This window comes from Rhodococcus sp. HNM0569 (assembly GCF_012726205.1).
Lineage (GTDB): Bacteria > Actinomycetota > Actinomycetes > Mycobacteriales > Mycobacteriaceae > Rhodococcus_F.
In genome coordinates this window covers 1-56445 of record NZ_JAASAE010000011.1, presented here as the reverse complement: position 1 = coordinate 56445, position 56445 = coordinate 1, and the positions used below count along the sequence as shown (strand labels likewise).

Below are 56445 nucleotides of genomic sequence, written 5' to 3'. Positions count from 1 at the left end.
GAGTCCGGTGTCGCCCTTGTAGATGTCGATCGCGACGGCCGGGTCGTTCATCGCGGGGAAGCTCGACGACAGCAGCGTGCCGTGCATCGCAGCGGTCGGTGCGAACAGGCCCTCGATCGCGATCTGGTTCTTTCGCCTCTCCTCCGCATCGGGGTACACGCCGCCGGGTGGGTCGAAGCGCATCGCGCCGCTCGACAGGAAGGTCGTGGCGTCCTGCGGCGCCCACTGCAGCGTTTCGGTGCGGGTCTCGCCGTTCGGGAAGGTGACGGTGAACGTGGGCGCGTAACCGTGGCCTTGCAGGTAGACGCGGTCGCCCGCGACGCGCAGCGGGTGGTTGACACGGATCTCGGTGTCGCGCCACGTGTTGCTGTCGAGGTCGTCGCCTGCCTGGTACCGGATGTTCGACCGGAACATCTCGGCCTGGCCGTTGTCGAGGTAGTCCGCGGAGAAGTCCTCCACCTGGATGCACATCGGGGTCATGCCGGTGCCGTCGACGAGATTGCCCGCGCGGAACGAGTCGAACACCGCGGGCGAGGTGGTGCAGAACCCGGCGCCACCGTTCGCGACGACGATGACATTGCCCTCGTAGCCGAGCAGCTTGCCGAGCGCGATCGTGACGAGCAGGCCGACGAGCGACAGATGGAACACGAGGTTGCCGACTTCGCGGAAGTACCCCTTCTCGGCGGAGATCGTGATCTCGTCGGGACGCTTGGCGCGCTCGCCGCCCTCGCGGGTCTGGATGCGCCAGCCGCGCAGGTGCCCACGGATGCCGTCGGCGAGTTGTGCGGGCTCCGCGTCGACGACGGCCTCGCGGTGGTGCGGCAGGCGCGCGAGATTGCGCGGCGCAGGCACCGGCGGGGTGCGCAGCGCCTTCGCGTGGTCGATGCAGCGCGGCAGGATGCAGCCGACGAGCGACACGAACAGCAGCACGTAGATCGCGGTGAACCAGAAGCTGCCGAACACGTCGAACAACTCGAGCCGGTCCATGATCGGTCCGAGCGTCGCGCGGTCGGCGATGTACTCGTTGACCTTGCCCTCGTTGAGGCTGCGCTGCGGCAGCAAGGCACCGGGGATCGCGGCGAGCGCGAGCAGGAACAGCAGCACGAGCGCCGTCTTCATCGACGTGAGGCCGCGCCACGTGTTGCGCACGAACGCGGCGGCCCGTCCCCCGGGACCTTGCCTGCGCACTCGGTTCTCTCCGGTGTCGGTATCGGTCATATCGGCAGGGTCACCTCCGAGATAAAGGCGTCGCGGATCCAGCCGACGAACTGATCCCACGCTCCGGTCACGAGGGCGACACCCACGAGCACGAGCATGATGCCGCCGACGATCTGTACGACACGCGCGTGACGCCGGAGCCATCCGACGCCACGCAGGGCACGCGCCGACCCGAGGGCCAGCACGACGAACGGAAGCCCGAGGCCCACGCAGTACGCGACGATGAGCGCGACGCCACGTGCGGCGGTCGCGCCCTCGGTGCCCGCGGCGAGCGAGATGACGCCTGCGAGGGTCGGCCCGAGACACGGCGTCCACCCGAGCGCGAACACCGCGCCGAGCAGCGGCGCACCCGCGAGGCTCGAGATGCGCCTCGGTTCGAGGCGGGTGTCGCGTTGCAGTGCAGGCACCAGGCCGACGAACACGAGACCCATCGCGATCGTGACGACACCGCCGACGCGCATCAGGATCTCGCGGTTGACCGTGAGCGCCGAGATGACGCCGAACACCGACGCCGTCGCGAGCACGAACACGACGGTGAAGCCGGCGACGAACAGCGCCGCGGCCCCTGCCACGCGGTAGCGTCCCCGCGACCTGGTGCGGGTGGACGCCTCGGTCGCGGTGACCGCGGGCGCGTCGGCGCCCACGATTCCCGCGAGATACGACAGGTAGCCCGGCACGAGGGGCACGACACACGGCGACGCGAAGGACACGAGCCCGGCGAGCACGCAGGCGCCGAGCGCGAGCAGGAGGGGTCCCGACGCCGCAGTCGACGCGAACGCGTCGCCCACACCTGCCGCGAAGACGTCGGTGCCGCCCGCCGCGAAGAGGTCGGTGTTGCCTGCCATGATCGATCCGGACATCGTCAGCCCTGCGGCTGTTCCTGCGCGAGGCGTTCGACGACCGGCTGAAGGTCTTCGGCGAGAAGCTCTTTCAGGAACACCGCGGCCACGCGATGGTCCCGGTCGAGCACGATGGTGGTGGGCACGACGCTCGTCGGGTAGCCCTTGCCGAACGCCATGAGCGTGCGCATCGGCGGGTCGTAGATCGACGGGTAGCTCACGCCGTTGTCGATCACGAAGTCCTGCGCCTTGTCCTGCGCGTTGTCCCGCACGTTGATGCCGAGGAATGCGACGCCGGAGTCCTTGGTGGCTTCGTAGACCTGTTCGAGGTCGTTCGCCTCGGCGCGGCACGGCCCGCACCATTGGCCCCACACGTTGAGCACGACGACCTGGCCGGGAAAGTCCGAGACACCGACGGTCTCGCCGTCGTTCATCAGGTCCGGGCCGGACAGCTCGCCGATGTCCCCGCGCGCGGCGGGCGGATCGTAGAAGATCTCGGTCTGCCCGCCGGGCGAGACGAAGTCGAACGTGCCGCCCTGTGCGACGGCGTCGTCGCCGCTCGAGCATCCGGCGACGACGAGCGCCGCGGAGGCCAGCAGAGCAGCGAGCGCGGTGCGGGGCCGAACGGTCATGCCCCGGTCACCGTGGGATCGGACGAGCCTGCGGGTTCGGAGTACACGATGTCGACGAGCGTGTCGCCGTCGTACACGAGGGACGTGAGCGACGCGAGGGCGCACTGGCGCGTGCGCGGATCGTGCCACAACCGCTCGCCCTGCAGGAACCGTCGCAGCGTCCACACCGGAAGCTGGTGGCTCACGACGACCGCCTCGTGCCCCGCGGCCGCGGTGCGCGCGTTGCCGACCGCGGCGAGCATGCGATGCGCGATCTGCAGGTAGGGCTCGCCCCACGACGGTGTGAACGGGTCGCGCAGCTTCCACCAGTGCCGAGGGCGGCTGAGTGCGCCGTCGCCGACCGACACCTTGAGGCCTTCGAAGTCGTTGCCCGCTTCGATGAGGTTGTCGTCGGTGACGATCGGGAGACCGTGGGCACCCGCGATGGGTGTCGCGGTCTCCTGCGCGCGCTGCAGCGGCGACGCAGCGACGTAGCGGATGTCGTTGCGGCCGAGCATCGACGCGACGGCGCGGGCCTGCGCTTCACCGCGCACGGACAACCGGAATCCGGGCAGGCGCCCGTACAGGATGCCGCGTGGGTTGTGCACCTCGCCGTGGCGCATCACGTGCACGATGGTGGTTTCGCTGGTCACTTCGCGTCCTCGGGTCCTCGGGCGGCGGCCGCCGCGCGTGCGGCATGTGGCAGCGCGTCGGCGATGATCGAAAAGGCGTCGTCGTCGAGTGCCGCGGACACGAACCATGCCTCGAACGCGCTGGGCGGAGCATAGACGCCGTGGCTGAGGAGTTCCTGAAAGAAGGGCGCGAAGCGCCATGTCTGCGCAGCCTTCGCCTCGGCGTAGTTCGTGACGGGCCCGTCCGTGAAGAACACCGTGAACAGGTTGCCCGCGGTCTGCACGTGGTGGGTCACGCCCGCGCCGGTGAGGGCGTCGGACACGAGGTGCGAGAGCGTCGCGGCGTGGCGGTCGAGCGCGGCGTACACGGACGCGTCGGCGGCGCGCAGCGTCGCGAGACCCGCGGCGACCGCGACGGGATTACCGGACAGCGTGCCCGCCTGGTAGACGGGGCCGCTCGGGGCGAGCTGGGACATGACATCGGCGCGGCCGCCGAATGCAGCGGCGGGCAAGCCGCCGCTCATGACCTTGCCGAAGGTGAACAGGTCGGCCTGGACGGGGTCGAGGCCGTACCAGCCTGCCGCGCTCACGCGGAAGCCCGTCATGACCTCGTCCATGATCAGCAACGCACCGTGCTTCGCCGTGATGTCCCGCAGGCCCGCGTTGAAGCCGGGCAGCGGCGGGACGGCACCCATGTTGCCCGCGGCGGCTTCGGTGACGACACACGCGATCTCGCCGTCGTTCGCCGCGAACGCGGCCTCGACGGCGGCGAGGTCGTTGTACGGCACGACGATCGTGTCCTCGGCCTGCGCACCCGTGACGCCGGGCGACGTGGGCAGACCGAAGGTCGCGAGCCCCGAGCCCGCGTCGGCGAGCAGGGCGTCGACGTGGCCGTGATAGCAACCGGCGAACTTGAGGATCTTGGGGCGGCCGGTGACCCCACGCGCGAGGCGCACGGCACTCATCGTCGCTTCGGTGCCCGAGTTGACCAGGCGCACCTGCTCGACGGGCGCGACGCGCGAGACGATCTCCTCGGCGAGCAGGACCTCGCCCTCGGCCGGCGCACCGAACGAGAGCCCGGACGACGCGGCACGCTGCACCGCGTCGACGACCGTGGGGTGCGCGTGTCCGAGGATCATCGGGCCCCACGAGCACACGAGGTCGACGTAGCGATTGTCGTCGACGTCGACCAGCGTGTATCCGGACGCCGACTTCACGAACCGCGGGGTACCGCCGACCGAACCGAACGCGCGGACCGGGGAGTTGACGCCTCCCGGGGTCACGGCTTCGGCTCTCTCGAACAGCCGGGCGGACAGGTCGGTACGCACTTCGGATTCGCCGGGAGACACAGTCACGCGTTCCAGTGTCCCAGTTCGCCGCGATTTGCCAACGACAGGGTGTAGTGGGTGGCAAGGATCACCGGCTCCCGACCCGTGCGCGAAACAAGCGTGCCCACACTCGCGAAGTGCTCACGAGCGGCCGGCCCACCGCGGCGTCACCCGTCGCTAGGCTCGAGAACATGGCCTCCATCGCTGACCACCTGAGAATCGCACTCGACGGCCGCTGGCGAGAGGTGCGCGAGCGCACCCGCGCCGAGCTCGCGTCGAGCCCCGAGTTCGCGCCACACCACACCCCCGATCTCGAGCAGGCGCGCGCGAAGACGATGCGCCAGATGCGCCTGCTCGCGAGCCACGGCTACGCCGCCGACGGGTTCGCCGCCGAGCACGGCGGCACCGGCGACACCGGCGGCGCGGTCATGAGCATCGAGACGCTGGCGACCTCCGACCTGTCGCTCATGGTCAAGGCAGGCGTGCAGTGGGGCCTGTTCGGCGGCGCGATCGAGAACCTCGGCACCCAGCGCCACCACGAGGCGTATGTCAAGCGCACGATCGACCTCGACCTGCTCGGGTGCTTCGCGATGACCGAGACCGGGCACGGCAGCGACGTCCAGGCACTCGAGACCACCGCGACCTACGACCCGGCGACCGAAGAGTTCGTGATCCACTCCCCCACACCGTCGTCGCGCAAGGACTACATCGGCGGCGCAGCACAGGACGCCCGCATGGCCGCGGTGTTCGCGCAACTCGTCACGCACGGCGAGGGCAAGGGTGTGCACTGCTTCCTCGTGCCGATCCGCGACGACGACGGCAACGACCTGCCCGGCGTGTCGACGTCGGACTGCGGTTACAAGGGCGGATTGACGGGCGTCGACAACGGCCGCATCCTGTTCGACCAGGTGCGCGTCCCGCGTGAGAACCTGCTCAATCGCTACGCCGACGTCGAGGCCGACGGCACCTACAGTTCGCCGATCGAGAGCGACAGCCGCCGCTTCTTCACCATGCTCGGCACCCTCGTGCGGGGCCGCGTCACGGTCGGGGGATCGGCCGCCGCGGCCGCACGCGTCGCACTCACGATCGCGACGAAGTACGCGCTGCAGCGCCGCCAGTTCGACGCCCCGAAGTCGGACGACGAGGTGCTCATCATGGACTACCTGGTGCACCAGCAGCGGTTGCTGCCGCTGATCGCGAAGTCGTACGCGCTGCAGTTCGCGCAGAACGAGCTCGTGTCGACGTTGCACGCGCTGCAGGCGCAGGGCAGCGACGCCGATCCGCAGGAGCAGCGCGAACTCGAAGGCCGCGCCGCGGGCCTCAAGGCCGCGAACACATGGCACGCGACCGCCGCGATCCAGACGTCGCGCGAGGCATGCGGCGGTGCGGGTTACATGGCCGAGAACCGGCTCGTCGGACTCAAGGCCGACAGCGACGTGTTCACCACCTTCGAGGGCGACAATGTGGTGCTCACCCAGCTCGTCGCGAAGGAACTGCTCACCGCCTACGCCGACGAGGTGCAGACGATGAGCCCGGTCGAGTGGATGCGCTTCGCCGCCACCACGGTCAGCGATGTCGTCAAGAAGCGCACGGCGGCGCAGCAGATCATCCAGACCCTCCTCGACACGCGTCAGGACAACGAGGAGGACGGCAGCCTGTTCAACCGCGGCACTCAGTTGCGGATGTTCGAGGACCGCGAGGAGTACCTGCTCTCGACCGCCGCACGTCGGCTGCAGGGCGCGATGAAGCGCGAGGACGATCCGTTCGACGCGTTCAACTTCGTGCAGGATCACGTGCTCCACGCCGCGGCCGCGCACATCGACCGCGTCGTGCTCGAGGCGTTCGTCGCGGGTATCGAGGAGTGCGCCGACGACGAGGCGAAGGACCTGCTCGGCCAGGTGTGCGATCTGTACGCGCTCACCGTCATCGAAGAGGACAAGGCGTGGTTCGTCGAGCACCGGCACCTGTCGGTCGAGCGCGCCAAGGCCGTCACCCGCGGCATCAACGAGCGATGCCGCACCCTGCGTCCGCACGCCGAGACCCTGGTCGACGGTTTCGGTATCCCCGAGTCGCTGCTCGGCTCGGCGATGCTCGACGGTCCGGGCACCGATGCGGTGCGCAAGGCCACCGTGCCGCGCTGATCCCTGCCGGACTCGGCGGTCGCGATGTCACATCGTGTGCGCTCGATGCACAGGATGTGACATCGTGCCCGCCCGGCCGCGGCGCGCGGTGCGCACCGCGAAGACGACACACACGCCCGCGACCGTGACGAACACCGTGGCCAACCCGATCCACCGCCCGTCGTAGAGCGTGGACGTGTAGGCGGGCAGTCCGTGTACGGGCGGCGCGAACTCGGCGGTCGTGGTCGAGTGCAGCATGCTCCACGCGGCGGCGGCGATCATCAGGACCGCGGCGGTGCCGTAGCCCCACACCCGCATCGGATACTTCATGCCCACTCCTGTCCTGCTCGCTGTCGGCCGTCTCGGACGGCTATTCGCCGACCTGCCTTCGGTCGACGACGGCCTCGAGCGCTGCACGCAGGCTGTCGTCGTCGCGAGCCCACGCGCGCACGAGCCCGCCGCCGCGCAACCGCAAGCCTATGCCGTTGCGCCGCCGCGGCACACCGGTGAGTTCGCCGAGTGCCCGGGCGGATTCCCAGTCGGGTGAATCCCAGTCGTCGGGGTCGGCGGGCGGGAGGACCGCGGCGATCTCGTCGACCGGCAGTTCCTCGGTGCCCTGCCGCAGCACGGTGTCGGTCAGTTCGACCGAGGCGTGGGTGCGCGCCGCGACGACCTGCACCGCGACGAGCCCCGCGAGCAGCGCGGCGAACACGACGAATGCGAACCAGTGCACGATCTGCGGGCCGGTGAGGAGTTCGGCGATCAGCACGACGAGGCAGAACGCCGGCCCGTACGCGACGGTGCGCCAGCGCCCACCGGGCTCGAAGAACAGCGCGTCCGGGTGGGCATTCGTGGCGTCACTCATCCGGTCGGTCCCCCTGCATTCGATCCCCCTGTGGTCGGTCGTCCGGTAGCCGGTCCTCGTGATCGAACCATTGCCGCGCGGCCGGGCGGTAGGCGCACACCGTCGCGACGAGCACCAGCACGGGTGCGATCAGCAACAGCGACGACGCGAATCCCCCCAGTACCGCGGTGAATCCGACGACCGCCCCGGCGAGCGAGATCCACAGCAGCATGCGACGCACCGACGCGTGTCCGGCCCGGACCGGGCCCGCGAGGACACCGACGACCAGCCCGAACACGAGCGACACCGCGCCCGTGACACGCAGCGGCGCGGTGCCGTCCGGCAGTGCGGTGGTGGTGAGTGCGAGCAGTCCGACGACGATCGACGTGAACGACGCCGCAAGCCACGACACGTACGCGGCGTCGACGGAACGAGGTCTCGCGGCCGGTCGCGGGAAACCCGGAGCCGGGCGGGGACTGCGGGTCACTAGTTCGAGAAGATCCCCGGAACGAGGAGAAGGACAACCGTGATGAGCATCATCGTGGCAAGGAGGCCGAACACCGCCAGTTCCTTGCGTGAGCCGTGCTGCGGTTGCTCTTCCACGCGCATGAACAGGACCTCTCCGCGTCGCTCCCGGTGCCCCGACGACTACCGGAATCGTGTGATGCATTTCACCGTACATCGTTTCCGCGGGAGATACTAACGGCCCTGTCCGCGTGACGAAAGTCCCGGACGAAAGTACTCGTCGGCCTCCCGGCGATGCATCACGACGATCGCGCCGACCGCGGCCACGGCCTGCAGGATCTGTACGGCGCCGAGGGCGACGACCGTGCCGGTACCTCCTGTGTCACCGCCGAAACCGTCGGTGCCGACGCCGAACAGTACCGGCACCGTCCACACGACCATCACGACCCCCAGCACCGTGAGCAAGGTGCGCGCCCACAGCTTGCCGCGGTACATGAACCGCACGAACAACACGAAGACCGCGGTCACCGCCAGGATGATCACCGCCGTCAGACCCATCCCGACGGCGAAGAGCGTCTCGACCTCACTGCGGCCGACGTCGGCTCCGGCCTCACGCAGCGCGGGATCGTCCATCAGTTGGTCGACGAAACTGTCGCGATCGCCCCACAACACCGCGATCGCCGCGAAACCCTGGATCGCGCCGAGCACCGCGACGACCCACCACAGATGCCGCGCCGTGCCGACGTCGACAGGCGGCAGAGCGGGCTGCGCACCACTCGGCTCGGGGGCGGCCGGATACTGCGGAAACTGCTGGGTCATGGCCCCAGCGTAGCGGTGTCGGCAGCCGCGTCCGCGAGCGCGATTCCGGACTTTCCGGATACCCGCGGCGATACCATCGAGAACGGACGGTCCGTTTCCGTGCCGCCGCTCGGCGGCCACGCGGCCGCGTCGCATCCGGCGCGCCTGCCGAACCGGCATCACACCGATGGCGGCTCGGTTCCTGCTGCTTGTACACGTATCTCGGCAGGCGTCCTGCGTTTTCCGTGGGCGCTCGCCGTGCGATTCGAGGCGTCCATGACATCCGACGACGACATCCCCCGCCGTGACGACCCACCTCGGCGTGACGGCCCACCCGAGGTGCCTCCGGAGACTCGCGCGTACTCCGCGATGCCGCCACCGCCTGCGGCGTACCCACCGGCGGGGGCCGGCCCGCCGCCGTACGGCACCGCACCGCCGTACCCGCCCGGCTACCCACCGGGGCCTCCCGAACGGGACGACCTCGCGCTGAAGATCGGACTCGCCGTGCTGCTCGTGATCGCGCTCGCACTCGTCGGCGTCGCCGTCTACCTGTGGGTGAGCCGCGACGACGGCGAGGACACCGCGGCTCCCGCCGGTACGTCGGTTCAGGAGTCGGCCCCGGTGGTGCCCTCCGTACCCGCGGTTCCCTCCGTCCCCGCCGCCCCCGTCGCGCCGCCCGCCGGAACGACGTCGTGTCCCCGCACCTTCACGGGCGGTGAGCTGAACAACTCGTCCGCGGGCAGCGCGACGTCGTGCGAGTTCGCGGAACAGGTGCGCGCGGCCTATCTTGCCCAGCCGCGGCGCGGATCGGTCGACGTGACGGCGTTCAGCCCGGTGACCGGCCGGACGTACACCATGCACTGCAACGGCGGCGCGTCGGTCGTGTGCACCGGCGGCGACGGCGCAACCGTCTACCTGTACTGAACGCGATGCGCGCAGCGAGGGTCCGCCTCCTCGTGTCGGCGACGGTGCTCGTCGTGCTCACGGGCGGGTGCACGCAGACCGGGACGCCGCGCGCCGAATCCGGGTCCCGGCCGCCGGATACCTCGGCATCGGCCGGGTCGGCGGCCGTGGCGGATCTGGTACCGGCCTTCGAGTCGGCGTCCGCGACCGTGCATGCCACGGTGGGACTCGCGGTCGCTCCGGTCGGGTCGGGTGAGCCCGTCACCGCGGGAAGCTGGCAGAGCGGCCCCGCGTGGTCGACGATCAAGGTGCCGCTCGCGCTGGCAGCGACCGAGCGTCCCCCGGACGGCGACGCGGCCCGGATCGACGCGGCCGCAGCGCTGGGGGCGTCGGACAATGCGGCGGCCGACCGGCTGTGGCAGTCACTCGGCCCGCCCGACGTCGCCGCGAACGAGACCCAGGAGGTGCTCGCGGAGCACGGCGACACCGCCACCCGCGTCGAATCGCGCGTCGTACGGGAGGGATTCTCGGCGTTCGGGCAGACGCAGTGGTCGCTCGACGCGCAGGCGCGTTTCGCGGCGGCGCTCGCGTGCGATCCGTCGGCGTCGGAGGTACTGGGCACGATGACGGCCCTTGCGCCCGGCCAACGGTGGGGGCTCGCGGCGTTGCCCGGCGTTGCAGCGAAGGGCGGCTGGGGCCCCGGCGAGGATGGCGGCTATCTCGCGCGCCAGTTCGGCATCGTGCCCGCCGAGGAGGGCGCCGTCGCGGTCGCGCTCGCTGCCGAGGCCGCGTCCTTCGACGACGCGACCGCCGCACTCACGACGCTGGCGTCCGCCCTCGGCGGTGCCGCCGCGAGCGCACCGCTCGGCGGGTCGTGCTGACGGTCAGCGCCGCAGCCAGCCTGCGGCCTCCGTCGCCCAGTAGGTCAGGACGATGTCCGCGCCCGCGCGGCGGATGCTCGTGAGTGATTCGAGCACCGCGGCGTCGCGGTCGATCCACCCGTTCGCCGCGGCAGCGGTGATCATCGCGTACTCACCCGAAATCTGATATGCCGCAACGGGAACGGTCGACCGGTCGGCAACCTCGCGCAGCACGTCGAGGTACGACATCGCGGGCTTGACCATCACCATGTCGGCGCCCTCCGCGAGATCGAGATCCACCTCGTGGAGTGATTCGCGGCGGTTCGCCGGATTCTGTTGGTACGTGCGGCGATCGCCCTGCAGCGACGAGCCCACCGCCTCGCGGAACGGACCGTAGAACGCCGAGGCGTACTTCGCGGAGTACGCGAGCTGGCCGACGTCGGTGTGTCCGGCGGCGTCGAGCGCGGCACGGATGACGCCGACCTGGCCGTCCATCATGCCGCTGGGACCGAGCAGGTGCGCCCCCGCATCGGCTTGTGCGAGGGCCATCTCGGCGTACCGCGCGAGGGTCGCGTCGTTGTCGACGGCCCCGTTCGAGTCCAGCACACCGCAGTGCCCGTGATCGGTGAACTCGTCGAGGCACGTGTCGGCCATGAGGACCGTCGTGTCGCCCAGTTCCGAGGACAGCGCACGCAGGCCACGATTGAGGATGCCGTCGGGTGCGATGCCGGACGCGCCGCTCGGATCCTTGTCCTCGTCGCGCGGCACGCCGAACAGCATCAGTCCGCCGACTCCCGCGTCGACCGCCTCGGCGGCCGCTCGGCGCAGCGAGTCCAGGGTGTGCTGCACGACACCCGGCATCGACGAGATCTCGCGAGGTTCGTCGAGCCCGTCGGCGACGAACATCGGCAACACGAGATGTCGTGGTTCGAGCGAGGTTTCGCCGACGAGCCGACGCAGCGCGGGGGTGCGACGCAGCCTACGGGGACGTTCGGTCGGGAACATGCCGTGATCTCCTTCGTCGCTGTGAGCGCCTGTGCTCCTTCGTCGCCTGTGAGCACTTGACGAGTCTCTGGACTCGTCAAGTGCTCACAGGGCAGCGGGTCAGCGCCGCCGGGACTTCTTGCGCGGCGGAGGCAGAGCGCCCTCGGCACGCAGCCGGGCAGCGTGCTCGGCAAGAGCCTCGACGAGCGGCCCGACCTGTGCACTCTCCGGCTGGACGTCGACGCGCAGGCCGAATTCGGTTGCGGTCTCGGCCGTCTTCGGCCCGATGCAGGCGACGAGCGTGCGTGCGTGCGGCTTGCCCGCGATGCCGACGAGATTGCGCACGGTGGACGACGACGTGAAACACACGGCGTCGAATCCACCGGTCTTGATCATCTCGCGGGTCTCGGCAGGCGGCGGGGATGCACGCACCGTGCGGTAGGCGGTGACGTCGTCGATCTCCCAGCCGCGTTCGCGCAGACCCTCGGCGAGCGTCTCGGTCGCGATGTCGGCACGCGGCAACAGGATCCGGTTGACCGGATCGAACACGTCGTCGTACGGCGCGAACTCGGCGAGCAGACCCTCACTCGACTGTTCGCCTGCGGGCACGAGTTCGGGGCTGATACCGAACGAGCGCACCTTGTCGGCGGTCGCCTGACCGACACACGCGATCTTGACACCCGAGAACGCGCGGGCGTCGAGTCCGAACTCCTCGAACTTCTCCCACACGGCACGCACCGCATTGGTGGAGGTGAACACGACCCACTGGTATCGGCCGTCGACGAGTCCCTTGACGGCCCTTTCCATCTGGGCCGGGCTGCGAGGCGGCTCGACCGCGATGGTGGGTACCTCTATCGGGATGGCGCCGTGCGTGACGAGCCGATCGCTCATCTCCGCGGCCTGCTCCTTCGTGCGCGGCACGAGGACCTTCCAGCCGTACAACGCGCGCGACTCCCACCACGACAGCTTGCCGCGCTGCGACACGACCTTGCCGACGGTGACGACGAGCGGACCGACGAGCTCGGAGCCGGCGTCGTTGAGCGTCGCGAGGGTGGCCTCGACGGTGCGCTGCTGACGCGTGGTGCCGTTGACGGTGATCGCGGCGGGTGTCTGCGGTGCGACACCGTGCTCGGCGAGCGCACTCGCGGTCTCCGCGAGATGCCCCGACGTGGCGTGCAGCACGAGCGGGCCCGGCGCAGCCGCGAGGGCCGCCCAGTCCACGTCGCCGCGCACGTCGGCCTCGGTGTGATCGGACCCGAGCGCCATGCCCGCGTAGGCGGGAACGGCAGCCGACGACGGCAGCCCCGGAAGCACCTCGAACTGCACCTGAGTGCGTGAGACCGCAGTGACCTCGGCGATGACCGAGTCGGTGGTGAGCGGATCACCCGACACGAGACGGACGACGTCGTGGCCGTTCTTCGCCTCGGCGACGAGCGTCTTGGCGACCTCGGCGGGCTCGCCGAGTGCCGGACGGACGTCGGCCACCGGCTCGCCGGTCTCCTCGTCGACCCCGAGTGCGGTGCCGACGAGAGCCGTGACGCCCTTGTCGACGTCGGGATCGGTGAAGGCCAGTGCGGCACCCGCGAGCACGTCGCGGGCGCGCACCGTGAGCAGGGCGGGATCGCCCGGCCCGGACCCCACGAACAGGATGCGTCCGGGGGCGTTCTTGCGAGCTCGGCTCATCGGTGATTCTCCAGTGCGGTCAAGATTCGAGCGGGACTGTGGTCTGTGTGTTCGGTGCGCGCGCGACATACGCGTCTGCGGCCGTGGTGCGGCCGGCCCGCCGGGGGCCACCTGACGACGTCAGACATCGGCATCACCTGCCTCGGCGGTGACCATGAGTTCGCGGGCCCCCAGGTCGAGCAGCTCGCGAGCGACCTTGCGGCCGAGCTCGTGCGCATCGGCGACGGGGCCGACGGCACTCGCCCGGATGACATCCGAACCGTCCAGTGCGGCAGCGCATCCGCGTACCGAGATCTCTTCGACGGCCCGGCCGTCGTCGTCGAGCGATTCGACGACCTCGGCGAGCGCGCCCACCGGCGCGGTGCAGCCGGCTTCGAGTTCGGCGAGCACGGCTCGCTCGGCGACCACCGACGCGTGGCTCGCCTCGTCGTCGAGCTGCGCGAGGATCTGCACGAGTTCGGCTTCCTCGGCGCGGCATTCGACGGCGAGTGCACCCTGCGCGGGGGCCGGGAGCATCTGGACGGGCTCGAGGGCCTCGGTGACCTCGTCGGTGCGGCCGATGCGGGAGAGGCCGGCACGGGCGACGACGATCGCGTCGAGCTCGCCGGACGCGACACGGGCGAGACGGCTGTCGAGATTGCCACGCAGCGGCAACAGTTCGAGCCCGAGTCCGAGGGCACGCAGCTGCGACGTGCGGCGCGGCGCCGAGGTGCCCACCTTCGAGCCCGGCGGCAGTTCGCCGAGCACGAGCGAATCACGTGCGACGAGCGCGTCGCGCGGGTCCTCGCGCTGCGGCACCGCGGCGATCGTGAAGCGCGGATCGCGGGCGGTCGGCAGGTCCTTGTACGAGTGGACCGCCACGTCCACGCGGTGGTCGGCGAGCGCTTCGCGCAGCTCCGCGGTGAACACGCCCACACCGATCTTCTCGACCGGCGCCTGCGACTGGTCGCCCTTGGTGCTGATGATCACGAGCTCGGCGGCGTGGCCGGCGGCGATCAGGGCGTCGCGCACGGTGCCCGCCTGGGTGGTGGCGAGAAGGCTTCCGCGCGTGCCGATCCGGAGTGTCCGTGTGCCCACCGTGCCGGTGTCCTGCTGGACGCTCATGCCTGCGAACCCCCTTCGTCGTCGATCACGAAATGCCGGAGCCGCGGGTCCTCGCCCGCGATGAAGCCGTCGGTGAGGGCGATGACGTCCTGGGAGACGTCGCTCGACTTCGACACGGCCGCAATGGCTCCCGGCGTGAGCTCGAACAGCTCACGCAGCGCCTCGGCGTAGCTGTCGCCACCCGGCGCCGAGGCGAGTTGCTTGACGCGCACCGTCGGCGCGTGGAGCAGCTTGTCGACCACGCGGCGGACCGTGCGCGCGACTTCGTCGCGCTCGGGATCCTCGAGGCCGGGCAGCCGCGATTCGAGCCGCAGCAGTTCGGCTTCGACGACCTCGGCCGCGCGCCGACGCAGCGCCGTGACGGTGGGCGTGACCTCGGCGAGCCGCTGGCCCGTGAGGTATGTCGACAGCTCGGTCGCGACGATGTCGCGGGCGGCCTTCTCGTCGACCGCCGCCGCATTGGCTGCGGGATCGCGCTGCAACGACTCCATGTCGAGCACCGTGACACCGGGCAGCCGCGACACCGCGGGTTCGACATCGCGTGGCAATCCCAGGTCGCACACGACGAGCGGCCCGCCGCCCGCGAGGGTGCGGCGCGCGAGCGCGCGGTGCGCGTCGGCGAGCGTGACGACGGCGCCGACCGCGCCGGTGCACGTGACGAGGACGTCGGCACTCGCCACCGCGTCGGCCAGCGCGTCCAGATCGGTTGCCGCGGCGTCGAGGCCGCCGGCGCGGGCGGTCTCGGCGAGGTGCTCGGCACGCTCCCGAGTGCGGTTGGCGACGACGATGCGCGCGATACCTGCACGCGTGAGGTGTGCGACCGACAGTCCGCCCATCGCGCCCGCACCCACGACGACCGCGGTACGGCCCGCGAGGCTGCCACCGAGCAGGCCTGCCGCGCGGTCGAGCGCGACCGACACGACCGACGCACCCGCCGCGTCGATACCGGTCTCGGCGTGCACGCGCTTGCCGACCCGCAGCGCCTGCTGGGCGAGTTCGTGCAGTGCACGGCCCGCGGCCTGCTGCGCGTCGGATGCCGCGTACGCGGAACGGATCTGACCGAGGATCTGCTGCTCGCCCACGACCATCGAGTCGAGACCGGACGCGACCGCGAACAGGTGCTCGGCCGCGGCCTCGCTGTAGCGCACGTAGGTGTGCTTGTGCAGGTCGGCCATGTCCAGGCCGGAGTGTTCGCCGAGCACCCGGCCGACCTCGGCGAGTGCGCCGTGGAACGCGTCGACGACGGTGTAGACCTCGATGCGGTTGCAGGTCGAGACGATCATCGCCTCGGAGATGTGCTCGGAAGCGAGCAGTGCGTCCGTGAGCTTGGGACGATCGGTGTCGGTGACGGCAACACGCTCGAGCACGGGGACCGGGGCGGTGCGATGTGAAATACCGACGAGGAGAACACTCACGGCGCAATCACCGATCCGTTTCTTGGTGCTGGAGTAGGGACCGCGGAGCCGACGCGCACACACGACCCGTCGACGTGGCCTGCGGCGGGGGCGCCGTCGGCCTGCTGCGTGTTGCGGGCGCTGTTGAACGACAGCACCTGCATCTCTGCCGCGAGGTCGACCTCGCGGAGTTCGACGTGGGGCGGCACCACGAGCGCCACCTGGGCGAAGCTCATGATGCAGCGCATTCCGGAGTCGACGAGGCTGTCGGCGACGCGCTGCGCCGCGTCGTCGGGCGTCGCCACGACGCCGATCGTCGCGCCGAGTTCGGCGCACGACACGGGCAGGCTCGCGGCGTCGCGTACCTCGAAGCCCGCGACGGTCTCGCCGACGAGCGCGGGGTCGCTGTCGAACAGGCCGACCACCGAGAAGCCGCGCCGCCCGAAGCCGCCGTAGCGGGCAAGTGCGCGACCGAGATTGCCGATCCCGACGATCACGACGCGATGGCCGCGTTCGAGGCCGAGCGCGCGCTCGATGCGCTTGCGCAGGCGATGGACGTCGTATCCGACGCCGCGCACCCCGTTGGGACCGAGGAACGACAGGTCCTTGCGGAGCTTGGCCGATCCGACCCCGCACGCCGACGCGAGCTCTTCACTCGAGACGATCGACGCCTCACCGTCGGCGAGCGTTTCCAGGACCCGCAGATAGGCGGCGAGACGGGCCACCGTAGCCTGGGGGATGTCGCGGGATTCGGCACCGGGGCCGGGAGCCGCGTCCACAGCACGTGCGACACGCTGGGCACGCTGCCCGTGTGTCTCGCGCTGTTCGGTCACGTGTGGCTCCTCGTCCGAGCAGCCTCATACACGACCGCTCTTCACGATGCTCCGGGGGATTCGTTCACCCCACGGTAACCGCTTGTGAACCCCTGCACAAAGTCGCCGACGGCGCGCCATCGACCCTCCGACCTGCAAAGCGGCCGAGAGTTACCGAATTAGGCCACCCTTACTTGCGAAAATCGGCCCGGAGGCGCTCGACGTCGACCTCCCAGTAGCTGTGCTCCTTGCCGTCGAGTAGCACAACCGGTAGCCGGTCGCCGAATTCAGCACGTAGATCGGGTTGCGTGGCAGCCGCTTCGTCCACGTCGACCCATGTCGGCGTGAAGCCCAACTCGCGGCCCAATTCGAGCAGACGGGCCTTCGCACCGTCGCATGCGCCGCACCCCACGCGGGTGAGAAGGGTCACCTCCCGTTCCGCCCCGCCGCGGCCTTGTTCACTGTTCGGTGCCTGCGTCGCACCGTCGGATGCCTCGTGCATCGGGCCGAACCTCCGTCGTCGTCACCGGGCTCCGGTGGAGAGAGCTTGCTCGCGCGGCGGTGAGCACACGCGATCCTCGGGATAGGCTACGACCATCACTCGAGCGACACGGGAGGTGCTGGTGCCTGCGCGATCACTGCCGAGCAGGTCCGGGAACGTACTGGCGGGGATGGTCCTGCCCGGGCGGCGCCGGTTCCGCAACCCGCTCGGCCCGAGCGAAGAAGAGGTGCGCGCCAACCTCGCCGGCGAAGCCAGCGCCGACGCCGCACACGCGATCCACGAAGCCACCACACGCGAGGTCGAACCCGACGACACCGAAGTCGACCACGTCGACGTACCGCTCGATCTGACCGCGGCAGCGTTCTTCGACGTCGACAACACGATGGTGCAGGGCGCGTCGATCATCCACTTCGCGCGCGGCCTCGCGGCCCGCAAGTACCTCAAGACGTCCGACCTCGTCGACTTCGCCTGGAAGCAGGTCAAATTCCGCGTCACCGGCAAGGAGAGCAGCGACGACGTGGCGACCGGCCGCGAGCGGGCGCTGTCGTTCGTCGCGGGCCGGTCGACGGCCGAGCTCGCGCAGCTCGGCGAGGAGATCTACGACGAGGTGATCGCCGACAAGATCTGGCCGGGTACCCGCGCGCTCGCCCAGATGCACCTCGACGCCGGCCAGCAGGTGTGGCTCGTCACCGCCACGCCGGTCGAACTGGCGCAGGTCATCGCGAAACGCCTCGGCCTCACCGGCGCCCTCGGCACGGTCGCCGAGAGCGAGGACGGCGTGTTCACCGGCAGGCTCGTCGGCGACATCCTGCACGGCCTCGGCAAGGCGCACGCGGTGCGTGCGCTCGCCGTGCGCGAGGGCCTGAGCCTCGACCGCTGCACGGCCTACTCCGACAGCTACAACGACGTGCCGATGCTCTCGCTCGTCGGCACCGCCGTCGCCGTCAACCCCGACACCGACCTGCGCGAGCTGGCCAAGAACCGCGGCTGGGAGATCCGCGACTTCCGCACGGGCCGCAAGGCAGCGAAGATCGGTGTGCCCACGGCGCTCGCGCTCGGTGCGGTCGGCGGTGCGGTGGGCGCGCTCGCCGCCCGCCGCCGCGAACAACAGATGTGAGTGCGCTCCGTCGCGGGACGACGGTCAGCCCAGGAAGACGTTGCGCCGCTTCGCGAGTAGCCGGTAGAGGGTCTGCTGGATGGTCTCGCGGACGTGGTCGGTGACCTCGAACAGTTCCATCGGATCCTCGGCCGCGGCGTCGTCGTACGAATCGGTGTGGATCGGCTCGCCGAACTCGATGTGCCATTTCGAGGGCAGCGGCACGAGCCCGAGCGGCCCGAGATGCGGGAAGAACGGAGTGACCGGGAAGTACGGCACGCCGAGAACGCGTGCGAGCGTGGTCAACTCGCCGATCTTCGGGTAGATCTCTTCCGACCCGACGATCGAGCACGGGATGATGGGCGTGCGCGTGCGCATCGCCGCCGACACGAAGCCGCCACGCCCGAACCGCTGCAGCTTGTAGCGCTGGCCGAACGGCTTGCCGATGCCCTTGAACCCTTCGGGGAACACCGCGACCACGTCGCCGCCGCGCAACAGACGCTCGGCGTCGGGGGTGCAGGCGAGGGTGTGGCCTGCCTTGCGCGCGATGTCGCCCACCACGGGCAGATCGAATGCGAAGTCGGCGGCGAGCATGCGAAGCGGGCGGTGCGCGGGGTGTTCGTCGTGCACCGCGACCGACACCATGAGGCCGTCGAGTGGCAGCACGCCCGCGTGATTGGACACGACGAGGGCGCCACCGGTGGCGGGGATGTTCTCGATGCCGGACACCTCGACGCGGAACCAGTTGTCGAACAAGGGCCGCAGCGCAGGCAGCCACACGTGCTCCGTGAAATCCGCGTCGTACCCGAAGTCGTCGACGTGGTAGTCGCCCGCGAGCCGACGGCGCACGAACTCGGCGGTGTGCACGATCTGCTCGGCGAGCACGTCACGCACCGCATCGACCGGCGACCGACCGTGCTCGGACTGCCCCGAGGGATCGGAGGCGGCCGTGTCCCCCGAGGCCGGTGGCACGGGCCCGACGGCCGTGACGTGCGGGGCGTCGACGTCGACATGGCCGGACGGGTGTCGTTCCTCGCTCGCGCGACGCGCGGCGCGTTGTGCACTCGTCGCCCGCGCCGCCGAACGTGCCTGCGCATCCCGGTCCGTACGCTCGCGCTCGCCGTGCAGCGGAATCACCTTCGCCATGTCACCCCTTCCCGGCGGGCCCGGCCGTGCGCGAGGCACCCACCAGACCGAGCAGCGTGCCTTCGATGCGGTCGACCCACTCCTCCCGGACGACCGGCCGCAGACCCGCGGCGCGACCGAAGTCGTCGAGCGCCTCGAGCGTGGACCAGCGCGGTGTGAAGCCGAGTTCGGTGCGCATGCGCGTGGTGTCGAGCCCGCAACCGAAGTGGAAGTACTCGGGCTGCTCGTCGGTGTACGCGCGCATGAGCGGGCCCATGAGCGCCCGTCCCGGGCCCCGGAACACCGAGAACGGCATGGGCACCTCGACGCGGCCGAGCCTGCGGATGGCCTGCGACAACATGACGGTGCCGTCGCCCGCGACGTTGAACGTGCCCGCGGGACCGGACAGCACGGCGCGCTCGAGCGCCGCGAGCGCATCCTCTTCGTGCAGCAACTGCAATCGTGCGTCGCGGCCCGCGACGGTGGGCACGACCGGTGACGAGAGATAGCGCGCGACGGTGGCGTTGAGTCGCTTGCCCATGAGCGGCGCGAGCCGCAGCAGCCCCACCGAGATGTCGGGCCGCCTGCGCCCGAGCGCCCGCGCGTACCCCTCGACTTCGATGCTGTCGCGGGCGTACGGGCCGGTGGGACGTCTGCGTGCGCTCATCTCCTCGGTGAACAGCGCGGGATCGCGCGCAGTGGAGCCGTAGATCGCGGAGGTGGACCGCAACACCACCTTGCGCACACTCGGCGCCTTCTGGCACACGGCGAACAGTTGCATCGACCCGAGGACGTTCATGTCCTTCATGACCGAGCGGTTGCCTGCGCGCGGGGTGTGTGCGAGAACCGAGGTGTGCACCACCGTGTCGACCTCGGCGCTACGGATGATCTTGCCGATCAACGGGTTACGAATGTCGGCGCGCACGAACTCGGCGCGGCCCATGCGGCGCAGCATGTCCTTCGACGGCGACTGCGTGTCGACCGCGACGACACGTTCGATCGCGGGATTCTGCGCGAGTCGCGTGACGAGATAGCCGCCCAGGAAGCGGCTCGCACCCGTGACGAGGACGACGCGAGGTGTGTCGCCGTCCGTACGTGCCTCGTCGCGTGTGCCCGCCATTCGCCCCCCAGATTCTCACGACCCGATCGGATTGTGATCCACGATACGGGTAGGCGCGCGTGAGCGCTTCCCAGCCGCTCACCCGGAAACACCAATGCCCGCCACCGAGCGGTGACGGGCATCGACGAATCGCAGCGGCGCTGCGCGGTGATTACTTGCCGAGTTTCCGGCGCTGCACGCGGGTGCGGCGGAGAAGCTTGCGGTGCTTCTTCTTCGACATACGCTTGCGTCGCTTCTTGATCACTGAACCCATGGCGGGTGTCCCTCACGTTCTTCTCTAGCGTTCCTGCGCACGCCGGTCACGTACGCCAGCGCCACCGTGGCGCTCGGGCCTCGTTCTTCCCGGCACAGCGCCTCGCGACGCAGGCAGGGTGGTACGACGAGAGTTCATCGTACCGGTGAACCGGCACCCCACGGAAACGAGGGTGCCGGCACCCGGGTCGATCGCCTCACGCCGGCGCGTCAGCCTGCGTCGAAATACGAGGTCTCCAGATAGTCGTGCACCGCTTTCGCGTGGACACGGAACGAGCGACCCACACGCACGGCGGGGAGCTCGCCACTGTGCACCAGCCGGTACACGGTCATCTTGGACACTCTCATCAGCGACGCCACTTCGGCGACGGTGAGGAATTGCGTTCCGGCCAGAGCCGGTTGTCCGTCGGACGGTGCCCTCGCAGGCTTGCCCGTCGACGGCTGTTTTCCAGTCGTCATCGATTCACTACCTCCGGGCACGTTCCGTGTCGCCGGCTTCCCCTCCGGCGATACGAACACGCACGTGCTCTCCCGAGCTTAGCGGTGCAGATGGGATTCCTGCGACGGGTGTGCGGAATCGATTGCTCGCCCGCAGGTCGGGGCGAGACCGGACGAGCGGCGCGACGAGACGGGAGCGGACCGGGCCGCGCGTTCAGTCGCCGGTGGCGCCGAGCTCGGCGGACCGCGTGGCGGCGGCCTCGAGCGCATCGAAGAACGCGGCGCGCAGTCCTCGCGACTCGAGCACCCGCAGCGCGGCCGCGGTGGTGCCGCCGGGCGACGTGACGGCCGCCTTGAGCTCGTTGGGGGTGTCGCCCGAGTCGGCGAGCATCGCCGCCGAACCCACCATCGTCTGGACCACGAGGTGCTCGGCCACATCGCGCGTGAGCCCCAGTCCGACCGCGGCCTCGATCATCGTCTCGGCGACGAGGAAGAAGTATGCGGGCCCCGACCCGGAGACCGCGGTGACGGCGTCGATCTTCGATTCGGCGACGACCGTGACCTCGCCGACGGCCGACAGGATCCCGCGGACCAACTCGAGATCGTCGTTCTTGACGTGCCGGCCCGGCGCCATGACGCTCATGCCCGCACCGACCAGCATCGGCGTGTTGGGCATGACGCGGACGACGGGGAATCCCGCGGGCAACCGGCTCTCGTAGAACGACGTGGGGATGCCTGCCGCGAGGGACACGACGATCTGCTCGTCGTCGTTGTCGAGGTCGGCCTTCGCGACCTGAGCCAGCGCCGACTCCACGTCGCCCGGCTTGACGGCGACGACGATGACGCGCGCACCCTCGACCGCGTCCGCCGTGTCGGACGTGACGCGCACCGAGTACTTGTCCGCGAGTTGCTCGCCCCGGGTCTCGGAACGCTCCGACACCACCAGATCCTTGACGGCGTGACCCGACTGGAGCAGTCCCGACACCAGTGCTTCACCGATACGTCCGCCGCCGACCACCGCAATTCTCGTCATGGTCCCCAAGCGTGCCACGCCGCCCGGCGCGAACGCAGCCGGGGCGGTCGCCGCACGAGGCCGGCGAGACGCGGTCAGCGCGGGATCATGGCGAGCTGACGACTCTGCACCACGACGGCACCCGTCGAGTCGATCACGGTGTGGTCTTCCTCGAACCACGTCGCGCCCAGCACGCTCGACCGTGCGACGACGCGCAGCCAGCCCGGTGCGGGCACACGCCGCACGTACGTCGTGAGCTGGACCGTCGGGGCCCACCCGAACATGCCGCGGTTCATCGTGACGGGCGCGCTGATGTCGCCGGTCATGACGGCGAACAGTGTGCGGGCGTCGACGTCGGCGTCGTCTCCTGCCAGCGGGCGCGCCCACAGCCGCACCTCGGGATCGCCCTGGGCGCCGCGCAGGAAGTGCGCCGAGCTCGGGTCGACGCGCATGTCGCTGCCCTGCGCCACGTGCACGACCTGCGCCATCGGGTGTTCGGGCGTGAGCGTGACGGCGTCCTCGGGCGGCTCGGCGGGGAGCTGCGTCGGCACATCCGCGAACAACGGTTCGCCGTCGTCGGGGGCGCCGAGCGTGACCGACGCACGCACGGCGACCCGATCGCCTTGCCGCAGCACGACATCGACGAGGGAGACCTGCTTGCCGATCTTGCGGAACTCGGTGTCGAGCTCGACCGGCCCCGGCTCCGGCGCCGACACGAAGTCCGTCGAGATCGCGACAGGCGTGGTCGCGACGACATCGGGATTCGCGCGCGCGGCGTCGCGAGCGGCCGCGCCGACCACCGCGGTCATCGAACCGCCGTGCACCTTGGGCCCGATCGTCCACGTCGGATCGATGTGCGCGGCGAACCGCTGCGGCTCGAGCTGCCTGAGCGTCGTGAGCGCGCGGAAAGGACTGTCGTTCATCACTGTTCGTCTTCCTGGTGGTGGCCGCCGGGCCGGGTGGAGTCGTGCTCGTCCGAGCCGTGGGCCGGACGCGAGGACGCCTGCGCGAAGAGCCGAAGCGCGAGCTCGCCGTGCGCGAGTCTGCGGAGTGCGGCGAGCACGGGCTCGTGGACGGTGGTGCCGACGACCGAGTACCGGATCGCGGATTCGAGGCCGCCGCGGGGCATGAGGTCGAGATCGGTCTTCGCGATCGCTCGCGAGTGCAACCCGTACGAGTCGAGCCGGTCGGGCGTCATCGGCACGCCCGCGTCCTCGGCGGCTGCGAGCGCGCGCTCGAGTTGCGCGACGGCGACGTACCTCGGGTCGTAGTCCATGCCGAGGTGCTCGAGCGCAGCGCGGGCCCGCGGATGCGGACCGGCGAGTTCGACGTCGTCGAGGTACGGGGGCAGCTGCGCGAGCGCGGCGCCGAGGGTTTCGTAGAGCCCCCGCGTGGGCTCGTCGACGAGTGCGAGGACCACTTTGATGCGCGGCAACGTGAGCCCGACGCCCGCGAGAGCCTTCACGAGCGCGAGCCGTCGCACGTGCACGTCGTCGTACTCGGCCGTGGTGACGCTGACGGCGCGGCCGGGCATCAGGACGCCTTCACGCAGGTAGTACTTGATCGTCGCGAGCGGCACTCCCGACCGCTCGACGAGTTGCGCCATGCGCACGCGCAGCCCTCCTCACTCGGTCGAGTTCCTCTTTCGCACGAACACTTGACTTTGGATAGTAGCAGTATCCAAACTGTTGGATAGCAGCACTATCCAAACTGGCACGATCCCGAAGAAACGCTCCTCACCCGCGCGAAAGGTCGACGCCATGCATCCCGTACTCACCCTCGTCACCGGAATCACGCTGCTCACCGTCGTCGGCATCGCGTTCGGCGGCACCTTCCTCCTGCGCGTCGCGAACGGCGGCGTGCCGGCGAACACGCTGCAGAAGACGTTCTTCCGCGCCGGCCACGCGCACGCGGGCGTCCTGGTGACTCTCGGACTCGTCGTCGCACTGCTCACCGACCGCGCGGGCGTCTCCGCACCGTGGTCGATCACCGGCAGCGTGCTCGTGCTGGTGGCCGCGATCCTGGTGCCCGCGGGCTTCTTCCTGTCGGTACTCGGCCACGATCCGGCCCGGCCGGGCCGCATGATCGCCGCGGTGTGGGCGGGCGCGCTGTCGCTCACCGCCGGGCTGGTCGTCGCCGGTGTCGCCGTGATCGTCGCCGGCGCAGGCGCCATGTGACGGTCCGCCCGGCGTGGAGTCAGCTCAGGTTCTCGCGCGCGAACGACAGCGCCTCGGTGAGCATCGCCGTCCGCTCGGCACGGGTGCGCGCCCGCTGCGTGTCGATCTCGACCACCGCGTGGCCCGCGAAGCCCGCGGCCACCGCGTCCCGGCACACCCGCGCGACCGGCTGGTCGCCACGCCCCGGCACGAGGTGTTCGTCGCTGGGCGCTCCGTTGCCGTCCGCGAGATGCAGGTGTGCGAGCCGACCGCCCATGCGGCGCGCGAGCGCGAGCGCATCCGTGCCGGCCGTCGCGGTGTGCGACAGATCGAGCGTGTAGTGCGCGAAACCCGCGTCCGTCGGGTCGTACGACGGCGCGAACACCGACACCGCCGCGCCCGGGCCGCCGCGCCTGCGCATACGCTCGGCTCCCCGGCCCCCGAAGATCGCGTCGGCCCGCATCGGGAACATGTTCTCGACCGCGATCGGGATCGACGCCCGCTCCTCGAGTTCCGCGACCTGATCGGCGAAGCCGTCGGCGTAGCGACGCTGCCAGCGGAACGGCGGGTGCACCACGACGGTCGTCGCACCGAGCCGTTCGGCGGCGCGCACCGAGCGGGTGAGTTTCGCGGCGGGATCGGCACCCCACACCCGCTGCGAGATCAACAGGCACGGCGCGTGTATCGCGAGGACGGGCACCGAGAACCTCTTCGCGAGCCGCGCCACCGCGTCGACGTCCTGACTCACCGCCTCGGCCCACACCATCAGTTCGACGCCGTCGTAGCCGAGGTCGGCGGCGTAGCGGAATGCAGCCTCGACGTTCTCGGGATACACCGACGCCGTCGAGAGCCCGATCGACGGCGGGCGTGTGCTGCGCCCGTGCGCCCCTGCCACCGGGGGCTCAGCGGTCACGCGACGCTCAACCCGTGAGCATGAACGCGAGCGGACCCAGGGTGACGATCATCCCGACGACGACGGCGATGACGAAGCTCGTGATGTCGTCGGTGCGGCGCAGGATGCGCACGACCGCCACGAGGCCGACGATGACGAGCACCGCGAGCACGAGGGCGACCCACGGGAGCGAGCCCCACAGCTTCTCGAAGCCCTTGAACATGAGCGCACCCGCGACGACGGCGGCGACGGCCTGTCCACCGAGCACGGCCCATTCGCGCAGCGATTCGCGACGTTCGTCCGGGTCCTGTTCGCGGTCGTCCTCGCGTTCGTCCTCGCGCGCACCTTCCTCGATCGCGGGCTTGTCGATCAGCTCGGTCTCGCCGTCGGGACGGGCGTCGGCGTCCTCGTCGGCGGCGGTGCGTGCGTCCGCGTCCCCGTCACGCGCGTCGTCGGTGCGGCGCCTGCGGCGCAGGAGTTCGGCCGCGAGCGACCCCCCGGACAGCAACGCGGGCTCGCGCTGTTCGGGCATACCGTCGGAGTGCGCGCTGGGGGTCGCGTCCCGACGCGGGTGGTGCGCGCGGTCGCCGTCGTCGCGGGTGCTGTCGTGCTCGTCCGCATCGGCCTGCGGCACGACGACCGGGACCGACCCTTTGGCGTCGGTCTCGATATTGCTGATCGGGGACGGCGTGGGCTTGGCGCGCTCGAACGCGACGCTCACCCATGCGCCCTCGTGCCCGCGCGACGTGCCGGACGTGGCGGGCGCGCCGACGGGTGGCGTGACGGTGGTGGGCGACGAATCCGGTTCCGGAGTGCGCGGGGGTGTCGGGGTGCGCGGGGGTTCCAGGGCACGTGACGGGGTGGAGAACGAGCGGGGGGTGGTCGATCGGCTCGCCGGGGCGGCCGGAGGCGCGGATGCGGCGGGCGCCGGCTTCGGAGTGCGCGTGGGCAGCGACGGACGCGACTCGGGGGCCCGGGCCGGGGCCGCGACGCTCCCCCGGCTCGCCGCTGTCGAGACACTCGATCCGGTGCTCACGCTCCGCGACGGTGCACTCGGGGCCGGTGCACTCGGAGCCGGTGTACTCGGGGCCGGGGTGCTCACTGCCGCGCTCCGCGCCGGGAACGACGGCTTCGGCGGATCGGCCGGTTCGGGCGCGGCCCGTCGACCCCGGCCGGTGTCGCTCTCGCCGCCGTGCGCCGACGATCCGCCGACGACGGGGATCTCGCCCGTGAGTTCGGCGACCGAGACGCCCCCGCTGACACCGCGCCTGCGCCGGCCGCCGCGCGATTCCATCTGCTGGCCGCCGTTGCGCTTCAACAGCTCGGCAACCGAGATCTGCTGGCTGTCGTCACTCATCGCGTGCTCACCATCAACTCTCCGCCCATCTCGAGGTCAAGCTTGCGGAGGATCAACCCCTCCCGTAGAGCCCAGGGGCAGATCTGGAGCTCGTCGAGCCCCAGAGCGCGCATCCCGGCCTCCGCAACGAGAGCCCCGGCCACGAGTTGCCCCGACCGGTCGGAACTCACACCCTCCAATTCTGCACGGTCGGATGCCGTCATCCGGGAAATGAACGCGATGACTTGCCGGAGCCCGCTCGCCGTGAGAGTGCGTTCGACGCGAGGACCTGCGGCCGACGGCGCGGCGCCCGTGAGCCGTGCGAGCGAACGGAACGTCTTGGACGTACCGACCGCGAGGTTCCAGTCGCCCGCGTCGCGCAGTTGCCGCGCGGGTGCGGCGAGCTCGGCGTCGAGCCAGTCACGCAACACGGCGATGCGGCGCTTGCCGGGTGGGTCGGCGTCGAACCAGTCGCGGGTGAGCCTGCCCGCGCCGAGTGGGAGCGACAGCGCGACATCCGGGTCCTCGTCGCCACCGTTGGTGAGTTCGAGGGAACCGCCGCCGATGTCGAGACCGAGGATGCGGCCCGCGCTCCAGCCGAACCAGCGGCGCGTCGCGAGAAAGGTCAGGCGTGCCTCGTCGACCCCGGACAGGACACGCAAGCTCACGCCGGTCTCGTCGCGGACCTGCGCGAGGACGGCCTCGGAGTTGCGGGCGTCGCGCACGGCGGACGTCGCGAACGCCATGAGCTGTTCGCACCCGGACTTGTCGGCGATGGCCGCGAACTCGCGCACCGTGGTGGCGAGGCGGTCGGCTCCGGCGGGGGTGATGTCGCCGTGGGCGTCGGTGTTCTCGGCGAGGCGCAACGTGGCCTTCGACGAACTCATGGGCGTCGGATGGCCACCCCAATGCGCGTCCACCACGAGAAGGTGGACGGTGTTGCTTCCGACGTCGAGTACCCCTAGGCGCACAAGAACACGGTACTGGGTCTACCGTCGGGCACTGTGACAGCAGGTGACGCGGGCGCCGGACACAAGATGACGCCCAGCCCCGAAGTAGCGCTCGACTTCCCTCGCGAGTGGGTCGAGTTCCTCGACCCGGACAACGACGAACATCTCATCGCCGCGGACCTGACGTGGCTGCTCTCGCGCTGGACGTGCGTGTTCGGCACGCCCGCATGCCAGGGCATCATCGAGGGCCGGCCGGACGACGGGTGCTGTTCGCACGGTGCATTCCTGTCCGACCAGGACGACCTCGACAAGCTCGAGAAGTCCGTGAAGATGCTCACACCCGATGTGTGGCAGTTCATGGAGAAGGGCCTCGGGAAGAAGGGCTATCTCGAGGAGGACGAACTCGACGACGAGCCCGCGCTGCGCACGCGCAGGCACAAGGGCGCGTGCATCTTCCTCAACCGGCCCGGCTTCGAGGGCGGTGTGGGGTGCGCACTGCACACGATGGCGCTGCGCAACGGCATCGAACCGCTCGAGGTCAAACCGGACGTGTGCTGGCAGCTGCCGATCCGGCGCACCCAGGAGTGGGTCGAGCGGGCCGACGGCGAGGAAATCCTCAAGACGACCATCACCGAGTACGACCGCCGCGGCTGGGGCGAAGGCGGGGAGGACCTGCACTGGTACTGCTCGGGCTCGCCCGACGCGCACGTCGGCAGCAAGCCCGTGTGGCGCTCGTACGCCCCCGAACTCACCGAACTGCTCGGCGCCGCCGCGTACGACGAGCTGGCCGCGATGTGCCGGCGCCGCGAAGGCCTCGGCCTGATCGCGATCCATCCCGCGACCGAGGCCGCCGAGGAGCGCGACGGTTCCGACGCGCAGCCGGGCGGCGAGGCGGACTGACCCGGCTCAGTTCTCGAGCTTGTAGCCGAGCCCGCGCACCGTCAGCAGGTGCCGCGGCTTGCCGGGGTCGGCTTCGATCTTGGCGCGCAGCCGCTTGACGTGCACGTCGAGCGTCTTGGTGTCGCCCACGTAGTCGGCGCCCCACACGCGGTCGATCAGCTGGCCGCGCGTGAGGACGCGCCCCGCATTGCGCAGCAGGTATTCGAGGAGGTCGAACTCCTTGAGCGGCAACGTGATCTGCTCGCCGTCCACCTGCACGACGTGCCGGTCGACGTCCATCCGCACGGGCCCGGACTCGAGGATCGTGCCGTCGGACCCCGCGTCGACGTCGGTGTCCGCGCCGCGCCGCAGCACCGCGCGGATGCGGGCGATGAGCTCGCGCGCCGAGTACGGCTTGGTGACGTAGTCGTCGGCGCCCAGTTCGAGACCGACCACCTTGTCGATCTCGCTGTCGCGCGCGGTCACCATGATGACCGGCACCCCGGAGCGGCTGCGCAGCTGGCGGCACACGTCGGTGCCGCTCATGCCGGGAAGCATCAGGTCGAGGAGCACGATGTCCGCGCCTGCCCGGTCGAACTCGGCGAGTGCCGTCGGCCCGTCGGTCACCACGGTCGTCTCGAAGCCCTCTTTGCGGAGCAGGAACGCCAGCGGATCGGCCAGCGACTCCTCGTCCTCCACGATCAACACACTCGTCATCGCTCGATCCCTGCTTTCGGTGTCGGATTCACTTCGCCGCTTTCGGGCGGGGTGTGGGTGGCGTGTGGGGGGCAGTCGCGTCGGGTCCGGACAGGTGCACCGGCACGCTCAAGGTGAACGTCGAGCCCGTGCCTGGCCTGCTCCACAGGTCGATCGTGCCGTTGTGGTTCGCGGCGACGTGCTTGACGATCGCGAGGCCCAGGCCGGTGCCGCCGGTGGCCCGCGAACGTGCCTTGTCGACGCGGAAGAATCGTTCGAACACGCGCTCCTGGTCTTCCTTCGCGATGCCTTCGCCACGGTCGGTGACCGAGATCGCGACCATGTCGCCGCGCAGCGCGCGGCTCACCGACACGGGCGACCCGCTCGGCGAGTACGCGACGGCGTTCTGCACCAGATTCGTCAAGGCGGTCACGAGCAGTTCGCGGTCGCCGAGCACTTCGAGACCGCTCGCCTCGTCCGTCGTGACGGAGATGTCGGCGGCCTCGGCGGACAGCTGCGACCGGGACAGGGCCTCGTCGACCACCTCGTCGACGTCGACGGGCGCGAGGTCGGGCAGCTTCTCGGCGCCCTGCAGGCGGGAGAGCGCGATGAGTTCGGTGACCATGCGGCCGAGCCGCTGGGACTCTTCGTACAGGCGTGCGCCGAAGTGCCGAACGGAATCGGGATCGTCGGCCGACTCGAGCAGTGCCTCCGCGAGCAGTCCCATCGCGCCGACCGGCGTCTTGAGTTCGTGGCTCACGTTCGCGACGAAGTCGCGCCTGGTGGCTTCCATGCGCACCTGTTCGGAGTCGTCGTCGGCGAACAGGACGACGAACCGGTCGTCGGTTTCCGACAGGCGCTGAACGACCGCACGCACCGCGAGCATCTCGCGCGAGCGCGGTGCGCGGGTGCTCAGGTCGCATTCGACCGGCTCGCCCGTGACGAACACACGCTGCGCCGCGACCCATGCCCGCTCGTCGAGCATGCGGCTGCGCACCAGGCCGAGCTCCTCGGCGCGCGGGTTGAACAGGACGACGTCCTGGAAACGGTCGACCACCGCGATCCCGCTCGACGACGCGAGCACGATCAGATCGAGAACCTGCGACGTCGTGAGGCCGGTGCGGACCGCGCTCCTGCTCCGGTGGCGCCGGACCGCGCCGGGGACGACCACCAGGCCTGCAACCAGGCCCACAGCGCACGCCACGACGGCGAGCAGCACTGTCTGAACGACGGTCACGGGGCAATCGTACGGACAGCCGACCTCCGCCCGAACCGGGGTCGGACGGTTCCGCTGCTGGTCACGGCGTGTTCGCCTGCCCGTAACCTGGCGTTCCGGCCGGGTGCACACAGGCACCCGGCCGGGGGCCCGGTTCCTACTTGGCGCCCTGGTTCGCGACCGCTGCCGCGCCGGCGGCCGCGGCCTCCGGGTCCAGGTAGGTGCCGCCCGGGTTCAACGGCTTCAGGTTCTCGTCGAGGTCGTAGCGCAGCGGGATGCCCGTCGGAATGTTGAGACCCGCGATGTCGTCGTCGGAGATGCCGTCGAGGTGCTTGACGAGCGCGCGCAGCGAGTTGCCGTGCGCGGCGATCAGCACGGTCTTGCCCGCCGCGATGTCCTTCGAGATCGTGTCGTTCCAGTACGGGATCAGCCGCTCGACGACGTCCTTCAGGCACTCGGTGCGGGGCACCGTCTCGAGGTCGGCGTAGCGCGGATCGCCGTCCTGGCTGTACTCGCTGCCGAGCTCGATCTCCGGCGGCGGGGTGTCGTAGCTGCGACGCCACAGCATGAACTGGTCGTTGCCGTACTTGTCCTTGACCTGAGCCTTGTTGCGGCCCTGCAGCGCGCCGTAGTGGCGTTCGTTGAGGCGCCAGTCGCGCACGACCGGGATCCAGTGCCGATCGGCCGCGTCGAGCGCGAGGTTGGCGGTGTTGATCGCGCGGCGCAGCAGCGACGTGTAGAGAACGTCGGGCAGCAGACCGTGTTCGAGGAGCAGCTCGCCCGCGCGCTTGCCTTCGGCACGCCCCTTCTCGGTGAGATGGACGTCGACCCATCCGGTGAACAGGTTGAGCGCATTCCATTCGCTCTCGCCGTGGCGGAGCAGCACAAGGGTTCCGGTACTCATACCTTCATGTTCCCACGGGCGGCCGGCCCGGACACCGCCCGCCGGGTCCTTGCGCTGCGGGCCAGTGCGACGCAGCCCACCGCCGCACACGCACACACGCCCGCACCGGTCAGTGCTCCGACGACGAAACCCGTCTCGGTGTGCCTGCCGGAGCTGTCGCCGAAAGCCTCGAGGATCACGACGGACACCGCGCTGCCGAGCGAGAACCCGAGGAACCGCAACACGACGTTGAACGCGAGCGCGCTCGCCGTCTCGGCCGCGGGCACGACGCGGATCATCAGCCAGGGCATGGAGTTGAACGTCGCGCCCGCGCCGAGACCCGCGACGGCCATCACGACCGCGACATGCCACAGCTGCGTGTGCGCGGCGGCGAGCATCAGGTTGGCGGCGCAGAACAGCACGCATCCGGACGGCAACAGCAGGTCGGGACCGAACCGAGTACTCAGGAGGAGAGCGATGCGGCTGCCGACAGCACTGGCCACGGCGTAGGGCAGCATCATGATTCCGGCGACGGTGACCGAGTGTCCCAGGCCGTATCCGCCGTCGTCCCCACCGGACTGCACGAGCACCATCACGATCGCGATCAGGATGTACATCCCCAGTCCCACCGCGAGCGCGGCGAGGTTCGGCGCGAGCACTCCGGGCCGTGTCGCGATCCGCAGGTCCACCAGCGGGTTCGGGCGGCGCAGCATCCACGCGACACTCGCGGCGAGCAGCGCCACTCCCCCGGCGAGCAGGCACGCGACGAGCGCGGACGTGTAGCCCCACGTGTGCGCACGGCCGATCACCAGCAGCAGGCACAGGGTCGCCGAGCCGAGCAGGAGTGCACCGAACCAGTCGACACGGTCCGCTGCGCGCGCGGTCGATTTCGGCACCGCGACGACGGCCGCGGCGAGCGTGAGCACGGTGCACGCGAACGCGGCACCGAAGGCGCCCTTGACACCGAGGCCGTCCGCGAGCAGTGCGGCGACGGGGAAACCGAGCCCCGCGCTCGCGACGCTCGCGACCGACAGCGCCGACACCGCGCCGGTGACGCGCTCGTCGGGCACGACGTCACGCGCGATCGAGATCGCGAGGGGAGTCATCGCGAATCCGATGCCCTGCAACGCCCGTCCCACGATCAGGGCCGCGAATCCGAGCGGCAGCGCGGCGGCCAGCGAGCCTGCCGCGACCGCGGTGAGGCACACGAGGATCGTCGTCCGGCGCCTGCGTCCGCTGCCGAGCCTGCCGACGATCGGCGTCACGATCGCGCCGACGAGCAGCGGCAGCGTCAACGACCATTGCGCGGCCGTGAGCGACACGTCCTCGGCTGCGGCGATCGCGGGCACCATCGGCGCACCGAGTCCGCCGATCACGCCCGTGACCGTCGTGAGCATCAGCAGCCCCGCGAGCGTCAGCCGCGGGCGCCGCGCCTGCTCGTTCTCGGCCGCGCTCATCCAGCGTGGTGGCACGCGACGAAATGCCCGTCGGCGAGCGCGCGCATCTCGGGTTCGGTGTCGGCACACACGTCGGTCGCGAGGGGACAACGCGTACGGAACCGGCAACCGCTCGGCGGGTTCAGCGGCGACGGCAACTCGGCCGGAGGGCGGTGCGTCCCGCGGTCCGCGCCCTCGTTCGCGGCGCGCTCCTCGTCGCCGACCGGAGCCTCGCCCCCTGGGAGGTGTTCCTCCGGAACCGATTCGAGCAGCAGCCGGGTGTACGGGTGTGCCGCGTGGCGCGCGAGGCGACCCGCAGGCACCACCTCGCAGATCTTGCCGAGGTACATGATCATGATCCGGTCGCTGATGTTCTTGACGACCGCGAGGTCGTGCGCGATGAAGATCAGGCTCAGCCGGTACCGCTGCTTGGTGTCCTCGAGCAGGTTGAGAATCTGCGCCTGCACCGACACGTCGAGGCTCGAGACCGGCTCGTCACAGATCAGGATCTGCGGTTCGAGCATCAGGGCACGCGCGATCGACACCCGCTGGCACTGCCCTCCGGACAACTCGTGCGGGCGCCGGTCCCACACGACGTCGGGGTCGAGGCCCGCGGCACGCAGGCTCGCGCGGATCCGCTCGTCGTCGACCTTCTGCCCGCGGATCCGGGGGCCTTCCGCCACGAGATCCTTCACCTTGCGACGCGGGTTCAGCGACGACACCGGATCCTGGAAGATCATCTGCATCCGCGCACGCGCCCGGCGCAGCGCGCGGCCGCGCACGTCGGTCAGTTCGTCGTCGTCGAGGCGCACCGAGCCGGAGGTCGGTGGCGGCAGCTGCATCAGGGCGCGGCCTGCACTCGACTTGCCGCACCCGGATTCGCCGAGGATCCCGAGGGTTTCGCCGGGCAGCACGTCGAAGCTGATGCCCGAGACCGCGTGCACCGTCTGTCCGCCCTTGGCGGGGAACTCGACGACGAGATCCTCGACGCTCAGGACCCGATTCGACTCGGGTCGAAGGTGCAGGGTGCCGGTGCCTGCCATCAGCGCTCTCCTCGGTTCGCGTTCGCCACGGGGTGGAAGCACGCGGCCAGGTGACCGCTCTCGTCGCCTGCACGGCCGGACGCGAGCACGGGGAGCTCGCGCGTGCAGTCGTCGTGCACGTACGCGCAGCGGGGCGCGAACCGGCACCCGGCCGGTGGGTGCACCATGTCGGGCGGCGCACCGTCGATCGCGCGCAATCGTGCGTGCGGCGGATCGTCGAGGCGCGGGATCGCACTCAGCAGCGCTTCGGTGTACGGATGCCGCGGAGACACGAACAAATCTGCTGCGTGCGCGGTTTCGGCGATGCGACCGCCGTACATGACGGCGACCCGATCGGCACGCCCCGCGACGACGCCCAGGTTGTGGCTGATGAGGATCACCGCGGTGCCCAGCTCGCGCTGCAGCCGCTCGAGCAGATCGAGGATCTGACGCTGCACCGTGACGTCGAGCGCGGTGGTGGGCTCGTCCGCGATCAGCAGCTTCGGGTCGTTCGCGAGCGCCATCGCGATCACGACGCGCTGGCGCATACCGCCGGACAGTTCGTGCGGATACTGCGTGATTCGCCGAGCCGGGTCGGGGATGCCGACGAGATCGAGCAGTTCGACGGCGCGGCCGCGAGCCGCCGCGCGGCCGAGTCCACGATGCGCGTGCAGCGTTTCGGTGAGATGCGTGCCGACGCGTTTGACCGGGTTGAGTGCCGTCATCGGGTCCTGGAAGACCATGCCGACGTCGGAGCCCCACATCGAGCGCAGCGCACGCGGGGACATCGCGTGCACGTCCTGCCCGTCGAACTCGACGAGACCGGAGACGGTCATGGTGGGTCCGGTGCGATGCAGCCCCATCACGGTACGCCCGAGAACGGATTTTCCCGAGCCGGATTCGCCGACCACACCGAGCATCTCGCCGCGCGCGAGCGTGAGCGAGACGCCGTCGACCGCACGCAGGTCGCCCCGCGCCGTGTGGATGGTCGTGCGCAGGTTCTCGACCCGCAGCAGTGGGGCGGGACGCGGCGCCGCAGGAGCGCTCTCGTCCGAGATCACGGAAGTCGTCATCGCCGGGCCCTTCTAGATCTTCGCCTGCCGGGGGTCGAAACGCTTGCGCGCCTTCTCCCCCAGCATGTTGAACGCGAACACGGTCATGAACACGAAGAAGCCGGGCACCAGCACGATGTGCGGGTGCCGCTCGAAGGTCGTGCCCTCGCCTTCGGCGATCATGTTGCCCCACGACGGCTCCGGCGGCTGGATACCGAGCCCGAGGAAACTCAGCGACGCCTCGGCGACGATCAGGACCGACACGACGACCATCGCGTAGGACAGCAACGGCAACAGCACGTTCGGCAACAGCTCGCGCACCATGATCCGCAGGTTCGACGCGCCCATCGCCTTGCCTGCGAGTACGAACTCACGTTGCACGAACGTGAGCGTGCTCGCGCGCGCCATCCGGATCATGCTCGGGAGCGCGAGCAGCGACAGCGCGAACGCGAGATTGCGCAGGTTGGGTTCGAGCACCGCTGCGAGTGCGATGAGCAGCACGAGCGGCGGAACCGCGAGCAGCGAGTTGGTGAGGATGCCGCTCACGACGTCGACACCCTTGCGGAAGTAGCCCGCCGCGATGCCGAGCGCACCACCGACGACGAGTCCGATCACGACCGCAGCGATCGACACGACGAGCGACGCGCGTGAGCCGTAGATCGCCCGCGCGAGCAGGTCGAGTCCGAAGTTGTTGGTACCCAGCGGATGATCGGTCGTGAGGTCGGGGCGTGCCATCGTGGCTTCGCCGAATGTGGTCGACACGTCCTGGTGCTCGGGCAGTGGCAGCAACGGGGCGAACACCGCGGCGAGAGTCAGCACGACGAGCCACACGACGCACAGCCACGCGATCAGGTCGAACGAGTCGCCGAAGCGCCGGCGCGCCAGAGCACTCGCGCCCGAGTACATCAGGGCGACCGAGACGAGCACCGCGGCGAGCTGGACCCACCCCTCACCGCGCAAGGAAAGTGTGGCCCAGACGAATCCGGCGACGCCCAGCACAGCCGGGAGCACGCCACGCCACAGCGACGGACGGCGCGAGGCGGGCACGGGCGCCGGTTCTCCGGTGCCGCGACGCTCGCTCTCGGCGATCTCGGCCGTGTCAGACATGGGCCCTCCTGATCCTGGGGTCGAGGAATCCGTACGACGCGTCGATCACGAAGTTGGTGAGCACGTAGATCACCGCGATCACGACGACCGCGCCCTGGATCGTGACGAAGTCGCCGTCGTTGGACGCACCGATGACGAGCGAGCCCATGCCGGGCAGCGCGAACAGGTACTCGACGATGACCGTGCTGCCAATCAGCCGGCCGAGACCGATGCCCATCAGGGTCATCAGTGAGAACGACGACGGCCGCAGCGCGTCGCGCACGAGAATGTGCACGGTGCTCATGCCTTTCGCCTTCGACGCGAGGATGAAGTCCTCCTGCAGTGTAGTGACGAGGTCGTCGCGCAGGATGCGCGTGAACATCGCGGCCTCGGCGAGCGCGATCGTCAGCGCGGGCAGGAATGCGTGGTACAGGTTCTGCACGGGGTCTTCGCCGAGCCGCACCCACTGCGCTCGCGGGAACCAGTCGAGAGTGTTCGCGAACAGCAGGATCACGAGCATGCCCGCGAGGAAGCTCGGCACCGACAGCACGCCGATCGAGCCTGCGCTGATCGCGCGGTCGATACGGCCACCGGGTCGCTGCGCGGCCGCCATCGCGAGCGGCACGCAGATCAGCAGCGCCATCGCCATGCCGAGCACCGCGAGCTCCACGCTCACCGGCAGCGCAGCCGCGATGCGTTCGCCGACACCGCTGTAGGGCGGCACGATCGAGTCGCCCAGATCGCCGGTCAGTGCCGACTTCAACCAGTCGACATACCGGACGAGCAACGGGTCGTTCAGCCCGAGCTGGTCACGTACCTGGGCGTACTCCTCGGGACTGTGCCCCTCGCCGAGGATCGTGACCGCCGGATCCGTGTCGGTCTTCGACACCAGCCAGAAGGTGCCGAGACTGACCACGAACAGCACCGCGATCAGCTCGGCCGCGCGCCGGATCACCTTGTCGGCCATGCCGTCATCCCTTCCACCGTCCGCGGCCGGACGCCCGAGGCACCGTTCACGCGTCACCGAGCCATGCGTCGTCGAGCAGCACCATGCTGTTCGTGTTCTCCTTCACCCCGTGCAGGTCGTCGCCGAACATCACGAACTCGGGTGAGGGCGCGAAGACGAGCGCGGGCACGACCTCGTTCCACCGCTGCTGGATACGTCCGATGACGTCGCGCTGCTCGTCGAGCGTCCCAGCCGCCTGCACCTCGGCGATCAGGTCGTCGAACTCCCCCGTCGCGATGCCGCTCGACAGATTGCCTTGGCTGTGCAGCGTCGCGAACATGCGCGCGTACGTTCCGGCGTCGCGCCAACTGATTCCCCACCCCGCCGTGTCGTAGTCGCGCTGCACCTGGATCCGGGCCGTCTGGTCGGCGATCGTGCGCATGTACACCGGCTCGACATCGAAACCGACCGCGTCCCACGCGGCTTTGAGCGTCATCGCGGTTTCACGCGACGACGCGTCCGACCCGTCGACGTGCACTATCCTGCCGTCGAAGCCGTCGGCCTTGGCTTCGGCGACGAGCCGCCGCGCCTCGTCCGGGTCGTACTCGAGCGGACCGACGTCCGTGTGCCACACCGACGTGTCGGGGAACAGTTCGTTGCCCGCGGTGCCGGCGCCACCGAACGCGCGGTCGATCACCGCGGTGGGCGGCAACGCCATGTGCAGTGCACGCCTGATCCGCGGGTCCGAGCCGGGACGGCCCTGCCCGGCGTTGATCAGACCGGCATTGCCGAGCGCGACGATGTTGAGGAATCCCGGCGCCGCGTGCGCGACGGCCTCGTCCACGATGTCGGGTTCGCGGATGAACGCGAGGTCGATCGAGCCCGCCTGGAGCGAGTCGTAGGTGGTCGTCGGGTCGTTGAGGTAGACGACGCGGAAGTGGTCGAGATTCGGTGCGCCACCCCAGTACCGCGGGTTCGCGTCGAGCACGAGTTCTTCCTTCGGACGGTAGTGGCCGAAGGTGAACGGTCCCGCGCCGATCGGCTGGAACTCCGGGCCCTCGCCCGCCGAGCGCGGCACGATCATGCCGGGCCCGACGGTGAGCATGTAGTCGAAGGTCGGCCACGCGGTGTTCAGCCGAAACACCACGGTCTTCGCATCGGGTGTCTCGGTGGCACGTACATTCGAGCTCCACACCCGCGCGTCGGACGCGCCGCCTGCCGCATAACGACCGAGGCTGTACGCGACGGCCGCCGAATCGAGCGGGGAGCCGTCGCTGAAGGTCACGCCGTCACGCAGCGTCAGCGTCCAGACCGTGTGATCCTCGTTGGGCGTCAACGACTCCGCGAGCTGCGGCACCGTCACATTCTGTTCGCTGTCCCACCGCATCAGGACGTCGTACACGGCGGCGAGTTCGATGCCACCGGTCGAGCCGGACGCGATCGCTTTCGCGGGGTCGAGATTGCCCTGCTCGCTGTAGGAGCCGAAGGTGAGGGTGCCGCCGTGCACCGGATCCCCGGTGGCCGGCTTGACGTTGACCACCCCGTCCACGTACGCCGAGCCGCCGCTCGACGACGTGACGCTGACGGCCTTGTTGCAGCCCGCCAGCACGAGCGTCGCCGCCAGTATCGCCACCGTGGTGTGCCGCGTGCGGGTACCCAGGACCATGGCCTCTTCCCTCGTGTCGCAGGCCGCGGGGACGCGGCCGTCCGTCGAGACGAGCACAGCGAATGGCGCTGCTACACGGGCATTCCCATCCAGCGGGAGCGGACTCCCCGGTTACCGTTCGGTACTCTCAGCGCACCGACAGTTCGGCTCGCTTGACCTTTCCGGTGGCATTCCGCGGCAGCGGATCGCTCGTGATGCGCCACACTGTGGGCACCTTGTACCGGGCGAGCCGCGGCCGCAGGTGCTCGCGCAGATCGTTCTCGGTGAGCATCGTGCCGACGCGAGTCACCACGACCGCCGCGACCTCCTGACCCAAGTCCTCGGACGCGACACCGACAACGGCACATTCGCTCACCGCGTCGTGCAGCAGGATCTGGTTCTCGACCTCGGCCGGATACACGTTCTCGCCGCCGCGGATGACGAGATCCGAACGCCGCGCGGAGATGCTCAGCAGGCCGTCGCGCATCGTGCCGAGATCGCCCGTGCGGAACCATCCGTCGGATGTCGTCGACTCCGCGGTTGCCTCGGGATTGCGCCAGTACCCGAGCATCACGTGCACGCCGTGCAGGCAGATCTCGCCTTCGACTCCGTCCGGGACGCGGCGCCCGGCGGTGTCGCGCACCTCGACGCGCATCGTCGGGATGGGCCTGCCCACGCCCGTCGGGTCGGCGAGCGCCTCGGCGGGCGACGCGAGGGTGGCCGCGGTCGACGACTCGGTGAGGCCGTAGGACGTCCCGAGCGAGGCGGCGGCATCGGGCAGTGCGGCCCGCAGCTTGTCGCGCAGCGCGCCGGACGACGGGGCGCTGTTGACGGTGACGGTGCGCAGCGACGTGAGGTCGTAGCCCGACAGGTCGGCGTCGAGGATCCGCGAGAGCATCGTCGGCACCGCGCCCCAGTTGGTCACGCGTTCCTTCTCGATCAGGCGCAGCACCGCGTCCGGCTCGAACTTGCCGGTGTGCAGCACCGCGGTGTCGCCGACCACGAGCCGCACGACGGCGAGGTTGTGCAGCCCCGCGATGTGGAACAGCGGTGTAGCGAGGAGGAATCGGCGCCCACTCGGCGGCCGGCCGAGTTCGGTGGCCACCGCGTCGTTGAGCAGATGGAACCACACCGCGGCGATCATGTTGCGATGCGAGTGGGTCGCGCCCTTCGGTCGTCCGGTGGTGCCACTCGTGAACAACACGACCGCCGGGTCGTCCTCGTCGACGGCCTCGTCCGGGAGTGCGGCGCCACGGTGACGCGCGATCGCCTCGGCGACACCGGTTTCGAACGCCACGACGGGAACCCCGGGGGCGCCGCACAGTGCGCGCCGGGGCGCGTCCGCGAACAGCACCGTGGGCTCGGTCAGGTCGAGGCCGTAGCTCATCTCCTGTTCGGCCCACATCGAGTTCATCCCGACCGCGACGGCGCCGAGCGACACCGTCGCCCAGAACGCGATGATCCACTCGGGGCTGTTCCTGCCGCACAGCGCGACCCGGTCACCCTTGCGTACCCCGTAGTCCTCGCGCAACGCCGCCGCGAGAGCCGCGACGTCGCGTGCATGCTCCGCGAAGGTGATCCGAGCCTCCTCGGTCACCAGGTACTCCGTGTCGCCGTGCGCGCGCGAGGCGCGCAACAGCTCGCCGAGCGACCGCTGCCGGTGCGCGAACACCTCGAGGTCGTGCCCGCGGACGGGCTCGGTGCGGATCTCGAACGGCATGCCGGGTGCGGTGAGCGTCGCCATCGCGTCGTCGCGTGTCACGTCCGGCCCTCCTTTGCTTTTCAGGGTGACGGGGTCACGGGGTTCTCGTCGGTGCGGGAACCTCGACGAACAGTCCGCGCGCTTCGACGGTGCGCGTCCCGGCATGCTCGATCCAGCCCTCCGCGACGGTCTTACGGCCGCGGGTCTCGACGATGCGCGAGTACAGGTCGAGCGGCTCGTCGAGCGGCGTGCGGCGCAGGTACCGCAGGTCGAGGGTCGCGGTGACGGAGCGCCTGCCCTGCGCCTGGAGGAGCACGCCGAGCATGCAATCCATGAGATGCGCGCCGACTCCGCCGTGCACATTGTCGGGCGGCCCTTCGTACAGTGCGTTGGCGACGAGGCGCGCTCGGGCGTCGTGTTCGCCGAACACGACGTCGAAGGCGGGCGCCGTCGGATTGAACGCCGACATCGTCCACGGTTCGCCGTCGATGCGCGCGCGTCCCGGCCGGTCGAACGGCACTCGCGTCGCGCGGGGCCGCGTGCGGGCGCCGAGAGTGCGCATCGACACCTGGATGTCGTCACACACCGCGCGTAGCGTCTCGACGTCGGTGTCGGTGACCGTCACGGCGAGCATCAACGCGCGGGTGGCCTCGACGAGTTCACGGGTCGCCTCCCTACGCTCGACGTCCGCCCGCGCGCCGAGGTCTGCTGCACTGTCCGGTCCTGCCGTCACGTCAGATCCGCTCGACGATCGCGCCGGTCGCCTGGGCACCGCCGGCGCACACCGCGACGAGGGCGAGCGACTTGTCGCGCCGCTCGAGTTCGTCGATCACGGTCGCGAGCAGGCGGATTCCGGTCGAGCCGACCGGGTGGCCGAGCGCGATCGCGCCACCCGCGACGTTGAGCTCGTCCGGGTCGACGCCGTGCACCTGCGCGAACGACAGCGGCACCGAGGCGAACGCCTCGTTGACCTCGAACAGGTCGATGTCGTCGATCGTCATCCCGGTGCGGTCGAGCACGCGTTGCGCTGCCCGGATCGGACCGTCGAGCAGGAATTCCGGTTCGGCGCCGACGTTCACCTGCGCAAGGATGCGGGCGCGCGGACGCAGCCCCAGCTCCCGGGCGACGCGTTCGTCGGCGAGCAGCGCGGCACTCGCACCGTCGGAGATCTGCGACGCTGTGCCCGCCGTGTGCATACCGCCCTCGCGGATGGGTTTCAGGCCGGCCAACGCGTCGAGGCTCGTGTCGCGCAGACCCTGGTCGCGCGAGAACGTGCCGCCGTCGGGCAGCGTGACGGGCAGGATCTGACGGTCGAACCACCCCGCATCCCACGCGGCGCGCGCCCGGGTCTGCGAGCGCAGCCCGAACTCGTCGAGATCCTCGCGAGTCAGCCCGCGGCGCTGCGCGATCCGGTCGGCTGCCTCGTACTGCGCGGGCAGATCGACCTTCCAGTTGTCGGGGCGCGGGCGACCCACGTCGCCGAGGTTCGACAGCAGCGGCACGCGCGACATCGCCTCGACACCGCAGGCCATGCCGACGTCGAACATCCCGGCCGCGATCTGCGCGGCGATCAGGTGCACCGACTGCTGCGCGGACCCGCATTGCGCATCGATCGTGGTGGCGCCGCATTCCTCCGGGAGCCCGGCGTGCAGCCACGCGAAACGCACCGCATTGCCGGACTGTTCGCCCGCCTGCGTGACGCACCCGCCGATCACCTCGGTGACCAGCGTGGGATCGACGCCGGTGCGGTCGAGCATCGCCCGCTGCGCTCCCGCGAGCAGTTCGACGGCGTGCACGCCACTGAGCGCGCCGCCTCTTTTTCCGTACGGTGTGCGCGCGGCGTCCACGACGACTGGATGGGGCATCAACATCTCCTCGGCAGGCTCCGGTCGGGCAGACCGGTTCTCGGACGGTGCCAAAGTAGGTGCTGAGCGGGCGCACGCAATGCCGGTTCCCAGTGGCCGGTACCCGGCGGACCGGTCAGTCGGCGCCCGTGCGTGCGGTGATCTGCACCGCCCTCCCCGACCGCAGTTCGACGACGGTGTCGGCGCCGGCCGTCTCGTGCGGGTCGTGCGTCGCGACCACCACGGTGGCGCCGCGCCCGGCTTCACCGCGCGTGACGGCCTCCGCCGCGTCGCGCGCGTCGGCGTCGAGTCCGGTGGTGGGCTCGTCGAGCAGCAGCAGATCGGCACGGCGGACGAGTGCCTGCGCGAGCAGCGTGCGCTGACGTTGACCGCCCGACAGGTCGCCGAGTCGCCGCGACGCGAGGTCGGCGATGCCGAGGACGGTCATGGCGCGCAGGCAGTCGTCACGGTCGTGCCGCGAGGGCCTGCGCCACAAGCCGAGCCGAGGCCACAGCCCCATCTCGACGGTCGTCCGCACGTCGAGCGGCACCAGCGCGTCGACCGCGGACTGCTGCGGCACGAAGGCCGTGGTCCGCGGTAGCCCGGCGATGGTGCCGGAGGTGCACGGCACGAGACCGGCGAGTGCATGAAGCAGCGTCGACTTGCCGGAGCCGTTGTGCCCCGTGAGTGCCGTGACGGTGCCGGGACGCAAGGTGAGGTCGACGCCGCGCAGTGCCTGCTCGCCCCCGTAGGACACCACACAGTCGGTCATGACAATCATGTTCATCTACGCTAGCACGGTGGATATCCTGCTCGACCCCTTCACCGTGTCCTTCGTCCGGCGCGCCCTCGTGGCCGGTCTGCTCGTCTCCGTACTGTGCGCACTCGTCGGCGTCTGGGTCGTACTGCGCGGCATGGCGTTCCTGAGCGAAGCCGTGTCCCACGGAATGCTCCCCGGCGTCGCGATCGCGTACCTCACGGGCGCGAACCTGTTCGTCGGCGCGGCCGCGAGCGCGGGCCTCATGGTGCTCGGCGTCGCGTGGGTCGCGCGGCGCACGGCACTGACCGAGGACACCGGCATCGGCCTGTTGTTCGTGGGCATGCTCGCACTCGGAGTCGTGATCGTCTCGCGTGCACAGTCTTTCGCGGTCGACCTCACGTCGTTCCTGTTCGGCGACGTACTGTCGGCGTCGACGGGCGACTTGACATGGCTCGCCTGCGCGGCGGTCGTCGCACTCGTCGTATCCGTGGCCGCCCACCGTCCGTTCACCGCGCTCGTCGTCGACGAACGCGCGGCGCACGTGATGGGCCTGCGTCCACGCCTCGCGCACGTCACACTCCTCGCCCTCGTGGTGCTGGCAGTGGTCGCGTCGTTCCGCATCGTGGGCACCCTGCTGGTGTTCGGCCTGCTCGTCGCGCCGTCGGCGACAGCGCTGCTGTTGCGGCGGTCGATCCCCGCATCCATCGCGTTCGCGACGCTCGCCGGGTGGAGCGCGACCGTCCTCGGACTGCTCGTGTCGTGGCACGCGAGCACCGCGGCGGGCGCGACGATCGCCGGCATCGCGGTGCTGCAGTTCTTCGCGGTACTGCTCGCCACCCGCGTGGCGCGCAGCAGACGCAGCAGCGACCACCCAGTCGTCCCGTCCGGCCCGCCCTCCGCTACATTCACTTGATAATGGTTTTCATTATCTAGAGAGGCGGCCCATGCACACCACGACCCCGGCACGACCTGCTCCCACCGTCGCCCCGGCGGCGATGCTCACGGCGATGATCACCACCGCGCTGGTGGCGGCGGCCTGCACCACCGACACCGGGGGCGAGACCACCGCCTCCACTCCGGCGGGCAGCGACCTCGCGGTCGGCGCCGGGGCCACCGAGGTGGACGGCCCGCAGCCACGACTCGCCGTGACCGACGCGCACAGCGGCACCGTCGCCGTCCTCGACCTCACGTCGGGCGAAGAACTCGAGAGCCTCACCTTCGACAACCCCACGAAGGTCACGATGGTCGACGACCGGTACGCGTTCGCGATCGACGGCCCCGGCGGGCACGCTCACGTCGTCGATCTGGGCACGTGGACCGTCGATCACGGCGACCACACGCACTCGTATGTCGCCGAACCCGGCGAGATCGGCACTCTCGACGGCGCCAAGCCCGCGCACGTCGTGCCCGGCGACGGCAAGGTCGCCGTGTTCTTCGACGGCGACGGCGCCGCCCAGGTCGTCGACGTCGCAGCACTGGACGACGGTGAAGTGCGCACCACCACGGTGCACGCGGACGGGCCGCACCACGGCGTGATCGCCCCGGTGTCCGGACATTTCGTCACGTCCCGCCCGAGCGGGACGCCCGACGACACCCACCCCGGCAGCTTCGAACTACGGGATGCGGCAGGAACCCCGGTGTCCGCCTTCGACGACGCGTGCCCACGGATGCACGGCGAAGCAGTGTTCGACGACCACATGCTCGGAGCGTGCGACGACGGAGTGTTCGTGGCGCACGTGGGCGCGGACGGTTGGACATCGGAGAAGATCGCCTACCCGGACGGCATCACCACGGCGTCGCGGCCCACCACCTTCCGTGAGCAGCCCGGTGTACCGACGGTCGTCGCGACGGCGGGGCCTGCCGCGACCAACGACGGTGTGCTCGTGCTCGATTCGACGACGCGGCAGTGGCAGCACATCCACACGCCCGACCGTGCGCTCGCCGCGCACCTGTCCGGCGACGGACGCATCGTCTTCGCCGTCCTCGCCGACGGCACCTTCCGCACGTACGATGCGGCTACCGGCGCAGAGACCGCGGCGGCACCAGTGCTCGCCGAACCGTACGACTGGAGCGACACGTCGGCCGTGCCGCCGGTGATCGCGGTCGCGGGCAAGCGTGCCTACGTGTCGGACCCCGCGTCGCACGTCGTGCACGAGATCGATTTCGCCGACAACGCACGCATCGCACGCACTCTCGACGTCGGTACGGCGGTGTCGTCGCTCGGCGTCGCGGGCCTGTGACGCCGCCGCGCACATGGGCGGCCGTGCTGTGCACCGTCTTCGCGGTAGCACTGTGCAGCGCGTGCTCGCCTGCCGGAGGCTCCGACCGCCCCCTCGTGATCGCGACGACGAACATCGTCGGTGATCTCGTGCGGAATGTCGTCGGTGACACCGCCGAGGTGCGAGTCCTGATGCCCCGCAATGCCGATCCGCATTCCTTCGAGATCTCCGCATCCGACGCCGCACAGGTCGAGCGAGCGGATCTCGTGGTAGCCAACGGGCTCGGCCTCGAGGAGGGTCTCGGGAACACCGTCGACGCCGCACGTGACGAGGGCGTCCCGGTCGTCGAGCTGGCGCCTGCCGTCGACCCGATCCCGTTCGCGGCGGGCGCCTCTGCGGGAGCACAGGATCCGCACTTCTGGACGGATCCCGACCGTGTCTCGCGTGCGGTCGACCTGATCCGGGATGCGGTCGTCGCGGACGTGGTGGCCGGGCCCGACGAGACAGCGGCCGAGTCCGGCGATGCGGCGGTGGTCCGTGCGAACGCCGAGGGCTACCGCGCGCGACTCGTGGAATTGACCACATTCATGCAGGACCGGTTCGACGCGCTCGAGCCCGGCTCCCGCCGGCTCGTGACCAACCACCACGTGTTCGGTTATCTCGCACAGCGGTTCGGCTTCGACGTGGTGGGCGCGGTCGTGCCGAGCGGCACGACCCTCGCGTCCCCGAGCGCGTCGGACCTGTCGGACCTTGCGACGACGATCCGTGACACCGGCGTGCGCGCGATCTTCGTCGACTCGTCGCGGCCGGACCAACTCGCGCGGGCACTCGCGTCGGAGGCAGGCACCCCGGTCACCGTGACCGCCCTGCACACCGAATCGCTCGGCGACGAGGGATCCGATGCGGGCACCTACCTCGACATGATGCGGACCAACGCCGAGCTCATCGCCACCGGGCTCGGCTCGTGAACGGGCGGACTCGACAGGGGGCTGCGACACCGAAGCGGCGGGATCCGGGGGGACACGATGACACAGGCAGGGCGCGAACGCACCACGGTCGACACGCTGATCGCCGGATCGGTGGTGATCGAACGGTCCGAGGGCAGGATCAGCACCCTTCCAGGGTCCGACGACGGCACCCGCGTCACGATCGAGCGGATCGGTCCGCGAACCAGCAAGTGCCCCCTCGGGACTCGCGACTCCGCTGCTGTTTCCGCGTCCGTGAGCGGTCGCCCTCTGACACTGGCGATCGGTCGCGGACGGCTGTCGAAGCGCAGTTTCGGCGTCGTGGCCGAGTTCGACGGCCGAGGAGCTTCTCGTCGGTTACGCCCTCGCGGCCGCATTCGGCACCGGCGCACTGTCGTTGACGACCATCGTCATGGGCGCCGTTTCGTCGGTGATGCCCGGCTGAGCACTTCCGTTCGCGGAACGCACTCGGCCGCCCCCGGAGATCAGGGGCGGCCGAGTGTGTCGGGGGCCGTCAGGACTTGGCTTCGGCGGCGCGCAGATCCTTGCGCAGGATCTTGCCTGCCGACGACTTCGGCACGACGTCGATGAACTCGACGCGACGGACCTTCTTGTGCGGCGACACACGCTCGGCGACGAACGCGATGACCGCGTCCGCGTCCAGGTCCGCGCCTTCCTGCTTGACGACGAACGCCTTCGGCACCTCCTCGCCTTCGTCGTCGAGGACTCCGATGACCGCGGCGTCGGCGATCTGCGGGTGCGTGAGCAGCAGCGCCTCGAGCTCGGCCGGCGGAACCTGGTAGCCCTTGTACTTGATGAGCTCCTTCATGCGGTCGACGATGGTGACATTGCCGCGGCCGTCGACCGTCGCGATGTCGCCCGTGTGCAGGAAGCCCTCGCCGTCGAGCGTCGCGGCCGTCGCGTCCGGGTTCTCGAGGTAGCCCGTCATGACATTGGGGCCCTTGCACCACAGCTCACCCGGCGCGCTCACCGCGTCGCTGCCCAGCGCCGGGTAGTCCACTTCTTCGCCGGTCGCGGGATCGACGAGCTTGCACTCCATGTTCGCGATCGTCGGGCCACACGAATCGAGCGGAGATTCGTTGTCGTCGAACGGGATCGCGTGACTGACCGGGCTCATCTCGGACATGCCGTAGCCCTGCTTGACGGCGACACCGAGACGCGCGGCGACGGCGTGTCCGAGTTCCGCGTCGAGCGGCGCCGCACCCGAGAAGATGGTGTGGATGCTCGACGTGTCGTACTGGTCGACGAGCGGGTGCTTCGCGAGCGCGACCGCGACGGGCGGCGCGATGAAGATGTAGGTGCACTTGAACTCGGCGACGATCCGCAGGAACTCCGGCAGATCGAACTTCGGCATCGTGACGAGCGCCGCGCGGTTGTAGAGCGCAGCGTTGAGCAGCACCGTCATGCCGTAGATGTGGAAGAACGGCAGGATCGCGAGGATCGTGTCGTCGCGCGTGATGCCCATGCGCGGCGTGATCTGGCAGACGTTCGCGACCAGGTTGCGGTGTGTGAGCATCACACCTTTGGGCCGGCCCGTGGTGCCCGACGAGTACGGCAGCACGGCGAGGTGAGTCGCGGGATCGAACGACACGTCGGGGGCGGGGGCGCCCTCGGCCAGCAGGTCGCGCAGCGACGGATGCCCCTCGGCGCCGTCGAGCACGATCACGTTCTCGGCCGCGATGCCCACCTGTTCGGCGGCGGCGCGGGCCTGCGGCAGCAACGGCGACACCGTGAACAGCGCCTTCGCCTTCGAGTCGGCGAGCTGCTTCGCGATGTCCTCCGCGGTGTACAGGGCGTTGACGGTGGTGGCGGTGGCGCCCGAGCGCAGGATGCCGTGGAACACCGACGCGAACGCGGGCACATTGGGCGAGTGCAGACCGACGACGTCGCCGACGCCGATGTCACGCGCCGCGAGCGCGCCTGCCACGCCGTCGACCTGTGCGACGAGCTCGCCGTACGTGATGCCCGACCCGGAGCCGCCGTCGGTGAGGGCAGGACGCGACCTTTCCGCGTCGTCCAGGCTGCCGAAGAGGAAGTCGTACACGCTGACATTCGGGATGTCGACGTCGGGGAAGGGGCTCTTGAAACTCACGGGATCTCTCCTCGGCGGTGATACGGGCGACGTCGCCCGGTAGGTGTGACGTACGCCAAGATATATCAATCCGCAGCGCGTCGACGTGCCCGGACGTCCCTACTACTCGCCCCGTTGGTCCCCGGTCTCGATGAGGTGCTCGAATGCCTTCAGGTTCGCGAGCGATTCGCCGCGCGACACCCGCCAGTCCCACTCGCGACGGATCGATCCGGCGAAGCCGAGTTCGAGGATCGTGTTGAAGTCGCCGTCCGCGGCCTCGAGTACTTGACCGAGCACGCGATCGAGTTCGTCACCCGTGAACGTGTCGCCGGAGAACCGGCCGACCAGGTAGATGTCGCCGATCTTGTCGAGCGTGTACGCGACGCCGTAGAGCCGCCGGTTGCGGCGCAGCAGGTATCGGTAGACGCCTTCGAAGTTCTCGTCCGGCTTGCGACACACGAACGCCTCGACGCGCACGCCGTGGTGACCGAGAGTGAGCAGCGTGGTGGTCTCGAGCTTGCGCTCGCCGGGCAGCTTGACCACGAACTGGTGCGGCGCCGGACGCGTGAAGGCGACCTCCCGGTCGCGCAACGCCGCCTCGATCGTGCCGCCGAGTTCCGTCATACCCGAACACCTCCGATCCGGCGCAACCGGCCGAGTCCGCGGGGGCGCCGTGGCGCGAAAGACTCTCCGGTGGTGCGCAATTCACGATGATCCGTGGTGGCCCTCGCATAGCTCGCGAGCAGCCCCTGTGCGGTCCGCGCCCACGAGAAACCCTCCGCGTGCCGCGCTGCGGCGGCGCCGAGCCGCTCGACCGCCGCGGGATCGTCGACGAGCGAACCGAGCGCACGCGCCCAGTCGTCGATGCGGTGACTGTCGACGAGCAGGCCCGTCTCGCCGTCGCGCACGGCGACCCCGAGGCCGCCCACGTCGGCGGCGACCACGGGGGTGCCGCAGGCCTGCGCCTCGATCGCGACGAGGCCGAAGGATTCCGAGTAGCTCGGTACCGCGACGACGTCCGACGCGCGGTAGACGTCGGCGAGCCGGTCGGGGGTCTGCGGTGGCAGGAAGGTGACGCGGCCCGAGATCCCGAGCGACCGCGCGAGGTCGATCAGCGAATCGGGACGCGCGAGACCCGAGCCCGACGGTCCGCCGACCACGAGCACCCGCAGACGCGACGACGGGTCGTTCGCGACGAGCGCCGCGGCCGCCCGAAGCAACACGTCCGGGGCCTTGAGCGGCTGGATGCGGCCGACGAAGGTGACCACGAACTCGTCCGGTGCGACCCCGATCGCGCGCCGGGAGGCGTCGCGATCGCCCGGCGCGTACCGGTGCAGGTCGGCGCCCGGTGCGACGACGTCGACGCGCGACGGGTCGGCGCCGTACAGCCCGACGAGCTGGCGTGATTCCTCGTCGGTGTTGGCGACGAGGCGGTCGGCCTCGGCGACCACCTGCTGTTCGCCGATCACGCGGGCAGCGGGTTCGGGGGTGTCACCCTCGGCGAGGGAGGCGTTCTTGACCGCGGCGAGGGTGTGCGCGGTGTGCACGAGCGGCACATTCCACCGGTCCCGCGCGAGCCAGCCCACCTGTCCGGACAGCCAGTAGTGCGAGTGCACGAGGTCGTAGTAGCCGGGGGCGTGCCGGGCTTCCTCGCGCAGCACGCCCGCGACGAACGCGCACAACTGCGTCGGCAGGTCGCGCTTGTCGAGGCCCTCGAATGGACCCGCGACGACATTGCGTACCAGCACGCCCGGCGCGGCCTCGACGACCGGTTCGTCGGACGACGCGGTGGCGCGGGTGAAGATCTCGACCTCGACACCGCGGAGCGCGAGTTCCTTCGCGGTCTGCAGCACGTAGACGTTCATGCCGCCTGCGTCGCCGGTGCCCGGCTGCGCGAGCGGCGACGTGTGCACCGACACGAGCGCGACCCGCCGTGGGATCGCGGCGTTCTCCGGGTCCGGGTTGTGCATCGGCGTCACCCTTCCATACTGCCTCACGTCGGCCGCCGCGCCGTTCGCGGGCGCGTGCGGCCTCGGCTACCGCGCACCGGCGGCGTCCGCGCAGGTCACTCGTGCGAGGACGCGACCGCCCGCTCGGCTGTGGGCAGCGTGTCGGCCCACTCGTTCAGCTCACGCACGAACCGTTCGGGGTCCTCGACGAAGGGCGCGTGCTCTGCGCCCTCCCACAACGACACGGTCGAGCGGGGTGCGAGTGCGCCCACGTGCTCGCCCGCGCGCACGTCGACCACCGTGTCCGCGGTGCCGTGCACGACGAGCACCGGCACGTCGAGCGCGCGCAGGACGTCGTCGTGACCCGCCTCGCGCGCGAACAGTGCGGCCCGCACGCGTGGCGGCGTCGACAGGCTCGCCCCGAACAGCGCCTGCGACTGCGCGCCCTTGCCCGCGGGCGGACCGGTGAGGGCCGTGCCGAACGCCGACAGCGCCGTGATCGCCTCGCCCGGCTTCTCGGACATCGCTCCGGGAATCGCGGCGCGCATCGCCGAACCGACCCGGCCGCCCTCCTGACCGCGGCCGATGCTCGTGATGGCCCCGACGAGGCCGATGCCGCCGATCCGCTCGGTGCCGTACACCGACAGATAGTCGGCGACGACGAGACCGCCGTAGGACCACCCGACGAGCACCGCGTCCGACGTGACCGACTCGGCGTCGAGCACCGCGTTCAGGTCGCCGGCCCATACCTCGGGGTCGTCGTAGCCGGTGTCCGGTGCGCCCGAGTAGCCGTGGCCGCGCAGGTCGACCGCGATCACGCGGTAGCGGGAGGCGAGCTGCGCGACGACACCGTCCCAGCAACGCAGCGACTGTGCCCAGCCGTGCAGCAGGACGAGTGGCCGGGCGGCGGCCGCGCCGGTCACGGTGTAGGCGAGCCCGGTGCCGTCGCTCGCGGTGGTTTCACGAAGAGCCATGCGGTCACGATAGCGGCGGCCGCGACGAACACCAGGGCGACCGCATAGGCGGCGGTCGTGCCGGACCGGTCGATCATCTGGCCCGCCAGAGCCGAGCCCGCGGACACGCCGACCCCGACGCCCGCGACCGTCCACGTGATGCCTTCGGTGAGCGATACGACGGGCACGGTGCGCTCGACGAGGGCGGTCGTGACGATGATCGTGGGCGAGATCGTGGCGCCCGCGAGCATGTACGCGACCGCGAGCAGCGGCACGGAATCGACCAGCAGCAAGGGCACGAGCAGCACCGTGCCCGCCGCGACGCTCACGAACAACTGCGTCCGTAGCGGCGTGACCAGCCGCGTCGCCCCGAAGACGAGGCCCGACGCGCCCGACGCCGCCGCGAACAGCGCGAGCACGATCGTCGCCGAACCCGCGGAGTCGCGCTCGGACGTGAACGCGATCGCCGTGACGTCGATCGTTCCGAACACGGTGCCGAGCGCGACCATCACGAACACCGGGCCCCACATCGCGGGCATCCGCATCACGGTGCCCGCGCGCTCGTTCTCGCGCAGGTGCAGCGGCGGTTCGGTGCCGCGCTGCACGACGAGTGCGGCGGTCCCGGCGACGAGGAACACGAGGCCCGCGAGCGGCCCGGCCTCCGGCACGACACCCACCGACAGGCCGACCGCGAGCACCGGGCCCAGCACGAAGCACAGTTCGTCGACGACCGACTCGAATGCGAAGGCGGTGTGCAGCCGCCGATCACCCCGGTAGAGCTCGGTCCACCGCGCCCGCACCATCGCGCCGATCGTCGGCATGAAGCCCGACGGCACCGCGCACACGAACAGCACCCATGCGGGGGCATCGAGGCGTACCGCGACGAGCATCGCGGCGATCGCGGCGGCCGCGATCCCGGACGCGACCGGCAGCACCCGGAACTGCCCGTAGCGATCGACCGCGCGTGACACGACCGGCGTGAGCAGTGCGTTCGACAGCGCGAGCGTCGCGGCCAGCGCACCCGCGAGACCGTAGCTGCCCCGCAACTGCGAGATCATCGTGACGGTGCCGATGCCGACCATCGCGATGGGCAGCCGCGCCACGAACCCCGCCGCCGAGAAGGCGGCACTTCCCTTGGCCGAGAATATCTCCCGGTACGCACCGATCACCGGTGACTCCTCGGCCGACGGCCGCCTTCCAGCATGATGCTCCTCGCACGTCCCACGGCGCCTACTCGTACGCCCACGGTGGTGGCAGCATATGCGGCATGAGCGTGCTCGTATGTTTCCACGCCCACCCCGACGACGAGGTGTTCACCACCGGTGGGGTGATGCGCCTCGCCGCCGACGCGGGCCATCGCGTCGTGCTCGTGACGGCGACCGACGGCGCACTGGGCGAGGTACCCGACGGACTGCTCGCCGACGGCGAGGCGCTCGCCGACCGGCGGCGCCGTGAACTCGAGGCGTCGGCCGACGTGCTCGGCGCACATCGCGTCGTGATGCTGCCGTACGCCGATTCGGGAATGGCCGGGGCGCCGACGAACTCGGCACCACGCGCATTCGCCGGCGCCGATGTCGCGTCGGCCGCGGCACGGCTCGCCGAGGTGCTGCGCGACGAACGCGCCGACGTCGTGACCGTGTACGACCCGCACGGCGGCTACGGGCACCCCGACCACGTGCAGGTGCACCGGGTGGGAGTGCACGCAGCCGATCTCGCGGGCGTCGAGCACGTCTACGAGGCGACCACCAACCGCGACCACGTGCGCACCATGATGAGCGCGATGTCCGAGCGCGCGGGGGCAGACGGCGCGGCCGCCGAGGCCGGCCGCATGCCCGATCTGGACACCTTCGGCCTCCCGGACGCCGACATCACCACGGCGATCGACGTGTCCTCGGTCATCGCCGCGAAACGTGCCGCGATGCGCATGCACGCGTCGCAGATCGGCGACTTCGGTCCGTTCCTCGAGTTGCCCGACGACATGCTCGTGGCCGCCTTCGGCACCGAATGGTTCCGCCGCCGTGGCACACCGCCGGGGCAACGCGAGACGATGCTGCCCCTGTAGCGACCGTCTACGCCGCCGTGGTGCGGCGGATCGCGCCGACGGGATCGGCGAACAGCGTGCTCAGCGACACGACGGTGGACGCGTACTCCTGAACGCGATTGCCGAACCCGGTGACGCGCACGTCCTTGCGGCCGAGCCGCGAGGCCTGAGCGAACGCCGACGCCACGTGCGGCAGCCCGCGTTCGTACTCGGTGAACGCCTGGCCGCCGAGGATGACTCGGTCGGGGTTGAACAGGTCGCGCAGCGTCGCGACGGTGCGGCCGAGCACCCGGGCACGCTCGACGAGCAGCTCGTGCGCGTCCTCGGACCCGTCGAGGGCCGCCTTCACGACGGCAGCGACGGTGGGCCGACCATCTTGCGGCACGATACCCTTCGCCACGGCGGCGTCGATGATCGCGCGATCGCTCACGGTGGCTTCGAGGCAGCCGACGGCGCCGCACGAGCACTGCGCCGACGAGCCGGTCGGGAAGTGCGCGATCGACCCTGGTCCGGTCGACGGCGTGTGCACGCGGCCGTCGATGGTGATCGCGATACCCGCCATCTCGCGTGCGTAGAAGTACATCCCGGTTTCGCCCGCAACCGGCTCGGCCACCTCGGATTCCTCCGAGTCGTGATGCGCCAGCAGCAGTTCCGATGCGGCCATGGCCTCGACGTGCGCGGCGACCGAGACCGGAAGACCCAGACCGGCGCCGATGATCTGCCCGACCTGCGCTCCGGTCCAGCCGAGCCGGGGGTGATCGACGACGCCCGTCGCGGCGTCGACGCGGCCGCCGATCGCGACGCCCGCCCAGAGTGGGGTACGTCGATGCCAGCGTCCGGCGAAAGCACGCGCGCTCCGCGCGACGGAGGTGAGCGCCTCGTCGGAATGCGTACGCGGAGTGGGAATCTCGACGGCGCCCAGCACGCGCCCCCGCAGATCGCTCGCGATGATGCTCGTCACCACCGCACCGACGTGGATACCGACGGTGGCGAACCGCTCGTGATCGACGTCGAACGGCACGCGCGGGCGGCCGACAGCACCCGACGGGGTGAGATCGCCGCGTTCACGCAGCACACCGACGTCGAGCAGCGCGGAGACCTGGCGGTTGACCGTCGCAATGCTCAGCCCGGTGGCCTTCGCGACGACGTCACGCGTGAGCGGGCCGCGCGTACGCACCGCACGGAAGACCGCGGCGGCAGGACTCTCGCCGATCTCGAGCGACGGCGGCACCACGACGGCACGCGGCCGGGCGGCACGCAGCCGGGGGGATGCTCCCGCAGCACGGCGCGCGGCCGGGGCGGTACGGACCGGAGCAGGCAGGGTGGGGACAGACATGGGTGTCCTTAGCAGTCGAGGCGGGGCACCGGTGACCACGTCCATGCCGGTTCCGCAGCGCAGAACCCGGAGAACGACGATGGTGACCGGCAGCTGTCAGAAGTGAGAGCCGCGACAGGGACAACAGAGTTCGCGCGCAAGGGGCAGCCGTGAACCGAGCGCGGACGTCACATACGTGACGCGCAGTTCGGAAGGCCGGCGCGAGGACATGGCTACGAAGATAGCAGCAAAATCCCGCGGTGCCATCCCGACGGCCCACGTCACACCGGGAATGCCCCGCCGGGCCGGTGAGCGGCACGTTCGAATCGGCGCGAGGCAAACCCTTCCTGCGCACCGGCCGCGGTGGTTCGGTCGAATGCGTCTCCGCTCCTGCGGCATCTCCCCCTTCCGGAAAGGCATCGACATGTCCGCTCCTGCACACGCCGTCGACTCCACTGTCACCGTCGAACCCGCCGCGCCCGCCGTCGTCAAGCTCGGTGCGCACATCGGTGCCCGCATCGACGGCGTTCGGCTCGGCGGCGATCTCGACGCCCGCACCGTGCGCACGATCGCCGACGCCCTGCTCGACCACAAGGTGATCTTCTTCCGCGGCCAGCACCATCTCACCGACGACGAGCAGTACGCCTTCGCCGAGCTCCTCGGCTCGCCGACGACCCCGCACCCGACCGTGAAGTCCTACGGCGACCGGGTGCTGCCGATCGACTCCGAATACGGCAAGGCCAACAGCTGGCACACCGACGTCACCTTCGTCGACCGCATCCCGAAGGCGTCCATCCTGCGGGCCGTCGACCTGCCGGAGTACGGCGGAACCACGACCTGGGCCTCCGGCGTGGCCGCGTATGCATCGCTGCCCGCGCCGCTCAAGGCCCTCGCCGACGACCTGTGGGCCGTCCACACCAATGTGTACGACTACGCGGCCACGAGCGTCGAGCGGCTGCGGGAGGTCAAGTCCTCGACCGCCGACTACCGCGCCGAGTTCGAGTCGTCGTACTTCGAGACCGAACATCCCGTGGTGCGGGTGCATCCGGAAACCGGTGAACGCACTCTCCTGCTCGGGCACTTCGTCAAGCGGCTCGTCGGACTCAGCAGCGAACAGTCCCACGCGATCTTCAAGGTGCTTCAGGACCACGCGATTTCGCTCGAGTACACCACGCGATGGAACTGGGCCCCCGGCGACGTCGCGATCTGGGACAACCGCGCGACTCAGCACTACGCGATCGCCGACTACGACGACCGGTACCGGCGTCTGCACCGCATCACCCTCGCGGGCGACGTCCCGGTGGACGTGCACGGCAACCGCAGCCGGGTCGTGGCGGGCGACGCCACCGAATACTCGGTGCTCGACGAACCGGTGCTGCGCGCCGCGGGAGGCGAGTGACTCTTCCGCACGACGATCCGCCACCGCATTACGATCTGCTGATGACGATTTCTCCGGACACCCCCGTCGCCGTCGTCACCGGTGCCAGCTCGGGCATCGGTGAAGCCACCGCCCGCACCCTCGCCTCGCAGGGCTTCCACGTCGTCGTCGGTGCGCGGCGCCTCGATCGGCTCGAGACGCTCGCCGGCGAGATCGGTGGCACCGCGCTCGCCCTCGACGTCACCGACGACGACTCGGTCGCGGCATTCACCGCGGTCCTGCCGCGCGTCGACGTACTCGTCAACAACGCGGGCGGCGCAAAGGGTCTCGCGCCCGTCGCAGACGCCGACTTCGACGACTGGCGCTGGATGTGGGAGACCAACGTGCTCGGCACATTGCGTGTCACCAAGGCGCTGCTGCCCAAGCTCGTCGCGTCGGGCGACGGGCTGATCGTCACGATCACGTCGATAGCGGCATTCGAGCACTACGACAACGGGTCCGGCTACACGTCCGCGAAGCACGCGGAGGCCGTGCTGCACCGCACGCTGCGCGGCGAACTGCTCGGTCAGCCGGTGCGGCTCACCGAGATCGCGCCCGGCGCAGTCGAGACGGAGTTCTCGCTCGTGCGTTTCGACGGCGACGAGGCACGGGCCGCGAAGGTCTACGAGGGCATCACACCGCTCGTGGCGCAGGACGTCGCGGACGTCGTCGGCTTCGTCGCGTCACGCCCGTCGCACGTCAACCTCGACCAGATCGTGCTCAAGCCGCGCGATCAGGCGTCGGGAAGCCGCTTCCACCGCAGCTGACCCCCCACCCACCCCGTGAGCACTTTGCGAGTCCAGAGACTCTGTGCTGTCTACGTAGATGTGAGACACGGGTGTCTACGTAGATG

At 70.3% G+C, this 56445-nt stretch carries 57 protein-coding genes (1 of these 57 only partly in view); 12 read left to right on the top strand and 45 right to left on the bottom strand.

What is annotated here, in order from left to right; genetic code table 11:
• The 5 genes in view from HCA44_RS15270 to hemL are tightly spaced (at most 26 nt apart) and all read right to left on the bottom strand, a layout consistent with a single transcriptional unit that may run on beyond the window.
• A protein-coding gene (locus tag HCA44_RS15270) for a cytochrome c biogenesis protein ResB (protein ID WP_169649870.1) crosses the window boundary here: on the bottom strand, positions 1 to 1218 show its 5' portion. 438 nt of this gene lie to the left of the window's left edge; 1218 of the gene's 1656 nt are visible here — the first part of the coding sequence; it begins with the start codon at positions 1216 to 1218; its stop codon lies beyond the left edge, outside the window.
• The gene (locus tag HCA44_RS15265; protein WP_169649868.1) at positions 1215 to 2063 is read right to left on the bottom strand and encodes a cytochrome c biogenesis CcdA family protein; all 849 of its coding nucleotides are present in this window, start codon (positions 2061 to 2063) and stop codon (positions 1215 to 1217) included. Before HCA44_RS15265 ends, HCA44_RS15270 begins: the two co-directional genes overlap by 4 nt.
• 17 nt (positions 2064 to 2080) lie before the next feature.
• Positions 2081 to 2689 (bottom strand): TlpA disulfide reductase family protein, encoded by a 609-nt coding sequence (locus tag HCA44_RS15260; RefSeq protein WP_169649866.1) that lies wholly within the window; start codon positions 2687 to 2689, stop codon positions 2081 to 2083.
• Positions 2686 to 3291: a histidine phosphatase family protein gene (locus HCA44_RS15255; RefSeq protein ID WP_169650027.1), complete on the bottom strand. Its 606-nt coding sequence runs from the start codon at positions 3289 to 3291 to the stop codon at positions 2686 to 2688. The genes HCA44_RS15260 and HCA44_RS15255 overlap by 4 nt, the downstream gene beginning before the upstream one ends.
• 26 nt (positions 3292 to 3317) lie before the next feature.
• A complete protein-coding gene (hemL, locus tag HCA44_RS15250) occupies positions 3318 to 4655 on the bottom strand; it encodes a glutamate-1-semialdehyde 2,1-aminomutase (protein ID WP_169649864.1) in 1338 nt (445 codons plus the stop codon).
• 164 nt (positions 4656 to 4819) lie between these two features.
• On the opposite strand from hemL, the gene HCA44_RS15245 reads away from it, so the two are divergent.
• Positions 4820 to 6769, top strand: a complete 1950-nt coding sequence (locus tag HCA44_RS15245; protein ID WP_169649862.1) for an acyl-CoA dehydrogenase — start codon at positions 4820 to 4822, stop codon at positions 6767 to 6769.
• Between the two features lie 27 nt (positions 6770 to 6796).
• Here HCA44_RS15245 and HCA44_RS15240 read toward each other — a convergent pair whose 3' ends face one another.
• The 5 genes from HCA44_RS15240 to HCA44_RS15225 form a co-directional block, all read right to left on the bottom strand.
• Positions 6797 to 7078, bottom strand: a complete 282-nt coding sequence (locus HCA44_RS15240; RefSeq protein ID WP_169649860.1) for a hypothetical protein — start codon at positions 7076 to 7078, stop codon at positions 6797 to 6799.
• Between the two features lie 40 nt (positions 7079 to 7118).
• Positions 7119 to 7613: a hypothetical protein gene (locus tag HCA44_RS15235; RefSeq protein ID WP_169649858.1), complete on the bottom strand. Its 495-nt coding sequence runs from the start codon at positions 7611 to 7613 to the stop codon at positions 7119 to 7121.
• On the bottom strand, positions 7606 to 8004 hold the full coding sequence (locus HCA44_RS15230; protein ID WP_169649856.1) for a hypothetical protein: 399 nt from the start codon (positions 8002 to 8004) through the stop codon (positions 7606 to 7608). Before HCA44_RS15230 ends, HCA44_RS15235 begins: the two co-directional genes overlap by 8 nt.
• Positions 8005 to 8078: 74 nt before the next feature.
• On the bottom strand, positions 8079 to 8201 hold the full coding sequence (locus HCA44_RS21195; protein WP_277350831.1) for a hypothetical protein: 123 nt from the start codon (positions 8199 to 8201) through the stop codon (positions 8079 to 8081).
• Positions 8202 to 8291: 90 nt separating this feature from the next.
• Entirely contained in the window at positions 8292 to 8876 is a 585-nt protein-coding gene (locus tag HCA44_RS15225; protein WP_169649854.1) for a hypothetical protein, read from the bottom strand.
• Between the two features lie 99 nt (positions 8877 to 8975).
• On the opposite strand from HCA44_RS15225, the gene HCA44_RS21065 reads away from it, so the two are divergent.
• Positions 8976 to 9779 carry a hypothetical protein gene (locus HCA44_RS21065; protein ID WP_240945561.1) on the top strand — a complete coding sequence of 268 codons (804 nt, stop codon included), beginning with the start codon at positions 8976 to 8978 and terminating at the stop codon, positions 9777 to 9779.
• A gap of 5 nt (positions 9780 to 9784) precedes the next feature.
• Positions 9785 to 10639, top strand: coding sequence for a hypothetical protein (locus tag HCA44_RS15215; RefSeq protein ID WP_206038200.1), 855 nt, complete (start codon positions 9785 to 9787; stop codon positions 10637 to 10639).
• A 3-nt stretch (positions 10640 to 10642) separates the two neighbouring features.
• Here the strand turns inward: HCA44_RS15215 and hemB are convergent, their stop codons facing one another.
• From hemB to HCA44_RS15185, 6 genes are all read right to left on the bottom strand, one after another.
• Positions 10643 to 11623 carry a porphobilinogen synthase gene (hemB, locus tag HCA44_RS15210; RefSeq protein ID WP_169649853.1) on the bottom strand — a complete coding sequence of 327 codons (981 nt, stop codon included), beginning with the start codon at positions 11621 to 11623 and terminating at the stop codon, positions 10643 to 10645.
• Between the two features lie 99 nt (positions 11624 to 11722).
• Entirely contained in the window at positions 11723 to 13285 is a 1563-nt protein-coding gene (locus HCA44_RS15205; RefSeq protein WP_169649851.1) for a bifunctional uroporphyrinogen-III C-methyltransferase/uroporphyrinogen-III synthase, read from the bottom strand.
• A gap of 120 nt (positions 13286 to 13405) precedes the next feature.
• The gene (gene hemC / locus HCA44_RS15200) at positions 13406 to 14389 is read right to left on the bottom strand and encodes a hydroxymethylbilane synthase (protein WP_169649849.1); all 984 of its coding nucleotides are present in this window, start codon (positions 14387 to 14389) and stop codon (positions 13406 to 13408) included.
• Positions 14386 to 15804, bottom strand: coding sequence for a glutamyl-tRNA reductase (locus tag HCA44_RS15195; protein WP_169649847.1), 1419 nt, complete (start codon positions 15802 to 15804; stop codon positions 14386 to 14388). Before HCA44_RS15195 ends, hemC begins: the two co-directional genes overlap by 4 nt.
• Positions 15801 to 16562, bottom strand: coding sequence for a redox-sensing transcriptional repressor Rex (locus tag HCA44_RS15190; RefSeq protein ID WP_169650022.1), 762 nt, complete (start codon positions 16560 to 16562; stop codon positions 15801 to 15803). The genes HCA44_RS15195 and HCA44_RS15190 overlap by 4 nt, the downstream gene beginning before the upstream one ends.
• A gap of 223 nt (positions 16563 to 16785) precedes the next feature.
• Positions 16786 to 17097, bottom strand: coding sequence for a glutaredoxin family protein (locus tag HCA44_RS15185; protein ID WP_169649845.1), 312 nt, complete (start codon positions 17095 to 17097; stop codon positions 16786 to 16788).
• 121 nt (positions 17098 to 17218) lie between these two features.
• On the opposite strand from HCA44_RS15185, the gene HCA44_RS15180 reads away from it, so the two are divergent.
• Positions 17219 to 18214 carry an HAD-IB family hydrolase gene (locus HCA44_RS15180; protein WP_169649843.1) on the top strand — a complete coding sequence of 332 codons (996 nt, stop codon included), beginning with the start codon at positions 17219 to 17221 and terminating at the stop codon, positions 18212 to 18214.
• 24 nt (positions 18215 to 18238) lie between these two features.
• Here the strand turns inward: HCA44_RS15180 and HCA44_RS15175 are convergent, their stop codons facing one another.
• The 7 genes from HCA44_RS15175 to HCA44_RS15145 form a co-directional block, all read right to left on the bottom strand.
• Positions 18239 to 19339, bottom strand: coding sequence for a lysophospholipid acyltransferase family protein (locus tag HCA44_RS15175; protein WP_169649841.1), 1101 nt, complete (start codon positions 19337 to 19339; stop codon positions 18239 to 18241).
• Between the two features lies 1 nt (position 19340).
• The gene (locus HCA44_RS15170) at positions 19341 to 20438 is read right to left on the bottom strand and encodes an NAD-dependent epimerase/dehydratase family protein (protein WP_169649839.1); all 1098 of its coding nucleotides are present in this window, start codon (positions 20436 to 20438) and stop codon (positions 19341 to 19343) included.
• 151 nt (positions 20439 to 20589) lie between these two features.
• Entirely contained in the window at positions 20590 to 20691 is a 102-nt protein-coding gene (locus HCA44_RS15165) for an AURKAIP1/COX24 domain-containing protein (RefSeq protein ID WP_003402602.1), read from the bottom strand.
• A gap of 209 nt (positions 20692 to 20900) precedes the next feature.
• Positions 20901 to 21149 carry a helix-turn-helix domain-containing protein gene (locus tag HCA44_RS15160; RefSeq protein ID WP_169649837.1) on the bottom strand — a complete coding sequence of 83 codons (249 nt, stop codon included), beginning with the start codon at positions 21147 to 21149 and terminating at the stop codon, positions 20901 to 20903.
• Positions 21150 to 21342: 193 nt separating this feature from the next.
• On the bottom strand, positions 21343 to 22161 hold the full coding sequence (proC, locus tag HCA44_RS15155; RefSeq protein WP_169649835.1) for a pyrroline-5-carboxylate reductase: 819 nt from the start codon (positions 22159 to 22161) through the stop codon (positions 21343 to 21345).
• Positions 22162 to 22235: 74 nt separating this feature from the next.
• On the bottom strand, positions 22236 to 23063 hold the full coding sequence (locus HCA44_RS15150) for a thioesterase family protein (protein WP_169649833.1): 828 nt from the start codon (positions 23061 to 23063) through the stop codon (positions 22236 to 22238).
• On the bottom strand, positions 23063 to 23752 hold the full coding sequence (locus HCA44_RS15145) for a MerR family transcriptional regulator (RefSeq protein ID WP_169649831.1): 690 nt from the start codon (positions 23750 to 23752) through the stop codon (positions 23063 to 23065). The genes HCA44_RS15150 and HCA44_RS15145 overlap by 1 nt, the downstream gene beginning before the upstream one ends.
• A gap of 148 nt (positions 23753 to 23900) precedes the next feature.
• On the opposite strand from HCA44_RS15145, the gene HCA44_RS15140 reads away from it, so the two are divergent.
• The gene (locus tag HCA44_RS15140) at positions 23901 to 24317 is read left to right on the top strand and encodes a hypothetical protein (RefSeq protein WP_169649829.1); all 417 of its coding nucleotides are present in this window, start codon (positions 23901 to 23903) and stop codon (positions 24315 to 24317) included.
• 19 nt (positions 24318 to 24336) lie between these two features.
• Here HCA44_RS15140 and HCA44_RS15135 read toward each other — a convergent pair whose 3' ends face one another.
• The 3 genes from HCA44_RS15135 to HCA44_RS15125 form a co-directional block, all read right to left on the bottom strand.
• The gene (locus HCA44_RS15135) at positions 24337 to 25152 is read right to left on the bottom strand and encodes a sugar phosphate isomerase/epimerase (RefSeq protein WP_169650020.1); all 816 of its coding nucleotides are present in this window, start codon (positions 25150 to 25152) and stop codon (positions 24337 to 24339) included.
• Between the two features lie 64 nt (positions 25153 to 25216).
• Positions 25217 to 26545: a hypothetical protein gene (locus HCA44_RS15130; protein ID WP_169649827.1), complete on the bottom strand. Its 1329-nt coding sequence runs from the start codon at positions 26543 to 26545 to the stop codon at positions 25217 to 25219.
• The gene (locus tag HCA44_RS15125; protein WP_169649825.1) at positions 26542 to 27495 is read right to left on the bottom strand and encodes a Ppx/GppA phosphatase family protein; all 954 of its coding nucleotides are present in this window, start codon (positions 27493 to 27495) and stop codon (positions 26542 to 26544) included. The genes HCA44_RS15130 and HCA44_RS15125 overlap by 4 nt, the downstream gene beginning before the upstream one ends.
• A 66-nt stretch (positions 27496 to 27561) precedes the next feature.
• Between HCA44_RS15125 and HCA44_RS15120 the strand changes: the two genes are divergently transcribed.
• A complete protein-coding gene (locus tag HCA44_RS15120) occupies positions 27562 to 28374 on the top strand; it encodes a hypothetical protein (protein ID WP_169650018.1) in 813 nt (270 codons plus the stop codon).
• Positions 28375 to 28380: 6 nt separating this feature from the next.
• On the opposite strand, the gene HCA44_RS15115 is transcribed toward HCA44_RS15120, so the two are convergent.
• From HCA44_RS15115 to aztA, 13 genes are all read right to left on the bottom strand, one after another.
• Complete coding sequence (locus HCA44_RS15115; RefSeq protein WP_169649823.1) at positions 28381 to 29070, bottom strand: response regulator transcription factor; 690 nt, start codon at positions 29068 to 29070, stop codon at positions 28381 to 28383.
• Between the two features lie 28 nt (positions 29071 to 29098).
• Complete coding sequence (locus HCA44_RS15110; RefSeq protein ID WP_169649820.1) at positions 29099 to 30286, bottom strand: ATP-binding protein; 1188 nt, start codon at positions 30284 to 30286, stop codon at positions 29099 to 29101.
• A gap of 136 nt (positions 30287 to 30422) precedes the next feature.
• Positions 30423 to 31169, bottom strand: coding sequence for a phosphoglyceromutase (locus HCA44_RS15105; protein WP_169649819.1), 747 nt, complete (start codon positions 31167 to 31169; stop codon positions 30423 to 30425).
• Positions 31166 to 32605: an MFS transporter gene (locus HCA44_RS15100; protein WP_169649817.1), complete on the bottom strand. Its 1440-nt coding sequence runs from the start codon at positions 32603 to 32605 to the stop codon at positions 31166 to 31168. Before HCA44_RS15100 ends, HCA44_RS15105 begins: the two co-directional genes overlap by 4 nt.
• Complete coding sequence (locus HCA44_RS15095) at positions 32602 to 33627, bottom strand: oligopeptide/dipeptide ABC transporter ATP-binding protein (RefSeq protein WP_169649815.1); 1026 nt, start codon at positions 33625 to 33627, stop codon at positions 32602 to 32604. Before HCA44_RS15095 ends, HCA44_RS15100 begins: the two co-directional genes overlap by 4 nt.
• Entirely contained in the window at positions 33627 to 34679 is a 1053-nt protein-coding gene (locus HCA44_RS15090) for an ABC transporter ATP-binding protein (RefSeq protein WP_169649811.1), read from the bottom strand. Before HCA44_RS15090 ends, HCA44_RS15095 begins: the two co-directional genes overlap by 1 nt.
• Positions 34680 to 34691: 12 nt before the next feature.
• A complete protein-coding gene (locus HCA44_RS15085) occupies positions 34692 to 35765 on the bottom strand; it encodes an ABC transporter permease (protein ID WP_206038199.1) in 1074 nt (357 codons plus the stop codon).
• The gene (locus HCA44_RS15080; protein ID WP_169649809.1) at positions 35758 to 36711 is read right to left on the bottom strand and encodes an ABC transporter permease; all 954 of its coding nucleotides are present in this window, start codon (positions 36709 to 36711) and stop codon (positions 35758 to 35760) included. The genes HCA44_RS15085 and HCA44_RS15080 overlap by 8 nt, the downstream gene beginning before the upstream one ends.
• A 46-nt stretch (positions 36712 to 36757) precedes the next feature.
• Positions 36758 to 38356: an ABC transporter substrate-binding protein gene (locus HCA44_RS15075; RefSeq protein WP_169649807.1), complete on the bottom strand. Its 1599-nt coding sequence runs from the start codon at positions 38354 to 38356 to the stop codon at positions 36758 to 36760.
• A gap of 127 nt (positions 38357 to 38483) precedes the next feature.
• Positions 38484 to 40097, bottom strand: coding sequence for an AMP-binding protein (locus tag HCA44_RS15070; protein WP_346764742.1), 1614 nt, complete (start codon positions 40095 to 40097; stop codon positions 38484 to 38486).
• A 34-nt stretch (positions 40098 to 40131) separates the two neighbouring features.
• On the bottom strand, positions 40132 to 40770 hold the full coding sequence (locus tag HCA44_RS21275) for a hotdog domain-containing protein (RefSeq protein WP_346764741.1): 639 nt from the start codon (positions 40768 to 40770) through the stop codon (positions 40132 to 40134).
• 1 nt (position 40771) lies between these two features.
• Complete coding sequence (locus HCA44_RS15060) at positions 40772 to 41902, bottom strand: steroid 3-ketoacyl-CoA thiolase (protein WP_169649802.1); 1131 nt, start codon at positions 41900 to 41902, stop codon at positions 40772 to 40774.
• 115 nt (positions 41903 to 42017) lie between these two features.
• Complete coding sequence (aztA, locus tag HCA44_RS15055; protein WP_240945560.1) at positions 42018 to 42653, bottom strand: zinc ABC transporter ATP-binding protein AztA; 636 nt, start codon at positions 42651 to 42653, stop codon at positions 42018 to 42020.
• Between the two features lie 28 nt (positions 42654 to 42681).
• Between aztA and aztB the strand changes: the two genes are divergently transcribed.
• Genes aztB through aztC form a run of 3 tightly spaced genes read left to right on the top strand, consistent with a single transcriptional unit; the run spans position 42682 to position 45828 of the window.
• Positions 42682 to 43554, top strand: a complete 873-nt coding sequence (gene aztB / locus HCA44_RS15050) for a zinc ABC transporter permease AztB (protein WP_169649798.1) — start codon at positions 42682 to 42684, stop codon at positions 43552 to 43554.
• Between the two features lie 31 nt (positions 43555 to 43585).
• On the top strand, positions 43586 to 44881 hold the full coding sequence (locus HCA44_RS15045; RefSeq protein ID WP_240945559.1) for an ABC transporter: 1296 nt from the start codon (positions 43586 to 43588) through the stop codon (positions 44879 to 44881).
• Between the two features lie 50 nt (positions 44882 to 44931).
• Complete coding sequence (gene aztC, locus HCA44_RS15040; RefSeq protein ID WP_240945562.1) at positions 44932 to 45828, top strand: zinc ABC transporter substrate-binding protein AztC; 897 nt, start codon at positions 44932 to 44934, stop codon at positions 45826 to 45828.
• Between the two features lie 511 nt (positions 45829 to 46339).
• Here aztC and HCA44_RS15035 read toward each other — a convergent pair.
• The 5 genes from HCA44_RS15035 to HCA44_RS15015 form a co-directional block, all read right to left on the bottom strand.
• Entirely contained in the window at positions 46340 to 47938 is a 1599-nt protein-coding gene (locus HCA44_RS15035) for an AMP-binding protein (RefSeq protein ID WP_169649794.1), read from the bottom strand.
• 102 nt (positions 47939 to 48040) lie between these two features.
• Entirely contained in the window at positions 48041 to 48541 is a 501-nt protein-coding gene (locus HCA44_RS15030; protein ID WP_169649792.1) for a YbjN domain-containing protein, read from the bottom strand.
• Entirely contained in the window at positions 48538 to 49887 is a 1350-nt protein-coding gene (mshA, locus tag HCA44_RS15025; RefSeq protein ID WP_169649790.1) for a D-inositol-3-phosphate glycosyltransferase, read from the bottom strand. The genes HCA44_RS15030 and mshA overlap by 4 nt, the downstream gene beginning before the upstream one ends.
• A 95-nt stretch (positions 49888 to 49982) precedes the next feature.
• Positions 49983 to 50840: an alpha/beta hydrolase gene (locus HCA44_RS15020; RefSeq protein ID WP_169649788.1), complete on the bottom strand. Its 858-nt coding sequence runs from the start codon at positions 50838 to 50840 to the stop codon at positions 49983 to 49985.
• A complete protein-coding gene (locus HCA44_RS15015; protein WP_169649786.1) occupies positions 50786 to 51988 on the bottom strand; it encodes an MFS transporter in 1203 nt (400 codons plus the stop codon). Before HCA44_RS15015 ends, HCA44_RS15020 begins: the two co-directional genes overlap by 55 nt.
• A gap of 98 nt (positions 51989 to 52086) precedes the next feature.
• Here HCA44_RS15015 and HCA44_RS15010 point away from each other — a divergent pair, with 98 nt between their 5' ends.
• Positions 52087 to 52881 (top strand): PIG-L family deacetylase, encoded by a 795-nt coding sequence (locus HCA44_RS15010; RefSeq protein WP_169649784.1) that lies wholly within the window; start codon positions 52087 to 52089, stop codon positions 52879 to 52881.
• 7 nt (positions 52882 to 52888) lie between these two features.
• Here HCA44_RS15010 and HCA44_RS15005 read toward each other — a convergent pair whose 3' ends face one another.
• Positions 52889 to 54196: an ROK family transcriptional regulator gene (locus HCA44_RS15005; protein ID WP_169649782.1), complete on the bottom strand. Its 1308-nt coding sequence runs from the start codon at positions 54194 to 54196 to the stop codon at positions 52889 to 52891.
• 403 nt (positions 54197 to 54599) lie between these two features.
• Between HCA44_RS15005 and HCA44_RS15000 the strand changes: the two genes are divergently transcribed.
• Together HCA44_RS15000 and HCA44_RS14995 are read left to right on the top strand one after the other, a co-directional pair.
• Positions 54600 to 55574 carry a TauD/TfdA family dioxygenase gene (locus tag HCA44_RS15000; RefSeq protein ID WP_169649780.1) on the top strand — a complete coding sequence of 325 codons (975 nt, stop codon included), beginning with the start codon at positions 54600 to 54602 and terminating at the stop codon, positions 55572 to 55574.
• A gap of 41 nt (positions 55575 to 55615) precedes the next feature.
• Positions 55616 to 56359: an SDR family oxidoreductase gene (locus tag HCA44_RS14995; protein ID WP_169649778.1), complete on the top strand. Its 744-nt coding sequence runs from the start codon at positions 55616 to 55618 to the stop codon at positions 56357 to 56359.
• Positions 56360 to 56445: the final 86 nt, after the last annotated feature.

Coding starts and splice junctions, on each gene's coding strand:
- HCA44_RS15130 (WP_169649827.1), bottom strand. CDS start 26,545: ATGAGTGACGACAGCCAGCAGATCTCGGTTGCCGAGCTGTTGAAGCGC.
- HCA44_RS15095 (WP_169649815.1), bottom strand. CDS start 33,627: ATGGCAGGCACCGGCACCCTGCACCTTCGACCCGAGTCGAATCGGGTC.
- HCA44_RS15160 (WP_169649837.1), bottom strand. CDS start 21,149: ATGACGACTGGAAAACAGCCGTCGACGGGCAAGCCTGCGAGGGCACCG.
- HCA44_RS15185 (WP_169649845.1), bottom strand. CDS start 17,097: ATGCACGAGGCATCCGACGGTGCGACGCAGGCACCGAACAGTGAACAA.
- HCA44_RS15150 (WP_169649833.1), bottom strand. CDS start 23,063: ATGAACGACAGTCCTTTCCGCGCGCTCACGACGCTCAGGCAGCTCGAG.
- HCA44_RS15020 (WP_169649788.1), bottom strand. CDS start 50,840: ATGGCTCTTCGTGAAACCACCGCGAGCGACGGCACCGGGCTCGCCTAC.
- HCA44_RS15260 (WP_169649866.1), bottom strand. CDS start 2,689: ATGACCGTTCGGCCCCGCACCGCGCTCGCTGCTCTGCTGGCCTCCGCG.
- HCA44_RS15105 (WP_169649819.1), bottom strand. CDS start 31,169: ATGAGTACCGGAACCCTTGTGCTGCTCCGCCACGGCGAGAGCGAATGG.
- HCA44_RS15225 (WP_169649854.1), bottom strand. CDS start 8,876: ATGACCCAGCAGTTTCCGCAGTATCCGGCCGCCCCCGAGCCGAGTGGT.
- HCA44_RS15045 (WP_240945559.1), top strand. CDS start 43,586: ATGCACACCACGACCCCGGCACGACCTGCTCCCACCGTCGCCCCGGCG.
- HCA44_RS15000 (WP_169649780.1), top strand. CDS start 54,600: ATGTCCGCTCCTGCACACGCCGTCGACTCCACTGTCACCGTCGAACCC.
- HCA44_RS15120 (WP_169650018.1), top strand. CDS start 27,562: ATGACGCCCAGCCCCGAAGTAGCGCTCGACTTCCCTCGCGAGTGGGTC.
- HCA44_RS15235 (WP_169649858.1), bottom strand. CDS start 7,613: ATGAGTGACGCCACGAATGCCCACCCGGACGCGCTGTTCTTCGAGCCC.
- HCA44_RS15205 (WP_169649851.1), bottom strand. CDS start 13,285: ATGAGCCGAGCTCGCAAGAACGCCCCCGGACGCATCCTGTTCGTGGGG.
- HCA44_RS15170 (WP_169649839.1), bottom strand. CDS start 20,438: ATGGCGGGCACACGCGACGAGGCACGTACGGACGGCGACACACCTCGC.
- HCA44_RS15030 (WP_169649792.1), bottom strand. CDS start 48,541: ATGACGGAACTCGGCGGCACGATCGAGGCGGCGTTGCGCGACCGGGAG.
- HCA44_RS15005 (WP_169649782.1), bottom strand. CDS start 54,196: ATGTCTGTCCCCACCCTGCCTGCTCCGGTCCGTACCGCCCCGGCCGCG.
- HCA44_RS15100 (WP_169649817.1), bottom strand. CDS start 32,605: ATGAGCGCGGCCGAGAACGAGCAGGCGCGGCGCCCGCGGCTGACGCTC.
- HCA44_RS15060 (WP_169649802.1), bottom strand. CDS start 41,902: ATGCCCCATCCAGTCGTCGTGGACGCCGCGCGCACACCGTACGGAAAA.
- HCA44_RS15255 (WP_169650027.1), bottom strand. CDS start 3,291: ATGCGCCACGGCGAGGTGCACAACCCACGCGGCATCCTGTACGGGCGC.
- mshA (WP_169649790.1), bottom strand. CDS start 49,887: ATGCACAACCCGGACCCGGAGAACGCCGCGATCCCACGGCGGGTCGCG.
- HCA44_RS15175 (WP_169649841.1), bottom strand. CDS start 19,339: ATGGCGAAGGTGATTCCGCTGCACGGCGAGCGCGAGCGTACGGACCGG.
- HCA44_RS14995 (WP_169649778.1), top strand. CDS start 55,616: ATGACGATTTCTCCGGACACCCCCGTCGCCGTCGTCACCGGTGCCAGC.
- HCA44_RS15140 (WP_169649829.1), top strand. CDS start 23,901: ATGCATCCCGTACTCACCCTCGTCACCGGAATCACGCTGCTCACCGTC.
- HCA44_RS15240 (WP_169649860.1), bottom strand. CDS start 7,078: ATGAAGTATCCGATGCGGGTGTGGGGCTACGGCACCGCCGCGGTCCTG.
- HCA44_RS15165 (WP_003402602.1), bottom strand. CDS start 20,691: ATGGGTTCAGTGATCAAGAAGCGACGCAAGCGTATGTCGAAGAAGAAG.
- HCA44_RS15115 (WP_169649823.1), bottom strand. CDS start 29,070: ATGACGAGTGTGTTGATCGTGGAGGACGAGGAGTCGCTGGCCGATCCG.
- proC (WP_169649835.1), bottom strand. CDS start 22,161: ATGACGAGAATTGCGGTGGTCGGCGGCGGACGTATCGGTGAAGCACTG.
- HCA44_RS15245 (WP_169649862.1), top strand. CDS start 4,820: ATGGCCTCCATCGCTGACCACCTGAGAATCGCACTCGACGGCCGCTGG.
- HCA44_RS15080 (WP_169649809.1), bottom strand. CDS start 36,711: ATGGCCGACAAGGTGATCCGGCGCGCGGCCGAGCTGATCGCGGTGCTG.
- HCA44_RS15090 (WP_169649811.1), bottom strand. CDS start 34,679: ATGACGACTTCCGTGATCTCGGACGAGAGCGCTCCTGCGGCGCCGCGT.
- HCA44_RS21195 (WP_277350831.1), bottom strand. CDS start 8,201: ATGCGCGTGGAAGAGCAACCGCAGCACGGCTCACGCAAGGAACTGGCG.
- hemC (WP_169649849.1), bottom strand. CDS start 14,389: ATGAGCGTCCAGCAGGACACCGGCACGGTGGGCACACGGACACTCCGG.
- HCA44_RS15265 (WP_169649868.1), bottom strand. CDS start 2,063: ATGGCAGGCAACACCGACCTCTTCGCGGCGGGCGGCACCGACGTCTTC.
- HCA44_RS15085 (WP_206038199.1), bottom strand. CDS start 35,765: ATGTCTGACACGGCCGAGATCGCCGAGAGCGAGCGTCGCGGCACCGGA.
- aztA (WP_240945560.1), bottom strand. CDS start 42,653: ATGACCGACTGTGTGGTGTCCTACGGGGGCGAGCAGGCACTGCGCGGC.
- HCA44_RS15010 (WP_169649784.1), top strand. CDS start 52,087: ATGAGCGTGCTCGTATGTTTCCACGCCCACCCCGACGACGAGGTGTTC.
- HCA44_RS15215 (WP_206038200.1), top strand. CDS start 9,785: ATGCGCGCAGCGAGGGTCCGCCTCCTCGTGTCGGCGACGGTGCTCGTC.
- hemB (WP_169649853.1), bottom strand. CDS start 11,623: ATGTTCCCGACCGAACGTCCCCGTAGGCTGCGTCGCACCCCCGCGCTG.
- HCA44_RS15075 (WP_169649807.1), bottom strand. CDS start 38,356: ATGGTCCTGGGTACCCGCACGCGGCACACCACGGTGGCGATACTGGCG.